General features: G+C 36.5%; 48 protein-coding genes (1 of these 48 running past the window's edge). 23 read left to right on the forward strand and 25 right to left on the reverse strand.

The genetic code is table 11. The features are described 5' to 3' along the window. Window positions 1–74: 74 nt before the first annotated feature. Entirely contained in the window at window positions 75–1,835 is a 1,761-nt protein-coding gene (locus FVQ77_00515; GenBank protein ID MBW8048829.1) for an AarF/ABC1/UbiB kinase family protein, read from the reverse strand. A gap of 266 nt (window positions 1,836–2,101) precedes the next feature. Further along, entirely contained in the window at window positions 2,102–2,428 is a 327-nt protein-coding gene (locus FVQ77_00520; protein ID MBW8048830.1) for a hypothetical protein, read from the reverse strand. 243 nt (window positions 2,429–2,671) lie between these two features. On the opposite strand from FVQ77_00520, the gene FVQ77_00525 reads away from it, so the two are divergent. Continuing rightward, window positions 2,672–3,451 (forward strand): hypothetical protein, encoded by a 780-nt coding sequence (locus tag FVQ77_00525; GenBank protein MBW8048831.1) that lies wholly within the window; start codon window positions 2,672–2,674, stop codon window positions 3,449–3,451. Window positions 3,452–3,522: 71 nt separating this feature from the next. Here FVQ77_00525 and FVQ77_00530 read toward each other — a convergent pair whose 3' ends face one another. From FVQ77_00530 to FVQ77_00550, 5 genes are all read right to left on the reverse strand, one after another. Beyond that, window positions 3,523–5,706: a S9 family peptidase gene (locus FVQ77_00530; protein MBW8048832.1), complete on the reverse strand. Its 2,184-nt coding sequence runs from the start codon at window positions 5,704–5,706 to the stop codon at window positions 3,523–3,525. 620 nt (window positions 5,707–6,326) lie between these two features. After that, complete coding sequence (locus FVQ77_00535; GenBank protein MBW8048833.1) at window positions 6,327–6,572, reverse strand: hypothetical protein; 246 nt, start codon at window positions 6,570–6,572, stop codon at window positions 6,327–6,329. 35 nt (window positions 6,573–6,607) lie between these two features. Continuing rightward, window positions 6,608–10,075, reverse strand: coding sequence for an efflux RND transporter permease subunit (locus FVQ77_00540; protein ID MBW8048834.1), 3,468 nt, complete (start codon window positions 10,073–10,075; stop codon window positions 6,608–6,610). A 253-nt stretch (window positions 10,076–10,328) separates the two neighbouring features. Beyond that, a complete protein-coding gene (locus tag FVQ77_00545) occupies window positions 10,329–11,639 on the reverse strand; it encodes a type II toxin-antitoxin system HipA family toxin (protein MBW8048835.1) in 1,311 nt (436 codons plus the stop codon). Further along, complete coding sequence (locus tag FVQ77_00550; GenBank protein ID MBW8048836.1) at window positions 11,636–11,980, reverse strand: helix-turn-helix domain-containing protein; 345 nt, start codon at window positions 11,978–11,980, stop codon at window positions 11,636–11,638. Before FVQ77_00550 ends, FVQ77_00545 begins: the two co-directional genes overlap by 4 nt. Before the next feature lie 904 nt (window positions 11,981–12,884). Between FVQ77_00550 and FVQ77_00555 the strand changes: the two genes are divergently transcribed. The 5 genes from FVQ77_00555 to FVQ77_00575 all read left to right on the forward strand — a co-directional run bounded on the left by FVQ77_00555 (window position 12,885) and on the right by FVQ77_00575 (window position 16,318). Continuing rightward, window positions 12,885–13,706, forward strand: a complete 822-nt coding sequence (locus FVQ77_00555) for a Dam family site-specific DNA-(adenine-N6)-methyltransferase (GenBank protein MBW8048837.1) — start codon at window positions 12,885–12,887, stop codon at window positions 13,704–13,706. Window position 13,707: 1 nt separating this feature from the next. Continuing rightward, complete coding sequence (locus FVQ77_00560; protein ID MBW8048838.1) at window positions 13,708–14,151, forward strand: hypothetical protein; 444 nt, start codon at window positions 13,708–13,710, stop codon at window positions 14,149–14,151. Window positions 14,152–14,163: 12 nt separating this feature from the next. Beyond that, window positions 14,164–15,303: a DGQHR domain-containing protein gene (locus FVQ77_00565; GenBank protein MBW8048839.1), complete on the forward strand. Its 1,140-nt coding sequence runs from the start codon at window positions 14,164–14,166 to the stop codon at window positions 15,301–15,303. A gap of 89 nt (window positions 15,304–15,392) precedes the next feature. Continuing rightward, window positions 15,393–15,836, forward strand: coding sequence for an SRPBCC domain-containing protein (locus FVQ77_00570; GenBank protein ID MBW8048840.1), 444 nt, complete (start codon window positions 15,393–15,395; stop codon window positions 15,834–15,836). A gap of 53 nt (window positions 15,837–15,889) precedes the next feature. Further along, complete coding sequence (locus tag FVQ77_00575) at window positions 15,890–16,318, forward strand: helix-turn-helix domain-containing protein (GenBank protein MBW8048841.1); 429 nt, start codon at window positions 15,890–15,892, stop codon at window positions 16,316–16,318. 383 nt (window positions 16,319–16,701) lie between these two features. On the opposite strand, the gene tnpA (FVQ77_00580) is transcribed toward FVQ77_00575, so the two are convergent. From tnpA (FVQ77_00580) to FVQ77_00615, 8 genes are all read right to left on the reverse strand, one after another. Further along, the gene (gene tnpA / locus FVQ77_00580) at window positions 16,702–17,145 is read right to left on the reverse strand and encodes an IS200/IS605 family transposase (protein ID MBW8048842.1); all 444 of its coding nucleotides are present in this window, start codon (window positions 17,143–17,145) and stop codon (window positions 16,702–16,704) included. A 133-nt stretch (window positions 17,146–17,278) separates the two neighbouring features. Then, window positions 17,279–18,451, reverse strand: a complete 1,173-nt coding sequence (locus tag FVQ77_00585; GenBank protein ID MBW8048843.1) for an efflux RND transporter periplasmic adaptor subunit — start codon at window positions 18,449–18,451, stop codon at window positions 17,279–17,281. 66 nt (window positions 18,452–18,517) lie between these two features. Next, complete coding sequence (locus tag FVQ77_00590) at window positions 18,518–19,909, reverse strand: TolC family protein (GenBank protein ID MBW8048844.1); 1,392 nt, start codon at window positions 19,907–19,909, stop codon at window positions 18,518–18,520. Window positions 19,910–20,109: 200 nt separating this feature from the next. Beyond that, complete coding sequence (locus FVQ77_00595; GenBank protein ID MBW8048845.1) at window positions 20,110–22,404, reverse strand: T9SS type A sorting domain-containing protein; 2,295 nt, start codon at window positions 22,402–22,404, stop codon at window positions 20,110–20,112. Between the two features lie 155 nt (window positions 22,405–22,559). After that, window positions 22,560–22,871 carry a hypothetical protein gene (locus FVQ77_00600; protein ID MBW8048846.1) on the reverse strand — a complete coding sequence of 104 codons (312 nt, stop codon included), beginning with the start codon at window positions 22,869–22,871 and terminating at the stop codon, window positions 22,560–22,562. 72 nt (window positions 22,872–22,943) lie between these two features. Then, entirely contained in the window at window positions 22,944–24,491 is a 1,548-nt protein-coding gene (locus FVQ77_00605; GenBank protein ID MBW8048847.1) for a DUF1446 domain-containing protein, read from the reverse strand. Window positions 24,492–24,623: 132 nt separating this feature from the next. Then, window positions 24,624–24,878 (reverse strand): hypothetical protein, encoded by a 255-nt coding sequence (locus tag FVQ77_00610; GenBank protein MBW8048848.1) that lies wholly within the window; start codon window positions 24,876–24,878, stop codon window positions 24,624–24,626. A 44-nt stretch (window positions 24,879–24,922) separates the two neighbouring features. Next, window positions 24,923–25,759: an alpha/beta hydrolase gene (locus FVQ77_00615; GenBank protein MBW8048849.1), complete on the reverse strand. Its 837-nt coding sequence runs from the start codon at window positions 25,757–25,759 to the stop codon at window positions 24,923–24,925. Between the two features lie 434 nt (window positions 25,760–26,193). On the opposite strand from FVQ77_00615, the gene FVQ77_00620 reads away from it, so the two are divergent. From FVQ77_00620 to FVQ77_00650, 7 genes are all read left to right on the forward strand, one after another. After that, entirely contained in the window at window positions 26,194–27,354 is a 1,161-nt protein-coding gene (locus tag FVQ77_00620; protein MBW8048850.1) for a hypothetical protein, read from the forward strand. A 383-nt stretch (window positions 27,355–27,737) separates the two neighbouring features. Continuing rightward, entirely contained in the window at window positions 27,738–28,109 is a 372-nt protein-coding gene (locus tag FVQ77_00625) for a hypothetical protein (GenBank protein MBW8048851.1), read from the forward strand. A 60-nt stretch (window positions 28,110–28,169) separates the two neighbouring features. After that, window positions 28,170–29,351, forward strand: a complete 1,182-nt coding sequence (locus FVQ77_00630) for an acyl-CoA dehydrogenase (protein MBW8048852.1) — start codon at window positions 28,170–28,172, stop codon at window positions 29,349–29,351. Next, window positions 29,348–30,961, forward strand: a complete 1,614-nt coding sequence (locus tag FVQ77_00635; GenBank protein ID MBW8048853.1) for a T9SS type A sorting domain-containing protein — start codon at window positions 29,348–29,350, stop codon at window positions 30,959–30,961. Before FVQ77_00630 ends, FVQ77_00635 begins: the two co-directional genes overlap by 4 nt. A gap of 271 nt (window positions 30,962–31,232) precedes the next feature. Continuing rightward, window positions 31,233–32,237, forward strand: coding sequence for a tetratricopeptide repeat protein (locus tag FVQ77_00640; protein MBW8048854.1), 1,005 nt, complete (start codon window positions 31,233–31,235; stop codon window positions 32,235–32,237). A 93-nt stretch (window positions 32,238–32,330) separates the two neighbouring features. Then, window positions 32,331–32,732: a hypothetical protein gene (locus FVQ77_00645; GenBank protein MBW8048855.1), complete on the forward strand. Its 402-nt coding sequence runs from the start codon at window positions 32,331–32,333 to the stop codon at window positions 32,730–32,732. 62 nt (window positions 32,733–32,794) lie between these two features. Next, window positions 32,795–33,223: a thiol-disulfide oxidoreductase DCC family protein gene (locus tag FVQ77_00650; protein MBW8048856.1), complete on the forward strand. Its 429-nt coding sequence runs from the start codon at window positions 32,795–32,797 to the stop codon at window positions 33,221–33,223. A gap of 217 nt (window positions 33,224–33,440) precedes the next feature. On the opposite strand, the gene FVQ77_00655 is transcribed toward FVQ77_00650, so the two are convergent. The 10 genes from FVQ77_00655 to FVQ77_00700 form a co-directional block, all read right to left on the reverse strand. Continuing rightward, on the reverse strand, window positions 33,441–35,549 hold the full coding sequence (locus FVQ77_00655) for a peptidylprolyl isomerase (GenBank protein ID MBW8048857.1): 2,109 nt from the start codon (window positions 35,547–35,549) through the stop codon (window positions 33,441–33,443). 417 nt (window positions 35,550–35,966) lie between these two features. Continuing rightward, the gene (tnpA, locus tag FVQ77_00660; protein ID MBW8048858.1) at window positions 35,967–36,428 is read right to left on the reverse strand and encodes an IS200/IS605 family transposase; all 462 of its coding nucleotides are present in this window, start codon (window positions 36,426–36,428) and stop codon (window positions 35,967–35,969) included. A 265-nt stretch (window positions 36,429–36,693) separates the two neighbouring features. Then, window positions 36,694–37,965 (reverse strand): HlyC/CorC family transporter, encoded by a 1,272-nt coding sequence (locus FVQ77_00665; protein ID MBW8048859.1) that lies wholly within the window; start codon window positions 37,963–37,965, stop codon window positions 36,694–36,696. Further along, on the reverse strand, window positions 37,966–38,496 hold the full coding sequence (lptC, locus tag FVQ77_00670; GenBank protein ID MBW8048860.1) for an LPS export ABC transporter periplasmic protein LptC: 531 nt from the start codon (window positions 38,494–38,496) through the stop codon (window positions 37,966–37,968). 145 nt (window positions 38,497–38,641) lie between these two features. Further along, on the reverse strand, window positions 38,642–39,943 hold the full coding sequence (locus tag FVQ77_00675) for a tetratricopeptide repeat protein (GenBank protein ID MBW8048861.1): 1,302 nt from the start codon (window positions 39,941–39,943) through the stop codon (window positions 38,642–38,644). Window positions 39,944–40,118: 175 nt separating this feature from the next. Beyond that, window positions 40,119–41,474 (reverse strand): hypothetical protein, encoded by a 1,356-nt coding sequence (locus tag FVQ77_00680; protein MBW8048862.1) that lies wholly within the window; start codon window positions 41,472–41,474, stop codon window positions 40,119–40,121. A gap of 217 nt (window positions 41,475–41,691) precedes the next feature. Next, window positions 41,692–42,465, reverse strand: a complete 774-nt coding sequence (locus FVQ77_00685; GenBank protein ID MBW8048863.1) for a type III pantothenate kinase — start codon at window positions 42,463–42,465, stop codon at window positions 41,692–41,694. After that, on the reverse strand, window positions 42,449–42,898 hold the full coding sequence (locus FVQ77_00690; GenBank protein MBW8048864.1) for a hypothetical protein: 450 nt from the start codon (window positions 42,896–42,898) through the stop codon (window positions 42,449–42,451). Before FVQ77_00690 ends, FVQ77_00685 begins: the two co-directional genes overlap by 17 nt. Next, on the reverse strand, window positions 42,891–43,160 hold the full coding sequence (locus FVQ77_00695; GenBank protein MBW8048865.1) for a nucleotidyltransferase domain-containing protein: 270 nt from the start codon (window positions 43,158–43,160) through the stop codon (window positions 42,891–42,893). Before FVQ77_00695 ends, FVQ77_00690 begins: the two co-directional genes overlap by 8 nt. Window positions 43,161–43,162: 2 nt before the next feature. Next, window positions 43,163–45,835, reverse strand: a complete 2,673-nt coding sequence (locus FVQ77_00700) for a TonB-dependent receptor (protein MBW8048866.1) — start codon at window positions 45,833–45,835, stop codon at window positions 43,163–43,165. A 358-nt stretch (window positions 45,836–46,193) separates the two neighbouring features. On the opposite strand from FVQ77_00700, the gene FVQ77_00705 reads away from it, so the two are divergent. The 10 genes from FVQ77_00705 to FVQ77_00750 all read left to right on the forward strand — a co-directional run. Continuing rightward, the gene (locus FVQ77_00705; protein ID MBW8048867.1) at window positions 46,194–49,310 is read left to right on the forward strand and encodes a DUF3856 domain-containing protein; all 3,117 of its coding nucleotides are present in this window, start codon (window positions 46,194–46,196) and stop codon (window positions 49,308–49,310) included. A gap of 219 nt (window positions 49,311–49,529) precedes the next feature. After that, window positions 49,530–50,669 carry an anhydro-N-acetylmuramic acid kinase gene (locus tag FVQ77_00710; GenBank protein ID MBW8048868.1) on the forward strand — a complete coding sequence of 380 codons (1,140 nt, stop codon included), beginning with the start codon at window positions 49,530–49,532 and terminating at the stop codon, window positions 50,667–50,669. Between the two features lie 114 nt (window positions 50,670–50,783). After that, window positions 50,784–52,133, forward strand: a complete 1,350-nt coding sequence (locus tag FVQ77_00715) for a citrate transporter (protein MBW8048869.1) — start codon at window positions 50,784–50,786, stop codon at window positions 52,131–52,133. Window positions 52,134–52,558: 425 nt separating this feature from the next. Then, window positions 52,559–53,743: a hypothetical protein gene (locus FVQ77_00720; protein ID MBW8048870.1), complete on the forward strand. Its 1,185-nt coding sequence runs from the start codon at window positions 52,559–52,561 to the stop codon at window positions 53,741–53,743. 109 nt (window positions 53,744–53,852) lie between these two features. Continuing rightward, complete coding sequence (locus FVQ77_00725) at window positions 53,853–54,107, forward strand: hypothetical protein (protein ID MBW8048871.1); 255 nt, start codon at window positions 53,853–53,855, stop codon at window positions 54,105–54,107. 32 nt (window positions 54,108–54,139) lie between these two features. After that, window positions 54,140–55,900, forward strand: a complete 1,761-nt coding sequence (locus FVQ77_00730; protein MBW8048872.1) for a long-chain fatty acid--CoA ligase — start codon at window positions 54,140–54,142, stop codon at window positions 55,898–55,900. 226 nt (window positions 55,901–56,126) lie between these two features. Continuing rightward, window positions 56,127–56,933 (forward strand): PhzF family phenazine biosynthesis protein, encoded by an 807-nt coding sequence (locus FVQ77_00735; protein MBW8048873.1) that lies wholly within the window; start codon window positions 56,127–56,129, stop codon window positions 56,931–56,933. Continuing rightward, window positions 56,930–57,343, forward strand: a complete 414-nt coding sequence (locus tag FVQ77_00740; GenBank protein MBW8048874.1) for a VOC family protein — start codon at window positions 56,930–56,932, stop codon at window positions 57,341–57,343. The genes FVQ77_00735 and FVQ77_00740 overlap by 4 nt, the downstream gene beginning before the upstream one ends. Before the next feature lie 80 nt (window positions 57,344–57,423). Next, on the forward strand, window positions 57,424–57,636 hold the full coding sequence (locus FVQ77_00745; GenBank protein ID MBW8048875.1) for a hypothetical protein: 213 nt from the start codon (window positions 57,424–57,426) through the stop codon (window positions 57,634–57,636). Then, a protein-coding gene (locus FVQ77_00750; GenBank protein ID MBW8048876.1) for a type II toxin-antitoxin system PemK/MazF family toxin crosses the window boundary here: on the forward strand, window positions 57,633–57,671 show its 5' end (the start). It continues 306 nt past the right edge of the window; the window shows 39 of its 345 coding nt (coding positions 1–39); its start codon is at window positions 57,633–57,635; its stop codon lies beyond the right edge, outside the window. The genes FVQ77_00745 and FVQ77_00750 overlap by 4 nt, the downstream gene beginning before the upstream one ends.

Raw genomic sequence — 57,671 nt, forward strand, 5'->3', positions numbered from 1 at the left:
AACCATCTTAACAATTGAACAATGAAATAATATATTTTATGATTACAATATTGCGTAATTAAATTGTTGCTACACTACCCACTCCCACTCCTCCACATAGAGATAAATAAAATCAAACCCAAAAACGCTGATAAACTAAATCCAATTATGCTAAGATAAGGAAGACCGTATGGGGTAGTAACTTCGGGGGCAAGATCAGCAGTCATAATTATTGAAGATGCTAAAACCAGGGCTGTGATAATGAAGGTAAGAATAAAGCGGTTTGTAACAGAATCGATCTTTTTAAGGAGCGGCTCATATCCTTTATATTGAACTTCAAAATTTAATTTTCCCTTCCTGACCTTTTTTAATATCTCGCTCATTTCATAAGGGAAGCTTCTGAAAAAATAATCAAATTGGGATATCCTGTCAATAATTTCATCAGAAATATTTTCTACCGAATATTGTTCCTGGAGTAATTTTGCCCCGTATGGTTTGATAAATTCATAGATATTCATATCGGGATGAACCGATTTGCCAATACCTTCCAGGATGGTCAGTGCACGCAATAGCAAAAAAATCCCTCCCGGCACCTTCATTTTGTAATCGTATATGATCTTCTGAAGACGGAGTATAAGCTCTGCCATGCTGCTTTCACTTACATCAAGCAGGCTGAAATCTTCAATGATCTCGTTCATATCGTTTTCAAAAACCTTTCTGTTGGTTATCTCATGTTCAATGGCAAGTCTTTGAAAATTATTGGCCATTTGCTTCGCATTTTGTTGGGCCATGCTTATAAATATTCCGGCAAAGGCATATTTATCCCGTTTTATCAGTTTGCCCGCCATTCCAAAATCAATAAGGCATATCACGCCATCTTTACGGATGATGATATTGCCGGGGTGGGGGTCAGCATGGAAAAAGCCGTGTTCAAAGATTTGAGTTAAATAAATGTTCATACCATTTTCAGCTATTTTTACCGGATCAAGCCCCCAGGCTTTTAATTGATCTATATCGGTGATCTTACAACCATCGGCAAATTCAGTTACCAAGACCTTGTCAGTAGAAAGTTCTTTAGTAGCTTTAGGCACATAGAACGTATCATTATCTTTATAATAATTTCTAAACTGCTCTACATTTCGCGCTTCATTATTGTAATCAAGCTCTTTTTGAAGGTTTTTTTCAAAAGTATCAATGATATCATCCAGGTTGGTAATACCGTTTTTTTCAAAATAATTTTTACCCCGCCTAACTATTTCTTTAAGAATTGAAATATCGGTATTTATGAGCTCTTTAACCCCGGGGCGCTGCACTTTAACAGCAACCTCTCCCGAAGTACGAAGTACGAATGACGAAGTACGAAATTCATCATTCGTACTTCGTGCTTCGTCATTCGTACTTTCAAATCCTCCCTTTAATTTTGCACGGTGTACCTGTCCTATAGAGGCAGAACCAAGAGGCTTTTCGTCAAATCTCTCAAAAAGGTCATTGATATTTTTCCCCGTCTCTTTTTCAATAATAGCCTTTACTTCGCTGAATGCAAAAGGAGGGACCTTATCCTGAAGTTTTTCAAATTCCCTGATCAAAGGCTCAGGAAGCATATCGGGCCGGTTGCTAAGTATCTGTGCAAGCTTAATAAAAGTAGCCCCCAGCTCTTCAAAAACCATCCTGATCCGTTCCCAGCGGGTGTACTCAAATACAAGTTTATCCTGTCTTTTCCATTGTTGCCTTCTTTTCTTTGGGACCAGCTTTCTTAAAGCCGTGTTGATAACAACATCTTCAAATCCATACTTGAGCAGAACCTGGATGATCTTACGTATGCGTTTGATGTTTTTGAATGTTTGGATAGATATCATTTGAATTTACGATTAGTATAGGGCATCTCTAAAAACCCAAAAATAAATCTTTACCGCAAAGACGCAAAGACGCAAAGACGCAAAGTATTTATTTAGTTGGCATTTATTATTTTTATTCTTTGCGTCTTAGCCCCGAGTACTCGGGGGTGAAAAAAACTAGTTTTTAGAGGTCCCCTATAGATATAATTCCGCCAAAGTTATAAAAAAAAATGCCAAGCCTGCATAAACAAGACCTGGCATTTAATTTTCACACACTGATAAAGCTTTTAATTTAAAACCGGAACTTTTGTTTTAGTTTTAGCTAATTCGTTTTCTAATTTTTCAATTCTTGCTTTCAGGTCTGATACCTCATCCCTTTTAAGAAAATCGAATTTTGATACAACGCTCTCAACTACATTGTTGAGCTTGGTCTCAAACTCATTCTTTTTAGCTTCAGTGTTTTTGAAGAAATCCTCAACGATTTTTTTACCTTCGCTGTCAGAAATTTTTCCTTTTTCAACGAGGGGTTTAATGGTTTCTTCAATTTTCTCTACGGTTACAGAAGCTAATCCAACTCCTGCGTAGATTACGTTTTTAAAAAAGTCATTTTCCATGATTAAAAAAATTTAAAGGTTAATGATTAATAATTAATGTTTGTTCGTTAGTCAACATCTATGCCAGAGCGGAGCGTAGCGTAAATCCCGATATATCGGGAGCGGTTTTTGGTAAATTTGGTACAAATTACTGCAATTATGGCAGGGACACATCCTTTTTACTGCTAAAATGGCAGGTTTTGGTGGATTTATATGGTACTTAAAGAGGTTACTTTGGTATAGTATTTGTTCAATAATCACAATATGAGCAAAATTTTAAATGCTAGTCTAACAGCAACAATTCTTTTCTTTTTTCCGTGCACAAATGAGATTACTGGAAAAATCAGGATCGGGCTTAAAGTAGATCATATTTTAGTAGTGTCGGGTGTAATTACAGAGAAAGAAGAAATATGGAATCGGCGCTCGAATACAAAAATGGGAAGACCGGATAAATTAATAGGGATTAATTTAAAACTAAAAATTATCACCCTAAAAGAAGGGAGCTTGCCGGTAAATACAAATGAGATAGACATTGCCATTACAAATCAAAAGTTATTGGCTACGAACAGCCTGGCAGAAGGTGATACAGCGATATTCTATTTAAACAGCATAAATAACCAATACCGATTAGTGGATTTTAAGGAATTAAAGAAAAAAATTAATGAGAGAAAAAATAAACCTTCACACGTTGATACGGTTAAACAACCTGTATTCGAAAAGAATATCAGCAAAACAGATACACCCCTCACAGAACAAGATATTACACAATGGTTGGAAACCCCGGATAATATACCCGGCCGGTTGATACGAATATCTAATAAGCTTAAGCAAGAGGTACTTCAAAAAATCGCCAAAAAATATCAATTGAAGAATGCAAAGGTAGTCACGCTGGTTAGCCACCAGGGGCCTACACCCCCATTCGGTGGATATGTTCATTGGGGCGTTACCGGAACGATTAAAGGTATATGGTACATTTGGCAACCGGGTAGAGAAGGCCTGCGCCAAGGCAAAGAGCTAATTGATCCTAAAAGGCATCAGAAATAGAAATGTCCTCCTTTACTGCAACCAATTGTGAACAAATCTAACAGGGTCAACGCCCCATGCTCCAAGCGCTATTACTCCCACATATCAAACAAAGTCAGGATAAAGGCATGCCTGAAAGCCACTTCTTTGTAATAATTATACCTTCCCGAAACACCTCCGTGTCCGGAAGATAATTGTATTTTTAAGAGCAGTTTATTATTATCTGTTTTCATGTCCCGGAGTTTGGCTACCATTTTTGCAGGTTCCCAATAGCTGACCTGTTCATCTGTCATGCCGCTGAGGAAAAGCATATTTGGATAATCCCGGGCTTTTACATTTTCATACGGTGAATAAGACAGCATGTAATCAAAATAATCTTTTTCATTAGGATTACCCCATTCTTCATATTCCTGGGTTGTGAGAGGCATAGTGGAGTCAAGCATGGTATTGATAACATCCACAAAAGGTACATTTAAAATTACTGCCTTGAATAGATCCGGCCTCATGTTAACTACAGCTCCGACTAATAAACCTCCTGCACTGCCGCCTTTTGCCACAATAAAACCTTTGGAAGTGTAATTTTCTTTTATCAAATGTTCAGCACAGGCTATAAAATCGGTAAACGTATTTTTTTTCTTCAATAACTTACCATCTTTATACCATTGTCTGCCCAAATCACTCCCACCTCTTACGTGTGCAATGGCATAGATGAAACCTCTTTCCAAAAAGTTTAACCTTAAAGTACTGAAATTCGGGAAAGAACTTGAGCCGTAGGCTCCATACCCCTCTAAGAGAACAGGATTTTTCCCATTTTTTTCCAGCCCTTTTTTATATACAATTGAAATCGGGATTTTACTCCCGTCATCAGCAGAAGCCCAAAGTCTTTCAGATTGATATTGTGCCGGATCGTATCCTCCCAAAACTTCCTCTCTTTTTAATAATTTCTGCTCCTTTTTCTCCATATTATATTCATATATGGAGTAAGGTATAGTCAGTGATACATAGGTATAACGTAAACTTTTTGTATTGAAATCAGGATTGATACCAGGATAAGCATCATAGGTCTCTTCTTCAAAGGGAATATAGTATTCTTCCGAAGAGCTCCAACTAATAATTCTTATTTTATATATTCCCCTGTGATTTTCTGTAAGCACCAAATAATCCCTGAAGATCTCCACTTCTTCAATCATTACTTTTTCTCTGTGAGGAATAATTTCTTTCCAATTTTCTAAAGAAGGCGTGTTGATATTGGTTTCCATCAGTTTAAAATTGATGGCGTCTTTATCAGTCAGGATACAGAATTTATTTTGATGATGATACACGTAATACAGATGCCCTTTTTCTCTTGGATGAATGAGTACTAACTCAGCATTTGGCGTGTGGGCGTCCAAATACCAATATTCGCTTTGCTCCGAGCTTTCTGAATTTATAAAAATGTATTTTTCAGATTTAGACTTTGTCAAATAAAGATCATAGAGAGGGTCTTTTTCGTGAAATATTAGTTGATCTTTGCTATGGCTTGTTCCAAGAATATGCTTATAGATTTTAAAGCTTCTATTCGTAATGCTGTCCTCAATCGAATAAAATAAGATTTGATCATTTACCCAAACAAGTGAGCTCACAGCCTTAAGTGTATCCGGCAGCATGCTGCCGGTTTGGAGATCTTTAAAATAAACATCCAATTCAAAATTGCCTGTTTTGTCCACATAATATGCCATAATCTGGTCGTTGGGGCTGATATTGTGTCCATAGACTCCATAGAATTTATATTTTTTAATGATCTCATTGACATCTAAAAGAACTTCTTCTTCGTTTTTCAATGATCCCTTGCGAGCCAGGGGTTGGATTAAGTGTGGGAGCGAAGCAATCTCCTTATAAAAGGTACTGTCTTTATTTTTAAGAAATTGCTTCGCTCCATCCCTTTTCCTGCAATATATAGAATAATTTAACCCTTTTTCTGTCTTGGAATAATACCAATAGTCCCTAAGCTTATAAGGAACACTCATGTCTGTTTGCTTAATTCTGCTTAAGATCTCCTCATACAATTTTTTCTGGAATTGGGTGGTGGGTTTCATTACTGCCTCCGTATAGGCGTTTTCGGCTTTGATATATTTCATCACTTCAGGATCACTCCTGCCTTTTAGCCAATGGTAGTTATCTACCAGCGCTACGCCATGCATCGTGTCTGTTTTCACAACCTTTTTTGCGACAGGCGGTACAACGTTATTTTGAGCTGAAAGTGTCAAAGCAAAAAAAGTAACATGTATTAAAGAAATATATTTATTTAGTTTTCTCAATGGGTCTTATTTTAATTTTTAGCTTATTTTATTACTCACCTTCTTCTTTTGAGTTCTGTTTTATAAAATTTATAAGTAAAGAAAAGAATAACAATTACTATAAGAAAATACAGAATATTACTTCCGCCATATTTATATAAATTCTTATATTTGTCACTGATTATTAATAATAAGGTTGAAGTGCCTACTATAAAGCCAATTGTGATTAACGACCTTGTAAGAATATATCCCAATGAGTATAATGATGAGTTCTTATTTGAAGGTAGCTTATATAATAGCTTTTTCCACCCTTCCTTATCTCGGAAATGATAAATACCAATAAACTCTTTCACAGTCGTCTCCTGTGAAATTCCTTCAGTATAAACTCCTCGGAAGCAATAATTATATAGCAAGTAAATTACTAAGCTGAGCGCAAGTAATTGGATAATTCCAGCGGAAAAGTAATTAATATTTAATAGATTAACCAGAATGTTCGTTTCTTTCGATAGGTCTGGTGTATACCAGTATGTGGTAAAGAAATCAAAGCATCTACTAATAATTAGCAGAAATGTAAGCAGAATAAATTTGTTGAGTGAATATTTCTTTTTATTTCGCATTTATTATATAATTTGCCGACTGACGACTGCCAACTGCCAACTGCATTTCCATATTCCCTTATTCCCAGCAAATTCATCGGATGACCCAAACGCACAACCTGGAGAGTCATCCGATGATAACCACCCCTTGTCATAGTCATTGTCATTGTCATTGTCTATTGTCATATTGTCTACTGCCAACTGCCGACTGCCGACTGCCGACTGCCAACTGCCAACTGCCAACTTAATGTTGAAACTTTGGATTTTCATTAACGAATATTTTTGACATTATAGACAGACACTAATTATGCCCTTCTCAACCGGTACTCCAATTTATTCAACAAGAAATACATCGCAGGAACAACCACCAACGTCAGGAAGGTAGCAAAGGTTAGCCCGAAAATGACTGTCCATGACATGGGCCCCCAGAAGATGACATTGTCACCTCCAAAATAGATCTGCGGATTGTATTCAGAAAATAATGTAAAGAAGTTTATGTTCATGCCGGTAGCCAAAGGCAGCAAACCCAATACAGTGGTAATGGCAGTTAATACAACGGGCCTTAACCTTTTCTGACCTCCTTCTATGATGCATTTCTTCAACTCTTTCAAAGGCAGCCTTTCATTTTCACCCAAATCTAAAGCCTTTACTTTTCTTGCTATGACTAAGTTAGTATAATCAATCAATACGATCACATTATTTACCACTACCCCTGCCAGCGATATCAATCCGATCATGGTCATAATAATGATAAAATCCATCTGAAAGATGATGAGACCCAGCAAAACGCCTATCATGCTTAATACTACGGACGCCATGATAATGAATGGCGTTCCCACGGAATTGAACTTGGCAACAATAATGAGGAAAATCAGGAAAACAGCCATCATTAAAGCAGAGCTCAGGAATGACATCTCTTTTGCCTGTTCTTCTTGCTGGCCGGTAAACTTAACCTGGAATTCTTCAGGCAGGTCATAGTTATTCATTATGTTTTTAATATTTGCAACTACCTCGTTGGCATTATAACCATCCAATACATTAGAGGCTATCGTTACCACTCTGTCTAAGTCTTTTCTCTTTATCGAGCCGTATGTAGAACTGTTATAAGAGGAAGCTATAGAAGAGATGGGAATCTGGACAATTTTGCCATTGGATTGATCTCTGAAAGTTACTCTTTGATTCATCAGCACCTCGGCATCATTTCTGTATTTTTCATCTAACCTTAGTTGTATCGGATAGTCATCTTTTCCCTGTTTGAATTTTGAAATTTCTGATCCAAAAAGCGCTGTTCTGAGTTCATTGGCAATTTGCGAGGTGGATATGCCGAATCTTCTTGCTTTTTCCCTGTCTATATTGACAGTAAGTTCAGGTTTGCCCAGCTCCAGGTCTGTTTTCAGCTCTTCAATACCGGCAATATACGCTTCATTGATGAACCTCATTATATCCTGGGATAAGACGATAAGCTTTTCATAATTTTCTCCGATGACTTCAATATTTATAGCTTTTCCTACAGGCGGGCCGGCAACATCTTTATCAACCGTAATTTGTACACCCGGAAACCCCCTCAGGCCTTCCCTTATTTCCTCCATAACAGCACTGGAAAGTATCCCACGCCTGTATTGAAAATCTACAAATGAAACTGTGATCCTTGCTTTATGGGGTGTGATACCCATAGAATAACCCTCCATCGGGTCACTGGTTCCTTCTCCAACCTGAGCAATGATAGACTTTACAAGAAAATTATCGATCGCCTGGATTCCATTAATCTTTGTGGTATCATTGTATTTATCCATTAAGTCGATCACTATGTTTTCGATCTTTTTGGTGAATTTGTTGGTGGCTTCTATATCTGCTCCAATGGGCTTCTCAATAAAAATATTTACATAATGGGGTTGGTTGATGGGAAAAAATTCAACTTTAGGTGTAAATAGCCACATAAGAAAAAATGAAAAAAACAATAGAAAAAATGTTCCGGCAAGGAATACAACAGGTTTTCTTCCGTCTAATGCAAAAGTTAAAAATCGTTGGTAGCCACGTTCCAGCTTTGGTATCGAATTTGCCCGAAACCAAACGGACGCAGGCGTAAGAACCCACCTGTTTAAGCTGATGATCAGCCCCAGCGCTATTAACACATTGCCGAAAGTTGTTGCTTTTAAAAGCACGAATAACAAGCCAACACCAATTAAACCGAAAGTGATAATGTTAATTCTTCTCTTGTTGACTATTACTTCTTCCACTCTCATAAAGTTAGCAGTCAACACGGGGTTAATAACCAAAGCAATAAAAAGCGAAGACCCCAAGACGATCATCAAAGTCATCGGTAAATACCACATAAATTCACCCATCATGCCGGGCCATAAAGCAAGAGGAAGAAAGGCTGCCAGCGTTGTAGCTGTTGAAGCAATAATCGGCCAGGCTACTTCTCCCACTCCTTCTTTTGCTGCCTGGATTGGAGGCACGCCATCATCCATTAAGCGATAAATGTTTTCTACAACCACGATCCCATTATCCACCAACATTCCCAGGGCAAGGATCAAAGAAAAAAGGACGATAAAGTTCAATGTCACGTCTGTAAACCCCAGGATCATGAATGCCATGAACATGGATAGCGGGATAGCAATTCCCACGAACAAAGCGTTTCTTAACCCTAAAAAAAACAATAACACCAATACGACTAAGATAACCCCAAATAAAATGCTATTCTCCAGGTTATCAAGCTGGTTCCGGGTTTGGTCGGATTGATCGTTGGTAATGGAAATAATAAGATTTGCGGGCAATATTATTTGCTTTGCATGCTCCAGGATATTCATAATTTGCTCGGATGTAATGAGTAGGTTTTCTCCTCCACGTTTCACTATATCCAACATTACCACAGGTAACTTGAATTCCCTTGCATAGCTTTGTCTTTCTTCATAACCAAAGGTGATCGTTGCTATGTCTCTCAGGTAAACAATGTTTCCTTTTTCATGCTTTACTATTACATCTTCCATTTCCGAAGGATGCTTGAATTCACCTATGATCCTGATGGTCCTTTGCAAATTGTCTTTTTTAATATTTCCCCCGGATAATGTCCGGTTCTCACCTGCTATTGCGTCAGCGATATTTTTGAAATTAACTTTTAATGACTCCATCTTATGAACATCAACATCAATTTTTACTTCTTTGTCCATCACTCCCCTGATGTCAACTTTTGAGATCTCGGGTAATTTCTCTATTTCATCTTCCAGGTACTCTGCATATTCTTTTAGTTTGTCCATACTGTAATCACCGGACAGGTTGATATTCATAATGGGAAATTCAGAGAAATTAAGCTCAAAAATATTGGGTTCTTTATCAAGGTCTGTCGGAAGGTCTTTTTTGGCTTTATCAACAGCATCTTTGACCTTTCTCAGCGCTTCTTCAACCTCTACATCACTTTCAAATTTTATCACTATTGTAGAATAATCCTGCATAGAAGTAGAGGTGATCTTATCAACTCCTGTTACTGTATTTAATTCTTTCTCAATAGGACGGGTGACTAAATTCTCTATATCCAAAGGAGAGTTACCCGGATAGGGGGTACCGACATATATTTCTGCGATCACAATTTCCGGAAAGCTTTCTTTGGGCATGGAAATGTATGATAGCAAGCCCATTACGAAAATAATAATGGTCAGAACAAATACCGTTGATTTATTATTGACAGATAAGCTTGATAAGGCGAACTCTTTTTTTACCCCGATTTTATCGGGATTTCGCTTTCGCTCAACTTTTTTGTTTTGAGGTTTTTCCATGTTTCAAAAATAAATCTTATCATTTACGCCTCGTTTCAACGATTGGTGTATGGTGCGTTTTAATGTACTATACACATTGTTGTTTGCCGTGTTTTTATTATATTTAATAGACCTAATTAGTGTCTGTCTATAAAGTGCTTATTTCTCGCAAAGTCGCAAAGCTCGCAAAGAAAAACTTGGCGTTCTTGGCGTCTTTGCGAGAAAACAACATTGGGCAAATAGAAAATATTCTGACTTTAAAGACAGACACTAATTAGAACTTTAAAGCAACCAGGGTCTTAGTAATAGATTCCTTCAAACCTGTAGAAACTTTTACTCTATCTGCATATTTCGGCCAATTGCAAACTGTTTCTTTAATTTCTTCAATTATTTTCTTTCCTTTTTTGATATTATTTGCATTTGCTATTGTCATAAGGTCAGATTTATTAATCTCCTTATGTTTTCCATTAATACTTAATGTGTGTTGACTCACCCAAACGTTTGTTGGGTCATAAGAGTAACACACGTCATAAGCAGGGGATAACTCCCATCTGCCGTTTTGCTTAAGTCTGAAAGAAAAATTTTTGCTATGATCATCATAGTTGGTTGCCATTACATTAAACACCATTCTTCGAAACATTTGCTCTGCCTCTGGATATGTCATCTTTAGTGTTCTCATGGTTTGAAAAAGCTGCTCATAGCTATACCCATATAAATTGTTGTAATCAAAATGTTGAATTCCACAAAAAGTTTGTACATGATGTTTTATGTTATTTCTTTCTCTGTCAAATCTCTTTGTCATGAAATGAGCACGACCATTTTCTTCTAATAGTTCACAGTCCATCATTTGAATGTTACAATCTATCGCCATTAAATAATATGTATATTCTACTCTCCCAAATCCATGACTTGTACCAAATTGTGTATCACTTACTCCATCTAATTTTAGCAACCAGTGTTCGAAACCTTTGGGAGCTATGGTTTGGCCAGATCTTACTTCTCCAGTGTTTTTATTAAAGGTAATTACCACCTTAGGCCTTACTCCTCCAGCAGATGTTCCAATCTTCAATATCTCTCTCATTGCTTTCTGTTCATCACCGTGCAGGTTTACTTCAAAATCCTCACGGATAGATAATGCTTTTTGAGTAACCTTGACTAAGCTCTTTATTTCGATAGCAAAGGTTTGTTTGCTTTTTTTTAATTGGGCGGGTTCAAATTCTAACGCACCCATTCCTCTTGTTCCGATAAAGCATAATTGTTCCACTGGATTCATGCTGTTAGGTGGTCTTCCATTTTGAGCTAGCCAAACATTAATTAATTGATTTCCATATTTGTCAGGTAAAGAGTCTGCCAGCAAACCAGGCAATCCTTTAAATGTGGCTGTTTGTTCATCTTTTGCTTTGCGTAACTCAAGAAACCTATAAATACGATCCCCGTTTTTTATAGGCATTTTAATTGGTGACAAGTCGTTACCTTTTGTCAAAAACGTTTTATCATACTGAAAATTGGCCAATTGTTCAGCTTCATCCCAATGTACGGCTCCCACTAATTCGCCCCATATTTTTACTTCTGCAACGTCTATCATCCTAATTCTTCATTTGAATTTTTGTTCTTATTACGTGCACGTTGTCTTTTATTCTTTTGAAGTTTGGCATATTCGATTGGGCTGATCTCATTACTAACCTTAAATACATCCATAATATGTAATAAATCTAATACTCTTAAAACCTGTATTAAACTACTTAAAGATGTTTTCTCACCTCGTTCCAAAAGACTAAGGGTAGAGCGACTTATTCCAGCAGCTTCCGCTACATTGCTTTGCGATTTATTTTGATTCAACCTATGATGTTGAACAAAACGCCCTATTGTTTCTATTAAAGCTTTATCACTCATTGACAGCCAGTCTATGTATGAAATATTATTCATAAAGCTATTATTTTGTTGTTATTGCATGAATATCCATGCAAATATAACATTAATTTTCGAGTATGCAAATTATTTATGAATGATTTTTCATTCACAAATAAGAAAACTCCCGCTTATTGCATGATTATTCACTCAGAGATGATTTGCTATTCTTTTGTTTTACATGGCATACAACGAGGTGTAAAATCCATAATAATTCAGCATTAACCGTTTTAATCAACGAAAACTAATACTTCAAAAATGTAAAATTAGAAAAATTACGGTAAATACTGCAAAATTAAATTTTATGTAAAAAGAATATCACCAAAATTTGTTTTTTATTTCAGATATTTTTTTTTACCTTCACGGATTATTGTAATATTTTTCGTTAATTTAAATAATATTAATATAATGAGACAATTACAGTAGAGGCGTCCATAATTGGATATGTCCAAACAGGTTCAAAACAAGTCTGGAGTGACAGTTATAATTCATGGGAAACCGTTTACTCTTATGATAAAGGTACCTACCTGACAAAAAGTATTTTGACCATTTAACTAATAGTACCGATATTTTTAACTTGCGAAATTTAGGAACATATTGTTCTATGTTTAAAGGTTTTATTAATTATTATTCCGACAAGCACCCTGATAAGATTTTAGAACAGGAGCTAAAACAATATTTATTGTATCTGATAACAAAAAAAGGGTTAGAAAATATTATAAGTCCATTGGATAACTTAGAAATTGAATAATTTTGAAATAATTTGGAAAAATTAACAGGAAAAAGTTAAAAGTAAACACAGGATAAATTGGAATACCCACCCAATATGGACGAATATACCAAATTTTTTCCAACACATAGGTCAATATAAACCAAATATTTGGTTTATACATTCGTTGAGCACAATTAGAAGTAAAAAAAAATGAACGATTCAATCAAAATAAAACCATTTATAAGGTGGGCAGGAGGTAAACAAAATTTAATTAAAGAAATTAATCTACATTTACCAAAGAAAAGAATAAACAAATACTTTGAGCCTTTTTTAGGAGCTGGTTCTGTTTTTTTCTCAAATTCGTTTGATGATCCATATCTGTCTGATATTAATGCATCATTAATTCATGCCTATCTTGCAATTAAGAATAACCCAAACTTATTATCTAAATATATAGAGGAATATAGGGTAAAGGTTTGCCAAAAGTTTTATTATCAAATTAGAGAGGATTTTAATAACAATATAAATAGCACTTCAATAAAGCAGGCTGCAAGATTTATTTTTTTAATTCATACTTCTTTTAATGGGATATATAGGGTCAATAAACAAGGTAAATATAATGTTCCTTTTGGAAAAAGTAAACCCGCACTTCCATCGCTTAGACAAATGATATATACCAGCGAGAAACTAAAAAATGCAAATATTACAGTTAGCTCTTTCGGAACTATTATTCATAAAACAAATCATAACGATTTTGTATATCTTGATCCACCATATCCTCCTTTAAATGGCACGTCCTCATTTCAACATTATACAATGGATAAATTTCCACAAGCCAAACAAGAAAAACTTGCAGAATTTGCAAAAGAATTAAATAATAAGGGCGTACTTGTAGCAATTTCAAATGCTGATATACAAAATATTAGAGATATGTACAAAACATGGAATATTTTTCAATTTGAAACTACACGGTATATTTCATGTAAGGCAAAAAGACATAAAGTACAAGAAATCATAATTAAAAATTACTAATATGAACCATAAGGAGACAATAGTATTTTGTATTGTACACTTATTTGGGAGTTTACTTCCAATTATTATTGCAATTCTATATTATTTAGCAACAAATCAATGGAGCGGGTGGAATGTATTCTATCAGGAAGGACAGTTTTTTATATATAGCGCTGCACTATTGACTGCATCTGCATACATTTTCTATACATTTAAAATTAAGAATTCTGATTTTCATTCAATACTATTTTGGTTTTCATCTTTTTTAATTGTGTTTGCTTCACTATTCTATTCTTTTAATATTGCTGGCATTTTTGAAAACCTGCCTTTTAAAAAGTATTCTTCAATAGCTTTTTTCGGTATAACTCTTTTGATCTATTATAAGGCAAATTATACAAATCAGAAAAGGACAGATGTCATAGGAGAGGACCATGATAATACACGTAGATTAATGAACAGATTATAAATTATTTGAACGATGAAACCTGAAGATCAAAAAATAAATATAAAGTGTTTTAAAGTTATGCAACCGTTAGGAGAATTTTATATTGGTGTAATAAACCACGAAGATTTAATCAAAATTTCATATGCTGATATTAGGAGATTAGAAACGGGTAATGAACAAAGAGAAGTTGAAGTCTATACTGGAATACAGAGACCTTTGTCTAAAAACAGAGTTAAAGAAATAGGTAAATATGTTAATCTTGTTGACGCCACTTTTCCTACAAGTGTAATATTACATATTGAATCTACCGATATTGAATTCAATGAGAAAGAATCTATTTTGCTCGTTCCATTTCGTGATAACGTAGCGAAAGTTATAGATGGTCAACACCGTATTGCTGGATTAGAAGATTTTAGTATGGGTGGTGATTCTTTTCAGATAAACGTTACAATTTTTGTTGGGATGGAACTAGAGGATCAGGCAATTGTATTTGCAACAATCAATAAAACCCAAACAAAAGTTAATAAATCTCTTGTAGCAGATTTGTTTTCATTTGCCAAACACCGTAGTCCACAGAAAACAGCCCACTCTATAACACGAGCACTTAATCAAAAAGAAGGTAGTCCATTTTACAAAAAGATTAAGATATTAGGAACCGCTAATGATAAAGAAAAGGAAACCATAACACAAGCAACATTTTCTGAAAGTCTAATAAAGTTCTTTTCAAAAGATCAAATGGAAGATCGTGATATTTATAAACGAGGGAAAAAACCAGAAAAATTTGAAGGTAAGGAATTAATAAGTAGACCATTTAGGAACATTTTTATTGATGAAGAAGATTGGAAAATTGCCAAAATCATATGGAACTACTTTGATGCTGTTAATGAAAGATGGCCTAATGCATGGACACAAGTAAAACAAGAAATGATATTGAATAAATCCACTGGATTTGTTTCTTTAATGAGATTCTTAAAAGATGCATATTTATATTTCGATAGAATCGGGGAAATTATCGAAAAGGATGATTTTTTAACTCTCTTAAATAGAATAGAAATTTTGGAGAGTGATTTTAATAGAGAAAATTACATTCCTGGATCAGGAGGTCAATCAAAACTTTATAAGGAATTATTAGAATCAAGTGGAATAAAACTAACTGTGCTCAACAATGGCTAAAAATCATAGCTGCCCTGCGGGACAGCAACACTTTTTAGCCCGGACGTTGTGCTTCATTCAAAAATTAATAACTATAAAAATGAAATCTTATGAAAAAAACAGATGAACCTATTGTTGTAGAACAAATCTATGACACATCCATAGAAAATGTTTGGGATGCGATAACTGTACTTGATAAAATGAAACAATGGTTTTTTGACAACATTGCATCTTTTGAGCCTGTAGTGGGTTTTGAAACACGTTTTGTTGTTCAGGTAGAAGATAGAATATTTCCACATTTATGGAAATTGACAGAGGTAGTACCAAAGAAGAAAATAACTTACGATTGGAGATATGAAGGATTTCCCGGCAGTTCAATTGTGGTTTTTGCACTAACAGAGAAGGGTAATCAGACAAAATTAAGATTGACCTACACAGTTGTTGAGAATTTTCCTGACAATATTCCTGAATTCACAAGAGAAAGTGGTATTGAAGGCTGGAATTATTTTATTAAAAAAAGCCTTAAACAATACTTGGAAGAAAGTGAGAAATAAAAGCACGAAAGCACAACATCGTATAAAAAGAAATAGCCGCACGAGGCCTCGCTATGGCCGAAGCTAAATCTTTTATACTAAGCGTTGTGTTAGGCAATGCCTTTCAAAAGAAAACTCAAAAGACACCGAAACAGGAAATTGAAAAAGCACTTAAAATAATGGAGGAATACAAAAATGAAAAAAAAGCAAATAAAAACATCACCACATTGGATGAAATCCTTGACAACAAATACGGAAAGCGAGGAGTATCTAAACGTGAAAAATGGGAACAAGAGTTTGAAGCATTTCGACTTGGGGTTTTACTTGAAGAAGCAAGAACTAAACTTGGCATGACTCAAGAGGATCTTGCAAAAAAATGCGGGACAAACAAATCATACATCTCTCGAATAGAGAACAATGCATCGGACATCAGGCTTTCAACATTGATGAAAATTATTCAGCAAGGACTTGGTGGACACCTAAAACTGACACTTCAACTTTGACAATCAAAAAGAAGGCACATAGCGGTAACAAAGTGTATAAAATATAGGGCTGACAATGGTTTCAGAGAGTTTAGTGTCAAAGTATTTTAATATACCGGTAGAGAAATTAAGCAGCTGGCAGAGAAGAGAAGCAAGCAGAGCGAAAGGACCTTGGTAAAAATAATTCGGAAATGCTATATACAGAAGCCCTAAAGCCCGGCATGATGGATTTATTGAAAGGTTTGTGTTCAATCAATGCAACTGAACAATTTGCATTGATTCAACACGCTTCAAGACCACTTTTTGAGGTTTTTCCATAGTTCAAAAATAAATCTTATCATTTACACCTCGTTTCAACGAGGTGTTAAATCCATAATAATTCAGCATTAACCGTTTTAACGGTTTTAATCATCATACCATACTAATCCATAATTTTCCACAAAACCCCTATACTCTTCCAAAAATGTCATCTTTTTATGATGTTCTTCCTGATTGGCAATATATTCTGCAACTTTTGCTACAATGGAATGTGATACAGAAAAAGCGCCATAACCTCTACCCCATGAGAATTTATTCGGGATTATATCATTTTGGTTTATCCAGAAAGATAATTCACCTTTCAATAGTTTAGCAACATCTTCAATTGAATATTTTGTGGGTAAATCGATAAGAGAATGGACATGATCTGCATTTACATAATTAATTTTCATATAAATATCTTTCTCCTTAGCATTTTCGCTTAAATGAGCTGATACCATTTTTCTGGCTTCCCTACCTAAAACCTTTTGTCGATTTTTAGTAGCCCAAATTATATGAAGCCAGCAACGGGAGTAAGAATGTAATGACATAGTTTATCTGATTTTTTGAGTTTTGAAAAACCGTTAAAACGGTTATGGGTTAAATTATTTTTCCATTACCCCTTGATAAATCAAGGGGTTAATAAAAAGTAATTGCTATATTAGTTATTATTATCTTTTATGCCTAATTCTTCACCACAACAATTTCCCTGTCCGTAACACTCCTGGAGCCTTCAGTTATTAATTCTTCACTGCCATCTAATCCTTTTTTCACCATAGTTTGACCTTTGTATGACAGACCCGATTCTACGAAAACTTTTTTAGCACGGCTTTTAGCCCCATCCTTGTCGATGATAAATACATACTCAGACCCTCCTGCATCCGCAAGAATATATGCGTTTGGAACGGATACTACAGAATCTTTTTCAAAGTCTTTTATTTTGATCACAGCCAGTAAATTAGGCTTATATAAATTGCCCGGATTCTCCAGATTGATCTTTATTTTAAATGTTCGATTATTGGGGTTAATGAAATTTCCGACCTGGGTGATCGTGGCATCTACTTCTTCATCCAGGGATGGGAATTGCACAAGCACTTCAGCGCCTTTTTTTACGGCTTTGATGTATTTTTCCGAAACATCTGATTTAATATACACCCTGGAAAGATCCACTAACCTGATAACAGGCATGGCAGGTGAAGCCAATTCTCCTGTTTTAGGGTTGATCTCATCAATGATCCCATTTGCCGGAGCCTTGATGGTTGCCTTGTCAAGCTGCGAACGGAGTGTTTTTAATTTATTTTCCAGAGATTCCTTTTTATTTTTTGCTTCAAGGTATTGTAATTCCGAACCGATTTTCTGATCCCAAAGCCTTTGCTGCCTTTTAAACAAATCGTTGGCAAGTTCTGATTGAGTTTTTACTTCATTGATGTTTTGCCAGATAACATCGGTGGCAAGAACGATCAAAGTCTGGCCGGAGCTGACACGTTGCCCCTCTGTTACCTTGATCTGCTTTACAATACCGGGTATTTCGGGAGTTATTAAAATATTTTTATCTGCCTCTACAACTCCCTGCACCTCAAAGAAATGCCAAAAAGTTTCTCTTGTGAGTTTTTTTGTAGATACTACACGTTCTCTTTTATTATTCCCTGATGCTGTATCTAATTCGGTGATCTCTTCATTGAACTCTTTGATCCTGATATTTAGTTCATCAACTACAGCTTGACAAGAATCCCGAAGCCTGATCTTTTCAGCAAGTTCCTCACCAGAATGCTTGCAGGAATTATAAAAGCCTATGATGAAGGCAATTATCACAAAAGGGATTAATTTAAAATATATATTAGTTTTTATATACATCATTTATATACAAGTTGGCAGTTGGCAATGGGCAGTATGCAGTATGCAGTATGCCGACTGCCGACTTTTTCAGTAGTTATTTAACGCCTTATCAAGTTTGCTTTTTGATTTCAATAATTCAAAAATGGAACTGTAATAATTTCCTTGTGTTGTAAGGTGTTGGTTATTGGCAACTGTGACATCTGTACTGCTTGCCATTCCTTCCTTATGCATAACAATTGTTTTGTCAAGGATCTTTTTCGCCAATTTCATATTTTTTCCTTCTATATTGCTTTGAGTGTAGGCAGTGTAGTACTCAATCTGTGCGTTACCTGCCTGCATCCGGAGGTTTTGTTCCATTTGTGTTCTCTGGTTTTTGATCTTTTCTAATTCAAGCCTTGCCTGCCTTATCCTTGAGGATTGTCCGTAACTATCGAATATGGGTATGCTCACATTGATACCCCAAATAGTAGTAGGATACCAATCCGGAAATTCCAGGCTATTGCTGAAGGTGTTCTGAGAATGGGTCGCAAAGGCCCCTAAAGTTGGCATCCTGGCAAACTTCTCCTTTTTCAGATTTAGAGCCATAAGAGATTCCTGAGTCTTAACTAACATAAAATCAATATGATTTTCCACATCCAGCTCCTTCATTAATTGTTGTTTCCCCGCAGAGTCTCCTGCAGGGAATTCTTCGGGTTCCAAAGTTTCATTATCTATTCCGGAGAGAAGGCCTTTAAGACTGTCTTTTAATGTGATAGGTTGGTCAACATCAATACCCATCTGAAACTTTAAGAGCCGGTAACTCATCATAACCTGCCCTTTAACTTTAGTAAGGGAGTTGAAAAGGTTGGACAAGGTCAATTCAAGCTGCTCTACTTCAATTTCATCCACAAATCCATTCTTATTTAATACTTTGGTCTCGTCCAGTATTGATTTTATATTTTCATGATTTCGGGTTAATATCCTCTCATTTTCTTCTGCCACCAGTACCATGTAATATGTTTGAGAAACAAGGTCTTTCACCTCAATTTGACTTTTTATCAGACTGTTCATAGAAAGTTTTAAGTAAACCTTCGCAGCTTGCAAACCAACTATGTATGTACCATCAAATAATAATTGCCTGGCAGTAATTTTAGCATAAGCATTATTGCTCGTACCAAATTTTACAGGTACCAGCAGATCAGCAGGAGCTTGCCGGTCAAATGCGTTGGCGGGTATTACCTGGGTAGGGATATCAATAAAATTTTGGTAATTGATCTCACCATTTAATTGCGGAAAACCCGTTGCGGTTACTTCTTTTACTTTACTTTTGGATATTCCGGCATCCAATGCAGCATTTTTAATTGTATGATTATTTTTAACCGCATAGATCAGCGCTTCCTCTAAAGAAAATGACATTTTGCTTTCCTCCTGTGCATATATGATATTACAGATAGAAAGCGCAACTAATAAAAAGTAGCCTATTTTGAAATTATTCTTCATCTTATATTTATTTGCACCTTTTCTGAAGGGAGATTTGCTATATTGCCTCCCACTTTGTCCCAAATTTCGTAAAATATTTTTATCTCTTTTTTAGTTAATCCTTTTATATTATAAATCCAAATTTTTTTGTGAAACTTAGTGTCTTGGTGGCTTTGTGGCAGGTTTTTCAAAGGTTTCTTACCATTTATCTGGTAAGTGCTCTATCTCACTAGAATAAGCTTATTTGCTCTTACAAACTGATCAGTTTGGAGCCGGTAGAAATACACACCACCCGGAAGCAATTTTCCCTCCTCATTCCGTCCATCCCACAGAACTGTATATTGCCCTGCGGGTTTTTGCACTTCCACCAAACGCCTGACTGGCTGGCCAAGCTGGTTGTAAATGGTGATGGTAACCAAACCGGCTTTTTTTAATGAATAATTGATCTTTGTTTCGGTGTTAAAAGGGTTTGGGAAAACTTTGAACCGCGGATCATCAGTTATGTCTGCTATTCCCACTACAGATGCTACATTAATAAACACGAATGCCTTTCCACAACACTGGAATAATGTTCCAGTATCACAAACTTCATAAGCAATAGTATCTATTCCGGTAAAAGTTGAATCCGGAGTGTATTGTATGTTGTCCCCACCCAAAATATTTGCAGTACCATTATTTGGTCCTGTAAGTATGGAAGTTGTTAAAGGGTATCCTTCCCGGTCAATATCATTTGACTGTACATCTATCACAATCGAAACCGCTGAATCTGTTGTAACAATATCATTATTTGCAATATTGCCAAGCAGAAGTGAATCTAATACAATTAATTTACCTGTGTAACCATGCACAGTATGAACAATATCGTAAGTTCCGGTATTGGTGGGTGTGAACGTAAACATTTTAACTTCACCTGGCAGCACATTACCTTGAGCAGGTGGAACAGGTGCCGTTAGCCAGGGATCAATGCTCACCCAATGCGTATCGTCAAGGCTGATGTTGTAGATTGTAAGGGGAATGTTTTTCAGGGCACGAATTACAGGAGGGAAATTTTGCTGTTGAGCGTTGCTGTGAATCAGTGAAACTTTATGCTGTCCCATCTGGAGCACCAAAGAATCTACCGCTTTTGCATTTTCAACAATCACAACATCTCCTGTAAACGCGTGTCCGAGGTTCTTGATCTGATATGTTCCGGTATCTGTGGGCGTGAACTGTACAGTCAGGATTTGTCCCGGAAGCAGAAAATAGGTAGAAGTGATCCAGGGCAGGATGCTCACGCCATTGATGTGTTCACCCATATCGCTTGTCATTAAGAGCTGTAAAGGTTGTCCGACAGGTGAGATAACGGGATCAGGAGAGTAATCAAAATCAAAATAGACCCTTTGAATCACTGATAGAACGTTCACGCATGCCTGGGGCGGGGTTTGGTTAAGAAGGATTGTCACCGAATTGCCACCAGTGTTGGTCACTGCAAGATCAGGCCGCCCATCGCTGTTGAAATCACCTGATAGAAGGGCCTTTGGAACCAAACCAACAGTAAAAGTTTCCGCTACGGCAAAACCACCTGTGCCATCTCCGAGCAGCACTACCACGTTATGATTGACTGCATCAGTAACTGCCAGATCATTATTACCATCACCATCAAAATCTTCTATGACCACTGCAATCGGACCGCTTCCTGCCACATAAGAGCTGCTTGTAAACCCTCCCAACCCATCGGCAAAAAACACTGTCACTGTACTATCCAGCACATTAGCCACTGCAATATCAACGATACCGTCCATATTTATATCACCTAATGCGATATCTTTTGGTGAATTGCCAACAGGAAATGCAGATTCAATATTAAATGCACCTGTACCATCCCCGGAAAGTATCACCAACGAATCGCCAAGATCATTCCCAACTGCTAAGTCAATGATGGTATCGGTATTAAACCAGCCTGCTGCAATCGGCACAGGGCCGTTGCCCGTATAAAAATCACCAACTTTTACAAAACTCCCCAAGCTATCCCCCAGAAAAACGGTGATGTTATCATCACTACGATTGGTAACTGCCAGGTCAGGATAATCGTCTGCATTGAAGTTAGCAACTGCAATCCAGCGAGGCCCTAAGCCGGTTGCATAGAAAGTTGGGGGGAGAAAACCTCCGGCACTATCTGCTAAAAACACGGCTATCGTGTTGCTGTCTTTATTGGCAGTAACTACATCCAAAACACCATCTCCATTAAAATCGTTAGTGGCAATATTGTGGGGTCCTTTATGGATGGTAGCGATACTATCCTGCAGTATGAAAGTACCTGAACCATCTCCATAGATCAGCGAAATGTTAGAACCCAGCATGTTTGCAACAGCCAGGTCAGCATTGCCGTCCTGGTTCAACTCTATCAAAACTGCAGAGCGAGGACCCAGGCCAGCCGGTATGGTTGTGGATGAAAATTGCAATACCTGAGCTTCTGTGAAAAGTGGTGTGATTGAAAATACGACCAGTAATTCAATCTTATTAATTAAATGTTTCATGACTGATAAAAATTAATTGAAATTATAATATATGATAGAATTGATTTTCATCTCTGATTTTTTTTCTTATCAAATTTTTATATAAATATTAAATTATGACATGCAAATAAATATAAATTACTTGTAATTCACAAATATTTGTAATTCGTAATAATTTATACGTCTATTTCAATCCTCAGCAAATGGCTTGCAAAATTTTTCCCCAGCGTATCCATCCGCAATGACCTGGATCCACCCCCATCCAGGGCTTTATGACATACAAAGTTAATGGCTTCTATTACCGGCCATTCATAACGAAACACTTTACCTTTTATGAGTCCTTTAAAATGTTCCTTAACCTTTTCGGAGGTGAGCTGTTTCTTGATAATTTCATAATGTTCCGGAGATTTTGCAAGCACGCCTATATTGCAAATATCGTTTTTGTCTCCGGATCTGGCGCTGGCGATTTTAAGTAATTTAACTTTCATCTGTCTAAATCAATGATTAGTTCTAATACGCATAGTACATAGCGTAGAACGTTTATTACCATGCGCTATGCGCTAAGTTTTCAAAATTTCAACCTTTTCCTCAACCAATTCCCTTGGAATCAGCGTTGGCCATAAACTCAGCAAAGTCCTATTTGTCTTACCCCAGCCGGGCATACTGTTCATACCCGGAGGACCGTTTAATGCCAGGCATACAATGGATTGCATCGCTATTTTCCCAACTTTAGGCTCCTGATGTTTTATCACAAGTCGTACCCCAATTTCATTTAAGTCTTCCTTTTCTTTGTCTGTTGGTATGGGCGCTGCACTTCCGTGAATACCGTTTATTCCGATAAAGGAATATTCAAACCGTTCAATTTTTGCTGGGTTCCGGACACTGCCTGCCTGCCGAAACCTTGGCGCAGGCAGGGATACTGGACCCGCCTGCCATAGGCCTTTGGCGGGCAGGTGTCGGTTACTACTACTGCTACTGCCACTTTCACCTTTCCTACCGTTTGTGTTTTCTAATAGATGTAAATCACTCCAAATTTTCTCTACGGCTTTGATGAACATTTGTGCTTTTTTGTAAGCATAGGGCCAGGAAAAGAAGAAAAATTGTTCACTTACATATCCTTCCATCAACCCGATGGTCATTTTTAAAAGTTCAGGCCTTGGTTTACCTTTAACTCCTGAAAATCGTACTTTGTTTTTATCAATATCTTCAATTTTGACTTCTGTCAGATCTACTATTACGTCAGGAGTAATGTAATTGGCCGGGTCGTGAATTTCATAAATCAACTGCTCTCTTAAAGTATTTCTTGAAACTTTGCCACCCTGGCTTTCTAATTTTGTGAAAATTGCAGAGCCATCTTCCGAAACTTCTGCAATCGGATAACCCAGGTTGCTAATTTTATAATCCATGGGCCATTCAGCATAAGAATTTCCCCCGGATGCCTGTCCACCACATTCCAGTAAGTGCCCGATGGCGATACCACTGGCGAGAAGCCCCCCCGAGGGGGGGGAATTATTATCAAAATCCAATTTCCATCCAAAATGATGTATCAATATTCCCAATGTTAAGCAAGGATCGGCAACTCTGCCAGCCAAAATAATATCAGCTCCCTTGTCAAGCGCTTTGGCAATAGTTGATGCACCGAGATATACGTTCGCATGTGTAGGCTGATATGGAGAAGATGAAAGAGGTTCACCTGAATCCATATTTTCTAGTTTATACCCGTTATTTTGCAATTGCTTTAACTTAGGGAAAAAATCATCACCGGAAATCGTTGCGATCTTTAAACCTACAACGCCTTGTTTTTGGAGTATGGCAGCAACTTTTTTTGCAGCGCTCTCTGGATTGAGGCCTCCGGAGTTCGTAACTATTTTAATCCCATTTTTATAAGCTAACGGGAACAGGTTGGTTGCCATTAACTCAATATCTCTTGCATATCCCAGATTGGGGTCTTTTAACCTGTCTTTTTGGAGAATAGACAGGGTCAATTCTGCCAAAGCATCATGTACTACATAATCTGCTGCTTTTTCTTTAACTATAGCCATGGCAGCCGTGCTGCTGTCACCGTAAAAACCCTGGCCGGCTGCGATTCTGATAGGTGATTTGGTCATGGTTTCAAGATGTAAGGTAATAAGGAAATAAAGGTATTGAGGTATAATTTAATTACATTGGAGATAACTATTGCGGGTCTCAACTTCGCCCTTTGGGGTTTATCTGAAAAAGGATATTTGACTGTAATAATATCACCTTGTTTGTACATCTGATCTGTTTTTCAAAAATTCATCCCAATGGTCGTTTTTAGGGTTTTCCCAAATATCTCCAAAAGACTCATTTGCCATTGCTGATAGTTCATCTGCAATAGTAGTGTGTTGGTTGTTTAAATGCTCTTTCAATATTGGCTTTTGAGCAGTTTCCTGCTTTATTTTAGCCAAAAACTTAACCCTTTCAATAGTGGGTAAAGTATTGTAAAGTTTAAGTAAATTTGATGCTGTTTCCATTATCTTAATAATAATTAATTTTGCAAATATAATAAAAAATTTAGTTATTTTGTTAAAAACGCTTTCACATCTCTTGCAGATTGCCCTGGGATCTCTTCCATTGGTATATGCCCCACTTCTTCATAGACGATCAGCTCAGCATTTGGAAGCTCATTCTTAAAACGATGGGCATGTTCAAGAGGTATCCATTTGTCTTCCGCACCCCATAGAATGAGCGCTGGGGATTTTATATTTTTTATGTCTTCCTCATTTCTTTCAAATTTTGTATTGGCTATGGAGATAAAAGCATCACGGTTGCCATCCATTAAAAACAGGTCTTGATAACGATCAATGATCTGGTCTGTTATCTTTGTTTGGTCACAGTAAACCTCTTTTAAGAATCTTTCAACCATATTACGCGGAGTTATATATTTAATGAGTTTATTTAAAAAAGGTGTTTGTGCCATTTTAAAAGGCAGTGGAAAATCTTTTCTTTCAATATATCCTGCTGAACCAATCAATATCATTTTACGGATACTTGCAGGATATTCCAGGACAAATTCCCAGGCAATCCACCCGCCTAATGAGCTGCCTGCGATGTCACATTGCTCTATGCCAAGGTTTTGAAGAAATGTGTGCAGGCATGACATATAAGTATCTCTTGTGTAGTCAGTAGCAGCAGTTGATCCGGTCAATCCAAAACCGGGAAGATCAAGTCTGATAATCCTGTAATCTTTGGCTAATGCATGAGCCCAGTCATCAAAAGTGTGGAGTGAAGAAAATGCTCCGTGAAGTAGTAATAAGGGAAACCCTTCCCCCTCGTCACGGTAATGCACCTGTATCCCATCAATATCCATAAACCTGGAATGTTCATTGATGTATTTTTCTTTGAGTTTTTCCATATACTAATATCCGATGCAAATATACGAATTTATACTAATGACACGAATAGGGTATAATGCTAATATACTAATTAAATATAAAATACTTAAAATGCCTAAAATTTATGCCACAAAAACTCTAAAATCACTAAACCCCCACACCAAAATATACAATTTTATATTTACATTATTTATCTTAGAGTTTTGGTGTGTGGGTAAATCACACAAAATTTTTTAGTGAAATTTCGTGTTTTTGTGCTTTAGTGGCGATTTTTTTATTTTAGGCATTTTAAATTTTACATTTTAGGCATTTTTTTTATTAGTATCATTAGTCCCGAGTACTCGGGATTAGCATTTTATACTAGTATCATTAGTATTCATTCGTATATTGGCATCGGTGATTCGTATTAAAGCAATATCTTACGATTTATAAAATTAAAAGTTATTTTTGTACAATGAAAATCTCTAAAATAAACACAAAAGATCTTTCCGAATCTGAATTAGCCATATTAATTGAAAAAAACAAAAAGATCTATACTGAATTCTACGATTTTCCATATTTAAAAAGTATCATTAACAATATAAGTGATTTTATTGATAAATATTACTTCAGGTCAAAATTTATTGGCTTTGAAAATATGCCCCAGAGAAACAATCCTGACACCCCTTTAATATATGCCAGTAATCATTCGGGTATGGCTTTTCCCTGGGATGGGATGATCCTCGGTGCCGGGTTGTTGAAAATGAATAATTACAATCTCTATAACTCAGTACGCGTTTTGGCAGCGCCTATGCTTTCTGAAACTCCTTTAATGAATGCCTATTTAATCCAGGATCTATGGAAAAGATGTGGTAGCGTTGATGCCACTTCATTGAATTTTGAGACTATGATGCATTATAAAGATGCTAACCTGTTAATATATCCTGAGGGTGTACCCGGCATTGGCAAGGGCTTCAACAAACGCTATCACCTGCAAAGATTTGCCACCTCTTTTATCCGAATGAGCATCAAATACAAAACCGATATTATTCCATTTGCAACTGTAAATGGTGAATATATTAATCCATATAGTTATAAGTCAATTAAAGTAAACAGGATAGTGAATAAAATTGGCATTCCCTTTCTTCCCTTAGGCCTTTCTACCCTGGGTATTATTTTACAGCCGTGGGTATTTTATTGTGCCTTCCCGGCAAATCTCACCTACGTGATGGGTAAAAGGATAAAACCCTACGAGATGACTGATAAACCGTTTGAGAAAATCGGAAGGGACGATCTTGTCCGAATAGCAAATAGCGTCAGGCGTCAAATGCAGCAGGAATTGATTGAAGCTGTTAGAAAATATGGACAAAAACCTTATAGGGCGAAAGAATTCTTCTCAATCACTATAAAAAATCTTTCAAAAGCATTTTATTTTTCCCCAACCGGCTGGCCGCTGATTTTTTTGGAACATGAAAGGCTTTATAAGAAAAGTAAAGGAAAGCAGGTAAATATGAAAATAAGATTCTTTTCTTTTATCAAAATGATCTTTATGAACCCAGGAGCTATGACCTTTTACCTGCCTGTGATTGGCTGGATACCTATTATTTGGTGGGTTTTCAGGAGGCGTAGGGCGTAGGGCGCATAGAGCATGGCGTATAGCTCCGTGAGTATAGTAGCTGTTAGCTGTTAGCTTTTAGCAATAGATTTGATAACACAATATCAAAATGAAGAACTTTAGAAGATTGAAAATTTGGGAACGAGGAATGGAATCTGTTAGCTTTTAGCTATTAGCTTTTGGCTTTTAGCTAACAGCCAACAGCTAACAGCTAACAGCTTTTTGAAGGGTTGCATGAAGAGCAACGCATGATCAACAGTTTCATTATTACACTGAAATTAACAGCTAACAGCTAAAAGCCCTTAACTAATGATAACCCGTAGCAATCGTAACTGATTAGTTACATAATTTATTATCTATGTGTAATTAGAAAATTTCATGTACCTTTGTAAAAAAACAGAACGATGAATACTTATCTCACACAGGCAAAGAACTTATATCTTCTCTCAAAAGAAGAATTTAATAAAGCAAAACGGCTGAATAATAATGAAGTCGCACGCGATGCAAGCGGAAAAGCATGGATAGCGACCACGGATGCGCTGCGTGGATTTTTGCTCTCCTGCGGCTTGAAAGAAAAACAATTACCGAAAAGCGAGCGCCAACGCCACGATATGATGGCGCAATACTGTAATGAACAAATGCTCTTCTCCTATTATTTTATAAGGAGTGAACTCCACGAAAACGCTTATTATGAAGGGATGATAAATTATATGTTGCTTTTTAAAGCGATGAATGAAGTAAAAAAATTTATTCACCGCTGCGGCAACGGGGGCTAAATCTTCCTAAGAAAATATAAAGTGTCTCTGATTCATATCAAACATAACCACTAACAACAAATGACCACAAACCCCTTTACTGAAGAGCACGAACTGCTCAGGCAATCGATCAGAAAATTCATTGAAAAAGAGATCATACCAAACGTGGAAGAATGGGAAAAAAATAATATCTGCAGTAAAGATGTTTTCAAAAAAATGGGTGAGCATGGATTTTTTGGTGTGACATTCCCTGAAAAGTACGAGGGCAGCGGCATGAATTTCTGGTCTGCCGTGGTAATTACTGACGAATTGGCGCAGGCAAATATTGGCGGTCTGGCAATGTCGTTATATGCTCATACCTATTTGCCTCTTCCTTTAATAAATGTAATCGGTACAGAGGAGCAAAAGGAAAATTACCTTGTACCCGCTTTAAAAGGTGAAAAAATAGCTGCTTTGGGCATTACAGAACCCGGAGCCGGTTCGGATGTGGGGGGAATTACCACAACAGCCAAAGATATGGGCGACCATTACCTGGTCAACGGGTCAAAAACGTTCATCACCAATGGTACAATGGCTGACTTTGTTGTTTTGGTAGTGCGTACTGATGAGAAAAATTTGTCGCTCTTAATATTTGATACAAACACAGAAGGATTTTCTGCCACACCGATCCGTAATAAGCTCGGCATGCACACCTCAGACACTGCGCAATTATTTTTTGAAAATTGCAAGGTACCTAAGTCAGCATTGATAGGAAAAGAAGGGTACGGATTTTATTACATCATGAATAATTTCCAGGAAGAAAGGCTGCTTGCTGCCGTAACAAGCACTTTTATTGCTGATTGGGCATTTAAAAAAGCAAAGCAGTACACGGTGGAGCGCAAGGCTTTTGGCAGGCTGATAAGTGATTTTCAGGTGATAAGGCATAAATTAGCGCAAATGGCTGTGACGGTTGAAGCTTGCCGCTCAATCTCTTATCGTGCGGTTGCTGAGTTTATTGAAAAGGGCAATAAGGCCGAAAAGATCATCACAATGGCTAAAGCCTTTACCTCCGAAGAATGTATGAAAGTGATCAATGACGCTTTGCAATTGCACGGAGGCGTTGGTTATACTGAAGATTACGGCATAGCAAGGGCATGGAGGGACGCCCGCCTCATATCAATCGGTGCCGGCACAACCCAGATCATGCACGAGATCCTGGGTAAAATAATTTTAGACGAAGTGGAGCATAAAGATCAATTAAGACAATTTGCGAATGTCGAATGATGATTTACGATTATCATTTAATAATGAAAAGCTTATCGTTGATCATATTACTTTTAAGCATTCAATTAAAATGCTTTACTCAAAATCTACCAACCACTATACCCTATGCCCCACCAGTTGGCGGGGCTATGCACTATGCGCCTAATATTGACCCTTACAAATATATAGCTACGCTTGAATTTGACGGGAAAGATTTTTTTGATTCGGGTGAGCAAAACTTCCCACATTCTTTCAGCTTTAACACCACTCAAGATGCGAATAATGACGGGAGCATTGATGTTGAAGATAATCTTGAAAATTTGATCCGCTTCGCAATTGGCAATTATCTCTATGGAACTGGCAGATCGGGTCTCACAAACAGAGGGCCTAATGATCAGCGGCCTGTAGTATATTTCCACTTTGTTCAACGGCAAAAATATGATGTATATGAATACTGGCTCTATTATGCAGATAATGACTGGTTAAATGATCACGAACATGATTGGGAAAAATACTATGTATATGTTAAGGATACCACACCGATTTATATCATGATAAGCTGGCACAATGATTTTAATCTCTTTTCATGGTGTGAGATTTCAAAAGATGATGGCAATCCGATCATAAAAGTTGATGGCGGTTCCCACGCTATGGGAAAAGGTTCTGAGGATGGGGTAGTTATTCGTTATAATGGTGAAATCTCAAAAAATAACGGGCAGCTTGATGTTGGAGATAGCGCTACAATTCCATGGATCATTTATTCAAATGATTTCAATGTATTCAATGCCATTTCATACATTCAAAGTCCTGATACCTTCTATTACGGAGATCCGGAATATTCCTCAAACAGCGATGAGTGGGGAGATCCACGTGATGCACCCTGGAAACGGGTGGAATGGGACAATCCTCCCACTGTACCGATCGTAGATTTAGGCGGAGACAAGACGATCTGTTCAGGAAACAGTATAGTGATTGATGCAGGCCCGGGTTTTAGCGCCTATCTGTGGTCTGACAGTTCAACCGGGCAAACCATTACAGTAACTACCCAGGGAGAATACTCAGTGGAAGTGACTGATAATTTCGGATGCGCTCATAGTGATACGGTAGAAGTATTCGTAGAAACATTGTTGCCTGAAGCAGGTTACAATCATGTTTCAACTGGGTTAACGGTTAGTTTCTCAGATTCATCATTGGCTGCCTTAAATTGGCTCTGGTATTTTGGAGACGGAAGTCCCGGTTCAACGCTTCAAAATCCAACACATGGTTATGCCACCCAGGGAACTTTTAATGTGTGTTTAATCGCAGGCAATGTTTGCGGTTCAGATACTATTTGTGATAGCATAACTATTGTTTCAACTGGTATTCAGAGTTTTGTATTTAAAAATGAAGTGAAAGTCTTTCCTAATCCAGCCGGTACCACTTTTACAATTTATATCAATTTATCTGCTACTGGAGACCTCTCTTTTGTGCTTTATGATTTGCCCGGCAATGAAGTAGAAAGGAGAGAAAATCTTACAACTGGAAAAACCAAATTTAGCAGAAATGATCTGCCTAATGGAATGTATATTTATAAGCTGTTTAATAATAAAGAAATTATAAAAACGGGGAAAATAATATTGTTTGAACCTTGACCATTTTCTTTATTTAAAGAATATTATTCTATTACAGAAAAGACAAAAAAAAGAAAAAATGTTGTCGGTTCCCTGGCGGTTACTGATAATGCTAACAAAAACGTTCGGAGTACGTATTGACAAATATTGACTATCTTTACAACAAAAAAGATCATGGATTATAAACAATACGAAAATAATCATACTTATTTTCGTATTGTCGTGTGTTTCCACCCGATACTCCCTGTCAGGTGGGAAGACCTGGCAATACTCAAAATTTTAAAACAAGATTATGAATATATTTAATAAACAAATTAGCCGTTTAAAATTAGACGGGTGGCATTGTAAATATGTTTTACCTTGCTTCTTTATACTTTTTACTTTAGTTCCTTTGCTACGCTCAGGACAGGCTTTTGCACAAGAACAATCTAAAATAATTGACAGCCTTCTTGCAGTTCTTGAAACTGTCAAAGAAGATACAAACAAAGCAATAACATTATATGAACTATGTTGGCATAATAGAACAATAGATCAGAAAAAAGCTCTTGAATATTGTAATCAAGCTTTGAATCTATCAAAGCAATTAAATTTTCAAAAGGGGATTGCATATAGTCTTACAAAAAGTGGAGTAGTTTACAGAATTAAAAAAGACTATGAAAAAGCAATTGATTACTTACAACAAGGTTTAAAAGTAAGTAAAGAGGCGGGGTTCAAAAAGGGAATTGCATTTTCGTCAATTGAAATGGGTATAGCTTATTATTATCAGGGAAAATACGAAAAAGCTAAAGACTATTATTTACAATCACTAAAAATTTATAACGAATTGGATAATCAATATGCAATGGCTGTTATTTCGTATAACATTGGTTATATTTATTCTTTTCAAGGTAAATATGAACAATCAGTAGCTTATTATGTAAAATCCTTAACAGTTTATAAAAAATTGGAGAAAAACGGGAAAATGGCTAATTGTTTAAATAATATAGGGAATGCTTATGGTATGCAAGGCAATCATAAAAAAGCAATTAACTATTTTCAGCAAGCCCTTGATATGTACACCAATTTAAAAGACAAGAGAGGAATTGGTTTAGCTATGTATAATATTGGAGAAATGAATTATAAAGAAGAAAAATATGAAAAAGCTATTGAATATTGCAATAAAAGTTTAAAAAATGCAAAAGAAGTTCAGGCAAAAGATATAATTAAGTTAAATTACGAAACCCTATCTGCGATATACACTAATCTAAAAGATCAAGAAAAAGCTGTTAAGTACAAAAAACTATTGTCAGAATTGTAAGTATAGTCATAATATAATTTAATGAATGTAAAACATTTTTTCCTCATTCTTCTTATTACTAATTCCTTGCCAGGTTGTATTTCTTTTTTAAAAATGCCCCCAATTCCAAATGATTCTATTGATGTTAGTAGGGAACTAAAATATATATACAAAACTGATCAAAAAGATAGAAGGCAAAATTTATTAAGGTTCATATTTACTCCGGAAGAAAAGAAAATGCAAAATAATAAACTAATTGCAGTATCAGATAGAGATTCAATAAGACTAACAAGAGTAATTGACCTATATGACAAAAACTTAATAAAAACTTATGAAGATAAATTTAATGCAGCTTTTATATATTTACATGGGGGTGGTATAAAACTAACCAAAGATTCTCTATATATGAGAATCTCTTATAGTCTTTTTAAGGATACATATGAGAATTCTGATATAAAGAAATTAAAACGTAGGGCAGAGCCTTTGATGAATCAGGCATATTATAGATGGCAATAGCTCTTACAATATTACTTTTACCCCCGAGTCTCAGGGTCAATAATTAAAAGCGCCAAATAACAATTAAATTCCAAACACCAAATCTCAAACAAAGCCAAAACAAACCCATTCTATTATTTGATGGCGTATGTAATTTATGCAGCTTTTTCGTTAATTTCATAATAAAGCGGGATAAACAAAGCAAATTTATGTTTGCCTCATTACAATCAGAAACAGGGAAAAAGCTGCTGCATAAATTTGGTCTTCCAACAAACGATTTTCACTCTTTGATCCTGATCAACAGAAATGAGTATTTTACAAGATCAACCGCAGCGCTCAAGGTAGTTAAAGAATTTAGCGGGCTTTGGCCTGCTGTTTATATGCTGATAATCGTACCAAAACCTGTAAGAGATTTTCTTTATGACTTCATAGCAAAAAACCGCTATAGGTGGTTTGGGAAGAAAGAGCAATGTTTGATTCCTACAAAGGATATTGAGGACAGGTTCTTTTGATGGTTGATGGGTTTTATCTAAATTTTAGTGTTATATAAAGCTGAGTCCACTCCAAAAAGTCAATTTTCGCCACAAAAGCACAAAAACACAAAATCCCACAAAAGTTATTTGATTGATTTTCAATGTTTTGTGGGATTTTGTGCTTTGGTGTTTTAGTGGCATTTTTTCTTTTTTAACTTTTTGGAGTGGACTCAAAGCTTCATAATCCATCATCCATCTAATAAAACCTGCTCCTGTTATCCTCAATCTCTGCAAAGTCTCTAATAGATTCGTTTATATAATATTGGCTGGAGGAAGACCGCTTGTTAATTAATTGTGATTTATAGGAGTTAAAATCTTGTGTCTCGGCAGCGGGAGTTAATTTTACTAATTCTATTAACAGCACCCCGGTTTCTCCAACAAATGGCTCAGTTCTTTCTCCTTCTTTAAGCGCAAATATCTTGCCGATTGCTATGACATCATTGCCAACGCCTTCCAGGTAATTTGACTGGAAATTTACATTTCCCGCAGTTTTTACCAGGGCGTCTGAGCCATATTGTTCTGCTATTTGATCAATACTTCCGGATGAGGCGATAAGTTTTTCCATCATTTGTTCACCTTTTAGCTTGTTCCGTACTTTAACCGTGATCTCATCTCTTACCTTGTCAATCTGAGCAGTACCTTCATCCTGTTTTTCTATAACTGCTGCAACAATAATTTTATCTTCAAATTCAAATACCTGTGATACATCTTCTACTTCTGCATCTTTAAAAGCCCATCTAATGACTTCCCTGACATTAAGCATATTATTTAAATGCTGGTCTGTTTTGCCAACATTTTCAGCAAGGTCGCTTGTAATGGAGGTATCATTTTCAATATTGAGATAAAATTCCGATAAGTTTTTGGACGTTCCGGAAAAAAAATCTGCTTTTACATAGACTGCATTTCTTGTTTCATCGCTGGCATAGATTTCTCTTTCCACGGTGGCGACCTTAAATAATTTATTGGTTTTTAATTCTGTAATTTTAATGATATGATAGCCAAAACGGGTCTCTACCGGTTCAGGTAAAAGTCCCAATTTTTCACTTTTAAATACCGCCTCATTAAATGGGGCTACCATCGTTCCATCATCAAACCACCCAAGGTCACCCCCTCTGGTTGAAGTAGCGTCACTGCCATGAATATTTGCCAACTCTTCAAAGCTGCCGCCTTGCTTTATTTGTTTCAGAACATTTTCGCATTCCCTCAAAGCCTCAGCTTTGTCTTCATCTGACTCGCTTTTTGTTTTGAACAATATATGGCTTGCCCTGGCATAATAGATTGAGTCTTCCAATATATCTTCTATTTTGTACAGAATATAGCTTGATTCATCTGCGAATGGACCCAATACCGTGTCTTTTTGGAGTATTGCCGGGTTATTTTGTAGTTTTTCAGGCATATCGCCTATGTGCATAGAATCCGGATTATATGACAGATCAGAATTTAAACTGACAAAAGCTGAATCATCTTCTGCTAAAGCAAAGCTGCTTTTCAGATCATTTATTTCTTCATAAAAATAAGCGCTGTCTTTTGCAGAAAGTATAATCGGGAAAACCACGTACTCAATACTCCCGGTTTCATCTACCTGGTATTGATCCTGGTTTTCCTCCAGGTATTCTTTTAATTGATGTTCAGCTACATGGACAGTGGTATCATATATTGAATAGAATGGAACATATATGAATTTTACTTCGGCTCTGGCATTTTGCTCATTATAAAAATTTTTAGATTCATGAGTGGTAGCATAATTTGATAATCCCAGTAAATTTTCATATTTTGTTCTTAATCTTTCGGGTCCAATGTTTCTTTCAAAGACGTACCACATTGCTTGCTGCTGTGGCTCTAATTGACCAAGATTCTGAAGGTAGTTGATGATCAGGTTGCGGTCAAATTGATTTGTTTCCGGGTTCACAAAAATTTGCCTGAGGGACGGATGGATATTTGCACCCTGCACTATGTCCACAACTTCTTCTTCTGTTACCCTAAGTCCGAGCTTATTAAATTGATCCAGGTAAGAGATTTTGAAGATAAGTTGATTCCACGCCTGTTCCCTGATACCGGGCATTTCATTTTCATCCGGATTTTTACCCGTGTTAAGCAGGTAATTATTTTTAAATTCATCAACCTGCTGTTGAAAATCCTGCAGTTTAATTTCGTTTCCGCTAATTTCGCCTACAATTTGAGTGTTATCGCCAAATAGACGAGACTGACCGAATAAAAGGTCCTGGAGTACAAAACCCCCTATACCTATTGCTATGACACCTACTGCAAGACCTGCTCGTTGTCTTATTTTATTGATAATTGCCATGAGATTCTTTGATTGGTTAACCCGATGCAAATATACGAACGAATACTAATAAATTATTAATTGTATGAATGAAATTCCCTAAATGCCTAATGGTTATATGCAAAATAAAAATGAGCAGTTAAATTATATATAATTTCGTTAATTTTTCTTTTGATTTTTTAAAAAAATATTTAAAAAAACTACTAAAGAGTTGTGTTCTTTACTCACTTAAAAAAACTTTGCTCAAAGGGTAAATTCAAGAGTAAATATTCAATAGTGATATTTTTCAAATAAAGAAATCTTTTATTTTTTAAATTAACATTTATTGTTTTATTTTTGTAAGTCCCATAGGGACGAGATTATGGTAGTAGTAGAAAGAATTTCCCCCATACAAATAAAGCTCCGTTAGGAGCGACATTATTGTCTAAACCCAACCAGTTAATCATAAAATTCAAACAAATATTTTTCATCATATTTTATTTCAAATTTTTTCAGTAAATCCAGATATTCTTCACGAAATGTACATTTTGAATGATGTTTTTCCTGATTCATAATATAGTTAATAACCTGGTTTCGTTGTGATCTGGAATATGTAAATCCTCCATATCCTTCCTGCCAACTAAATTTTCCATGCACAAATTTTTTTATATTTATCCATTTTGAAGAATTGGATTTTACAATCTGAATGATATTAGACAAATTTGAAACCGGCTGCATTTCAAAGAAAATATGAATATGGTCTTTCCATCCATTAACAGCAAGCGAATATTGACCGATATTAGAAAGAATACCATAGACATATTTATACAGTTCATCCCGGAAATCCTTGGTGATGATGTTTTCACGCCCTTTAACAGCAAAAACAGCTTGAACATTCATTTGGGTATATGTATTTGCCATAATGTTTTGATTTTAATGTTGAATTATGCATGTTTGATTTTTTACTACTACTCCATAATGTCGCCCCTACAGGGCTTGGGAGTTTTTTGTTTGATTCATTTTTTACCATAATATCGCCCCTACAGGGCTTGGCTAAATTTCGCTTAATTCATTTTCTATCATAAATACTCCCCAAAATTAAAAAATATTTTCAGAGAACAAAATTAAATTTTTTTCATTAAATTTGAACACTTTTAGGTGCTCAAATTCATTTTGCCATCAACCCTTAATCAGTTAAATATTTTTTCAAAGTAAGCTTAACGGTTTCTATCCGGGCGTTATCCATCGTTAAGATCTTAAAAGTAAAGGGAGAAATATTTATTATATCATTCACTTTAGGAATATCTTCATTTACCATAAGAATAAAACCTCCCAATGTATCGTATTCGTCTTTAGGTATATTCCAATTGTACTTGTCATTGAGGTAATCAATTTCGTGTCTTGCGCTTAGGATGTAGTTATTTTCATCTATTTGTTGTTCTATTTTTACCTCTTTATCATATTCATCCTGGATCTCACCGAATATTTCTTCAATAACATCTTCAATACTGACCACTCCGGAAGTGCCTCCAAATTCATCTGCCACCAACATCAAACTTTTGCGTTCAGCAATAAATTTTACAAACAATTGGTTTGCCGGTAATGTTTCCTGCACAATAGAGATTTTCGTGAGAATATCCTGTATTTTTTTAGGTTTTTTAAACATTTCTGATGAATGACAGTAGCCTATGATGTTGTCAATAGATTTTTTATAAACCAATATTTTTGTATGGCCACTCTCAATAAATGCTTTTTTTAATGCTTTTATTCCATCTTTAATATCAACTGCAACAATTTCTGCACGTGGGATCAGACAATCTCTCACGCTTAGGTTTTTAAATTCAATCGCCCTGTTAAAAATTTTAGTGTTAATATCCTGTTCCTTATTCAAATTTCCATGTTGACTTTTACTATTAATGTAATTAGTCAGGTCAGTAAGTCCGAATACCGGTTTTTCTTCAGAATATTCAAGTTTAAAGATCCTGGTTATTACAACTTGTGAAAGTGAGGCTATCAAATATACAAGCGGGTACAATAAATAGTAAATGATGTACATAGGGATTGAAAATATCTCTATCATTTTATTCGGGCTTATCATGAAAATACTCTTGGGTAAAAATTCTGCCACTGCCAGAACGATGGTCGTTGAAATTAAGGTTTGTATAAGCAAAATGCTTATTTCGTTATTAATAAATTCTGGTAATATTGCTGATATAGTTGGTTCTAAAATGCTTGCCATAAAAATTCCAAACACTACCAATGCTATAGTATTCCCAATAAGTATGGCAGTAATAAATTTGGAAGGTTTTTTAAGAAAATGTCCCAGTATTTTACCACTGATATTTCTTCGTTTATTTTCTAATTCAATGTGGAGTTTATTTGCAGAAATGAATGCTATTTCAATTCCTGAAAAAAGAGCTGAAAAAATTAATGCAATGATGATGATGCTTATCTCCATTTATTCGCTAATTGTAAAAACACCTGTAGGTTTTAAAATTTTGTATTTCGAAAAATCCTCGTTGGCATCAAGTCCTTCACCCATTAAGATCTCTTTGGGTGTTTCTATCCTTACAAATTTATCTGTAAATATCCTTTGTTCGGTAGGATTCCAATTCAATTCTTCACAATTTAACTGTTCATTTTCCAGTTTGTTTTTAATGATCACATTCCCGGTTACATTATAAATTCCGGTCTTTTTATCAAACTTACCGAAATTTGATCTCAAAGTTGAGGATACTTCTTCATATTCTGTATAAAAGATCAAATTTAATCCTTCGGGAAATGTCCTGTCTCCATTTTGAAATTCATATTCTAATGGCGCCCGTAATTTTATCCGTAAAATTGCAGAATCACTATAAAGGGTTTCAATATCATGCAATTCAATAAGAGGGCCATCGTAGGTTTTCATATCTTTGAGGTCATCTTTTGAGGATGTGCAGGAGATAGACATTGTTATAAAGCATACTAATAATAAAAATGACTGATTCATATTTTATAGTACCGGAATTTCAAAATTTATACATAAGTTGGTCCCGCCTGAGGCGGGACCAAAAAGCAGTTGGCAATTAATGCAATAAGTCAGAAGAATCAGGACAATTGCCAACTGCCCATTGCTCCCGAGTACTCGGGACCAACTATCTCCTTCTAATCTTCACATTCTCATTGATCCAGCAGCCGGTATTTATAACCTGTCCTTTATCCATCGTTAGCCCGAAAATTTGTTGCATAGTAGGGAACTGGGCTTTAGCCATTTCCATTTTATTTTTTGCCCCGGCTTTCTCATATTGATCATAAGCAGCAAAGTAACAAGCTCTTGAAATTACTTCATTCTTTTCAACTTTACAATCCGCTGCACTGTTGTAATACAGATTACCTATCAGAATATAGGCTTCTTTTTTGCCTGGATCAGCGGAAAGCGCTTTTCTGGCATAGGACCTTGCCTGTGCTTTTTGTCCCTTTCTGCTATACAGATCTGCTATCTCATAATAACAGGTTCCTTTTTTATATGCATTATCAGCCAATGGTAATGCAGTATTGCAGTGTTTTAGGGCTCTGTCAAATTGCTCAAGCGCTTTGCAGATACGGGCAGTCGTTATTATTAAACCGAAACTTGGTTCTTTACTTATTATAGTCTCTGCTGCATCAATAAAAAGCGGGTCTTTTGCACATTTAGCGGTTAACATAAGGCTGTATATCTGTTTAGCCAGCTTGATATCATCTTTATTTTCGCGAAACTTCGGGCCAAGATTATTACGCACAAAATCGCAGTCAACGCTAACGCAGGTAGTAAGTAATTTGTTAACCTCGTTTTTCATTTTTTGCCAGCTCTCAACTTTTTTTCCCCGGTCGATATTAAAATCAATAATGCCAATTATTTTACCGTAATAATCAAGCACCTCCTCGTCAGTGAGATCTCCTTTTTTCTTTTTCTTGCATACCAGGTCCATATATGCTTTGGTATTATAGGCAAAAGTATTAAACCCATTTAATCTGAATATCTTTTCATAAAGATCAAAAAGCTGATCGGTTGTACCTTCTCTGGATTTTAAATACAACCAAGCCTTTAAACCTTTTCTGTTTGTTGCTTTGGCTGTGTCGCCAAAATATTGGATACGCAGGTCAAACATCAATAATGCGGAATCCTGTAAAGCTATTTTCAGTTCTGCATCTTTCGTTGTTTTTACTATCTTGCCATATATTTTTGAAGCATCAATATAAAGTGATTTATTCAGCTTAGGAGTATTTTCCAAAAGCCACCTTATATAAATTATTGCGTTGGCATAATCTTTCTGATTAAGGTAGTCTGTATACAGGATGTATTTTTCTTCTGCAATTTGCCTGTTAAGTCCCCAATCCCAATCATTCTGGGCTTTTGATTCAAGATTAAAGATTGTCAAGCAAAGCAAAATCCCGATAAATAAATATATCTTTTTCATGATTATGTGTTTGTGTGTTCATGTTGCAAGCGCAGCGAAGCAATCTCTTTCAAATAGAATGAAAGCAACGTGAACACATGGGCATCTCTAAAAACTACACCATACATTCCCCTCTATCAAGAGGGGCAAGGGGTGTGTTTTAAAAAATATGTAGTTTTTAGAGATGCCCACATTTCTAATCCACTTTCCGCCTCACAAACCATTTATCATTAATTGAAATACCTGCATAAATCCTAAAATATCGCTCTTTAATAAGGCCATTACTTGTTGTTCCTCTTTGACCTATAATAAATGCAAGGTTTAAATGAGACTTACTTTTCCTAACTGGCAAAGATACACCAAAATTGATACCAATATTTTCTATTTGCTGATTTTTTAATTTTATCGGGGTTTTAGAATAACTAAATCCTGTACGATAAGTGATCCTTTTCAGGTAGTTATTCACAGAGCGGATGTCAGGAATTAACTCTCCTCCCAAACTAATAGTATAGCTGTTTTGTAGAGTCTGGCTGCTAACATTAAAATCCCGGAAAGATGACCAGTTGTATGTAGAAAAATCAGCAGCAACAGACCAATGCCCTGGATTATCAATACCTAATCCAAACTGAAATCTGCCAGGTAATTTTACATTACCTAACGAATCGTTCATAATTGTATCGGTTGAAATGATTTGATCAAATCCAAAATTGTCTTCTACCTGCCTTTGAATAGTAAAATCTCTTTTTGCATTGTGTTTAGATATATTGATTTTAGAACCAAAGTCATAAGCTGTTCCTATATTGAACCATGTCTTACCGGATATTTTTTGTCTATATGCTATACCGGTTTTAAATATAAAATCTGAAAGGGTTGTCCTTGTATGAAAAGCCATTTTGTATGGTACGTCATCAACAATTAATTGTGAAACCGATTCATTGATAATGGAGCCGAAAAGATATGAGATATTAATTCCGATAGAAAGACCTTTTAAAATTTCAATTCCGTTTGTCCAATAAAGCTCGGTAATGCCTCCATTCCCCCGATAAGTGTATGAGACAGTATCATCGTCAGGGGTTGCAACAGAGGTATCAATAAAAATTGGTCTAACAAATGATACGCTATAGTTTACATTACTAAATGGTTTCAGGCCAACACTACTTGTCCATTTTTGATGTAAAGGAAAAGCAAAAGCCAGGTAGCTTACATTAGCACTCCCATCCCTTTGGGATAAACTTTCTGTGGTAATCTTTTTATTTTGCCCGACAAGGCTTGCCTCAAAAATGGTGAGCTTATTTCGGGTAAGTAATGCCGGGTTCTTATTGTTTATAAAATTAGGATGTGCCAGGCTGGTGCCTGTATTACCCATAGCAATATTCCTGATAAAGGCTGTATTGGTCAAATCCCCTATCCCAAACTGTGAGTAAGGAGAATTGCCTAAATCCTGTGCGTAGGGATCATTCTGAGCAATAAAAACAATTATTGAATATGAAAAAATGTATTTTACCGCTAAGACGCTAAGACGCAAAGGTTTTAAAAAAAAAAATGTAAGCATATATTTTACCGCAAAGGCACCATGTCGCCTATCCCGATGGTAATCGGGACAAAGTTATTAAAAAATTATTTTCTTTGCCCCTAGTTCTCAGGGTCTTTGCGGGGATTGCGGATTTTAGACTTTAATTTACATAACTATCTGCTAAATAGAACGCTGATGACGCTGATAAAACGGATAATCACAGATAAAAAATCAGCGCAAATCAGCTAAATCAGTGTCATCCGCGTTCTATTTGTCTTTTTTGGGTAACTTTGCGGTTATTTTTTTTCAAACTGTATTCAAGTATTTTATTCAATCCAATTAAAACCAATTCCGGCACCACAAAGATGGGGGCTTTTAGTCGTTTTTCAAAAAATCTGGCATCTCCACCGCAAAGAATAACTTTCAAATCATCAAATTTACTAAAATAAGCGCTGATGATACCTTGTAATTCAGCGATAGTGCCATTTATAACGCCACTTTCAATAGCATCATGTGTATTTTTTCCAACTAGATCGAATTCCTTTATTTCCTTTATTTCCTTTTTCAGTAACGGGAGTTGTACCGCAAAATTATGTAATGCTTTAAATTTCACATCAATTCCGGGAGAAATACTTCCACCATGATAATTATTATTTTTGTCTATGAAATCAAAGGTAATACAAGTGCCTGCGTCAATTACAAGGCAGTTGTTTTCACGATACAGATGATTCGCCCCTACAACTGCGGCAAGCCTATCCATGCCCATGGTTTGTGGAGTTTCATACAGGTTATTGATGGGAAGGGGGGTACGATGGTCTAATTCAATTATTTCACAATGCTTACTTACTGATTTTAGCAATTGCTCATTATCCTTTTTTACCGAAGAAATAATAGCTTTATCAACCTTTTTTTCAATAATGAATGAAACAATTTTGTTAAGATCAAAGTTATCATAAAATTTAACTAATTGATTTTTATCAAAAAGAGCTATCTTGGTGGTAGTATTACCGATATCAATTGCCAGGTTCATGGGGGGCGGGATCTGTGTTGAAATATTGCTCGATTTCACTTAAAAACGTGCTCCAAACATCAGTTATATTATCTGACAATTTTTTCAACTCCTCTTCTTCCAGCATATAACCATATCCATGAACAAAGGAGTGCCTAAAGGTTAAATAGTCATATAGTCTGTGAGCTAATGATGCTGAAATGATACCATGCGAAACAGCTTTTTGAACTAATTCTTTATGCCAGTATTCAGATTTTGGAAATGTAAGATGTTTTATTTTGTAAATCTGTTTTATAATATTTTCAATACCGTTATAAAAATTGTGAATGAATGTAGCAATAGCAGAAAGTTCAATAACACTTTTATCAGATCTCATTTCTGCATCTTTAAGATTTTCTAATGTAATTTCAATATGTTCTTTTTGGGCTAATATTTCTTCCGGTAGATCAGCCATATATTTTCAATCCTTTTTTGATAATTAACCTATTAAACAATGTATCATCAGATAAATCAACCAGGTCAACAGGTTTAGGGAGTTCTCTAAATAATTCGCCATAAAATTTAAAGAAAAAACCAGGTTTAACTCCTTTCACAGCTATGTCTATATCTCTATAATCTGTATCCTCATTGATAGAAGACCCAAACAATATGACTGTTTTAACATCATACTTTTTTGCGCACCTTAAAATGATATTTTTCTCTGAATTACTTATCATATTTACAAGCTCAATGTCATTTTAGCAAAATAAAACGCTCCATTTACCCCAAATTGCTGCACTCTCCTGCTGTAAACAAACATGCCGCTGTTTATATTCTCAGAGTGTTCGTGCTTATCGGGATATACATCCAGTATATTATTGGCGCCAATCGTCAATTTCAGGTTGTTGTTAAACTTGTAACTAATGCTGAGGTCAGTAATTATTTTAGGAGAGAAAACCTGGTCTCTTGATTCAAATTTAGGATCAATGTATTCTACCACGCCAAATCTGGTATTACGCAATAAGAAGTACCATTTTCCAACTTCATAAGTAAGCAGCAGGTTGATCTTGCTGTTGGGCTGTGCAACTTCAATACGTGAAATCTCTTCACGGTTATACAGTATGTCTTCTTTTCCTTTTAACAGATCAGGCGCTTTAATATCCCCCACTACTTTGGTTTCGGTAAAGTTAGCTGCCAGGGTGGCAGTGAGTCGTCCCGGTCCTAAATTGCCGTAGTAAGAACTTACAACATCAATTCCCTGGGTTTTCGTATCAACAGCATTGGTGAAGAATTGTGCAGCTCCTGCACCGAGCGGGTCAAGTATATTAGCATAAAGTGGGTCTGCATTTGAATCAAACCTCCCTGAAAGGACAATTCTGTCTTTAATGTTGATCAAATATCCATCTATAGTTAATGACAAGTGATCTGTTAACTTAGCGGTAACACCCAAACTTGCATTGTTTGATATCTCCGGTTCCAGTTGTTTAATGCCGAAAGCTTTGGTTACAGTGCTCTGGTTGTTGAAAGTTCCAACCTGTACTGCTACTCCTCCAATAAACTGCGTGCTCAAATTATTGAAGTATAGCTGGTGGAGTGAGGGTGCACGAAATCCGGTATTGTAAGCCCCGCGAACAGAAATACGATCAGTAACTTTGTAACGGGAAACTAATTTCCAGGTAAAGTTATCACCAAAATCGCTATACAGTTCATATCGTGCAGCAGTACCAAACAAAAGTTTAGAGGTTATCTCTGTCTCAATATCTATGTAAGCTGCAGTGTTGGTCCTGTTTTTGATCAATTCATTTTGTGGTTGAAAACCAGGGAAAACCTGGGCACCGGCTTTTCTTGATGATCCGTCAGACAACGTATCACTCCCATCAATCCAGGAGGCGTCTTCACCTGCAATTATCCGGTAATTTTCAAGACGGAATTCCGCACCAAAAGCCATGTTAACAGAATTGACCCATGAGAGGCTGTCGAATTTCCTGGAAATATCCAGGTTGCTTGTGTTCTGACTGTACTGGAATCCGCCACAATAGAAAGTGGTCGGAGTAGCAGTACCCAAAGAAGCATTGTCTGAGTTTTTTACTGTGAAATCAAATTTGTTGCTGCCCACGGTGTTGCTGAAATCGGTGATCCACTCGTTCTTTTCACCTCTTATGCCTGCAGTAAATGAACGGTCGTGAATGTCGGTATGTATCTGAGGAGAAAAACCGTAACGATAAAGTTCAAGAACCACTTTATTTTCATCTTTAGGAAACCTGTAGAATCCCCTGGCTTCACCTTTTCTGAAGTTGAACCCCCCATTTGCGTATAGTTCTACTCCGGCTTTTATTGGCACAACCGAATTGAAAAACATGCTGGCATTAGTGGTGGCAGAATTTCCGATCTCCATTACTCTGTGATTTTCATATCCTGTATTAGCCCAGAAAACATCCATCGAATCAAGATTAGAATCTCTTGCATCACCGTAAACTGTCCCTGTATAATCCCCTGATCTATTTACCGATCCTCTTTCAGTATAATCTCCCGTAACATTCACAAATCCTCCATTACCAATTTCAAATCCATAGTTGGCATTGGCTTGTTTTACCAGTCCATCACCTTGCTGCGTGATGCCTGTGGTAACGTTGCCCGAAATGATACCTGTTTGCTCTTTTAAGACAATATTGATCACCCCGGCAATAGCATCCGAACCGTATTGAGCAGCTGCACCGTCCCTGAGAATCTCAATGTGATCTACTGCTGCTATTGGTATCGCATTGAGGTCTGTGCCGACCGTTCCCCTACCTACGGTGCCATTGACATTCACCAATGAGCTGGTGTGCCTTCTCTTTCCGTTGATCAATACTAATACCTGGTCGGGACCAAGCCCTCTTAAGGTTGCAGGATCTATGTGGTCGGTACCGTCAGATATGGTTTGATGTGTTGAGTGGAAAGAAGGAGCAAGGTATTGAAGGATCTGGCCAACATTTGTTTGAGAAGAATTGCTAAGGTCCCTGGGCCAGTACACATCAACCGGTACTGCAGTTTCCATTAGTGAACGGGATTGTGTCCTGGAACCTAATTCAACTACCTCATCAAGCATACTACCGGTCTTAAGCATAAAGCTTACTGTAGCATCTTTTGAGGCAGTAACCTTTACCGGGTTGATTACGGGAGCGTATGTAACAAAACTCGCCTTTAATTGATAAGTGCCTGGTTCAGCTTCGAGGGTGTATACGCCATTTACATTAGCGCTTGTACCAATCGTTGTACCTACTATAATTAAATGAGCGCCAGGTAAAGGGCCAAATTTATCTGATACTGTTCCGGTAATCTTTCCTTTTTGGGCGTAAACCCCGTTAGATAATAAAAGTAATTTAATTAAAAAGAAAGTACTAAAATATACACATAATCTTCTTAATTTCATAATTTGCATTTTTGTTATTTGTGATTATATTAATAATTTGGCATCAAACCCCGTTACAAGTTTTAGCTATAACTTTTTCAGAAAATATGCAACTTTAATTAGTGTCTGTCTATAAAGTAGAATGTTTAATATATTATAGTAAAAACATAACTTCGTAAGTTGATTAAAAAGTCGGCAGTCCACAGTCGGCAGTCAGCAAATTTGCCAACTGCCAACTGCCGACTTAATGTTGAAACTTTGGATTTTCATTAACGAATATTTTTGACATTATAGACAGACACTAATTAGTTGTAACGGGGTCAAAGATAGTGAAAAAAATAAATACAAGAATATATTTGTCCTAAATCTATATTTTATTATGAAAAACAAAACATCCATACACCCTCCAATCTTTGGCGAATTGCACCTGGCACTATGTGCTATACGCTTTGCGTTTTGCGTTCAACTCTTCTTCAAATTAATCCTGGTATTGCTGCTTAGCACAGCCTTGTCTATTGCCTACTGTCAACTGTCAACTTCTTCATGGCAAGCCCTCTACGATAGCTCAGATGTATATTATTACAAAGGTGATTATCTAAAAGCTGCAGAGTTTCTGCAGCTTGCATTGCCTTTGGCTGAAAGTGAATTTGGTAAAGATTCAGCATACGCATTGACTGTTAATGACCTGGCTTTATGTTATCATGAATTGGGAAAATATTCTGTAGCCAACACTTTATACCTGCAAGCTTTAGACATCTACAAAATCCAATTAGGTGAAAACCATCCTTCTTATGCCGCTACAATAGTCAATATTGGTATGGTTTATAAAGATATGGGTCAATACATCAAAGCTGAAAAATTATACTTACAATCAAAAAAAATATATAAAACCACGCTGGGTGAAAATCATCCTGAATATGCCCTGGTACTCAATAACCTGGCAACACTTTATTCTTATATGGGTAAATATATAGATGTAGAAACACTACTTTTAGAATCCCTGAAAATAAAGAAAAAACACTTAGGTGAAAGCCATCCTGATTATGCAAGTTCCATCAACAACCTGGCACTTCTATACAATACGATTGGTCATTACAGCAAAGCTGAAGAATTATATTTACAATCATTAAAAATAATTAAAAATCTATTAGGAGACAACCATCCTAAGATTATAAGACCCCTTTACAACCTGGCAATTCTTTATACTAATATGGGCCGGTATAGCAAAGCTAAAAACTTGTTTTTAAAAGCATTGAATATAGTCAAAACCCATTTAGGGATTTACCATCCTGATTATGCAGGTATACTCCTGTCTCAAGCAGATAGTTATAAAAAAATGGGTCGCTACAGTGAAGCAGAAAAATTATATTTAGAAGCCATGGAAATATTTAAAACCCGGTTAGAAGAAAACACTCCGGTTTATGCTATTTGTCTTAACAGCCTGTCAGGGTTATATCATACCCTTGGCAGGTATAAAGAAGCAGAACAATTAGATCTGAAAGCTTTAAAAATATTTAAAACCCGGTTAGGAGAAAACCATCCTAATTATGCAAGTTCTCTCTTGTCTCTGGCAAATGGTTATAAAACAACAGGCCGCTATAGTAAAGCAGAAAAATTATATTTAGAAGCAAATAATATTGTTAAAAACCATTTTGGAACAAACCATCCTGATTATGCAGTTTCCCTCAGTAATCTTGTAAGTGTATATGAGAAAATGGGAGAATATAGAAAAGCTGAAATGTACTATCAACCTTTAATGTATAAATATCTTTACCATATCCATGTTTATTTCCCCTCTATGAATGAAAAAGAAAAAGGAGCATTTTATGAAACGATCAAGGGTGAGTTTGAGAAGTTTTATGGATTTGCATTTTCAACCTCCAAATTCCGTACAGCTGAAAAAGAAAGGGAATTACTTGCAAATGTGTACAATTATCGCCTTTCAACCAAGGCCCTTTTATTTAACGCAACAAATAAAGTACGTCAGCGGATCTTGGGCAGCAATGATAGTACGCTTATCCAAAAATACAGACAATGGCGTTCTGACAAAGATTATCTCGGTAAGCTTTATACGCTAAGCATAGCTGAAGTAAAAAAACAAAGTGTAAGTATAGATTCTTTAGAAGCGCAAGCCAATTTGCTGGAAAAGGAATTGTCTAAAAATTCTCAATTATTTGCAAAGGAATTTGATAAAAAAATTTACGACTGGAAGGACGTACAGGCACAATTGAAAGAAGATGAGGCGGCTGTGGAGGTAATACGATTCAGAAAATATGGTACTATTGTAGAAAAAATTTCTTTTAGAGACACTATTTACCATGTCCAAAAAGATGGCTTTACAGAAAAAGTTTATTATGCAGTCCTGATCTTAACAACTAACGAACTAAAGTTCGTAGTACTGGAAAATGGCAAAGAATTAGAAAAAAAATACCTCAATAATTATAAAAATTCTATTAAGTTTAAGGCATCAGATAAAGACAGCTATGAGCAATACTGGTCAAAAATTGCTGAAGCACTGAAAGGCATAAATAAAGTCTGGTTTTCACCCGATGGGGTTTACAACCAGATCAACCTGGCTACGCTGCAAAATCCCGAATCAGGTAAATTTCTTATAGAGGAAATGGATGTGCAGTTGGTTACCAACACAAAAGACCTGGTAGATGATAAAAACTTCCGAGGTTTTCAAAACCTCGGAGGTTTAGTCCCTGAAAAAACTGCCTCGCTTTACGGCTACATCAACTACCAAAACACAGGCATGCAAATACTACCCGGAACTAAAAAAGAAGTATCCATGATTGACTCATTGTTAAAATTAAATAAGCGGAAAAGTAAAATCTACCAATGGAATGCAGCTACTGAAGATGCCATTAAATCCGAACAAAGCCCTACCATCTTACACATCGCTACACACGGTTACTTTCTTTCAGATAATGAGATCTCGGGAAGAAATATTTTTGGGATTGATTCGATCTACTATGTGATGAATCCGTTGTTGAAGTCAGGGTTGATTTTTAGCAGCTCCTCTCTGACTTCCCCGAGTACTCAGGGGAGAACCGGCAAACCCCTATCCCCTACAGGAGGGAAAGGGGATGGCAAAGTCTCCCCACGTAGGGATTTAGGGGGTGGCGGCAAAATGGCTGGAGTTCTTACCGCCTACGAGGCAATGAACCTCAACCTCGACAATACAGAATTGGTAGTATTGAGCGCATGTGAAACAGGCCTCGGTGAAGTACAACATGGTGAAGGCGTTTACGGCTTACAGCGCGCCTTGCAGACAGCAGGTGCAAGATCGGTGATCATGTCTCTGTGGAAAGTGAACGACCAAACCACGCAGGAACTAATGATTTCGTTTTATTCCAAATGGCTGCAGGTCGAAGATCCAGACGCAGTCGGGGGAGGAGATAAGCATAAAGCATTTAAACAAGCGCAATTAGAACTTAAAGAAAAGTATAAACATCCTTATTATTGGGGGGCGTTTGTGATGGTTGGGAACTAAGTTGTCTGGCGACTTCAGTATTTTAATTTTAATTAAAATAAGAACTATTTATCTTTAGAAAGGTCTTAAAAAACAACCCAAAGTCGCCAGACGACTTCTTCAATCAGAGTTGCCTGATGACTTCAGACAACTCAACGACTCAATACAAACAAGCAGCAGTAGGCAGCGGCAGTTGGCAGTCCTGCCTCCTGCTGCTGCCGCTGCCAACTCTAAAATACTATGGCTTCGAAGTACAAAGTAATAGGTGTAATGTCCGGCACCTCCCTTGATGGCGTTGATATAGCATTTTGCCATTTTGAAAATAAAGATAATCGCTGGAATTTCAAAATTATTAAAGCACAAACAGTTTATTATAACACACAATGGAAACAACGGCTCGAAAATCTCAGTAAGCTGGATGCTTTGACTTTTGTAAAAACTGACATTGACTACGGGATATATTTAGGTGATATCATCAAAAAATTTATTGAAGTAGAAAAAATAAAACCTGAATTCATTGCTTCCCACGGGCATACTATTTTTCATCGCTCAAACCAGTCAACAGCCGGCAGTCGGCTGTTGGTAGTCAGTAATAATTTGATCAGCGCACAAATTGGTAATGGGGCATATATTGCAGCTACTTGCACGTTACCGGTAATTTGTGATTTTCGCTCCATGGATATTGCTTTGGGAGGCCAGGGGGCGCCACTGGTAGCAATTGGAGATAAATTACTTTTTTCGGAATATGAATTATGTTTAAACCTGGGAGGTATTGCTAATATATCATTTAGGGGGGCTTCCTTTGATATCTGCCCCATGAATATAGTGCTCAATTATTTTGCAAACCAGTTGGATGTGCCCTTTGATAAAGATGGAAAAATAGCAATGTCGGGTAAATACAATGCTGAATTATTTAAAAAACTTAATCAATTAAAATATTACAAGTCAAAATATCCTAAATCTATTGGAAAAGAATGGATAGACGGGAACATACTACCGATATTGGAAAGTTCCGGGATCAGTATTAAAGACAAGCTAAATACTTTTTGCCATCATATCGCATACCAAATCACATCAGTAATAAAATCTAAAAACAATCATAATAAACAATGCCGGCTCTTAATAACCGGTGGCGGTACCTATAATGATTTTCTCATGTCTTGTTTAGAAACAAATTTACAGGGCAATATCCAACATCCAGCCTCCAACATCCAGCTCATTATTCCAGACAAGCAATTAATAGAATACAAAGAAGCGCTTATATTTGCATTTTTGGGTGTATTAAGGATGAGGAATGAAGAGAATTGCTTAAAGTCAGTTACCGGAGCAAAGCGTAATAGTGTAGGTGGCGCTATTTATCAAGCAGAAAAAAGGTTTTAAATAAAGAAAGACTAACAAGGTCAATTGTCAACTTTTTTTGTAGTTTTACGCCTTCTAAAATCGTCATTCGTCATTCGTCATTCGTCATTCGTAATTTGTAATTTGTAATTCAACATGCTTCCCTCTGCCTGGTCTGTCATCCCATTTATTTTGCTTCTCTCTTTGATTGCCATGGGCCCATTATTTTTTGAGCATTTCTGGCATAAAAAGTATCCGTTAATCTCAGTGTGTTTAGCAGCATTGGTTGTGATCTATTACATTTTCATGCTGGACAATTCACATAGCCCTATGCATGCTGCGATTGAGTATATGCAGTTTATCTCATTGCTCGCATCTTTGTTTATCGCATCAGGCGGCATTCTGATCAAGATAGACAGGGATGGAACTCCAATGGCAAACACCATCTTGCTAATCATAGGATCTGTTGCTGCAAACCTTATTGGGACTACCGGAGCCTCTATGCTTCTTATAAGGCCATTTATACGTTTAAACAAAAACCGGATTAAGGCATATCACATTGTTTTTTTCATATTCATGGTGAGCAATGTAGGTGGTTCGTTAACCCCCATAGGCGACCCACCGCTTTTCTTAGGCTTCCTAAAGGGAATACCATTCTTCTGGACATTATTTCATAATGTGATACCGTGGGCTTTTGCGGTTTGTATTCTTGCGTTGGTATTTTATTTCTTTGATAAGAGAAATAATAGCAGACATGTTAGCAGTACGGATGACATGTCTGGGCAGATAGAAAACCATACCGGTAAAGTTACAATTAAAGGAAGCAAAAACTTTTTTTGGCTTGGGGTGATCATCTGTGCCGTTTTTATTGATCCCAATGTATTTGACTGGGTGCCTTACATATTATATGAGGAACAAAAGATATCTTTTTTAAGAGAGCTCATCATGCTTTCCACGGCTGTTTTGTCGTACAGGTTTGCAAACAAAGAAGCATTAACAGGCAATGAGTTCGAATTTGAACCAATCAGGGAAGTGGCATTTTTGTTTATAGGTATTTTTGGAACCATGATACCTGCCCTTGATCTTGTTGCTCAATATGCCAACTCTGAGGCGGGTATGGCAATGATCAATCAAAACAGCTTATACTGGGGAACAGGCGCGTTATCTGCTGTGCTTGATAATGCCCCTACTTATCTTAATTTCTTAGCTGCCGGCATCGCATCAAAGGGAGGAACCATCCAAAACATGGCTGAGATAAGAATATATGCTGCAGGTGGCTATGCAAATTCGATCATTGAACTGACTGCCATATCAATTGCTGCAGTGTTTTTTGGGGCTATGACCTATATAGGTAATGGGCCAAATTTTATGGTAAAATCCATTGCTGAACAAATTGGAATAAAAATGCCCTCTTTCCTTGGTTACATTATTATGTACTCATTACCAATATTATTGCCTATTCTCTTTTTGGTTTGGTTGATATTCTTTTATTTTCAGTTGATTTGAATTTTCTGCCACAAAGAAATTTTTAGTTTTTCTTTATGGCTTTGTGGCAATTTTTTTTATCATTAGGATTTTTTAAAGAGTTCTAAAAAAACCATATATTTGGGCTTTTATAAATAAAATAGGCTTTAGTTTAATATAGCGTGTTAAACTGTATCTTAGCTCTGTAAATGTACACGAAATTGATAAAATCTGCAGTCTGCAGTCGGCAAAAAGGCAAAATTGATAAAGTCGGCAGTTGGCAGTCGGCAATCTACAGTCCCCAGTCGGCAAAAAACAATTGCCGACTGCTCCCGAGTACTCGGGATGGACTGCCGACTGCCGGCTGGAGACTGTCGACTGCCGACTTAAAGGTATTCAATGTGATTTTGAAAAATTATGCATTTTGCAACGTTAGTTTAAACTAAAGCCATAAAATATTAGCAGCTATGAAAACCTATAACATCATCTCAACTATAGTCGGAATATTATTTCTTTTTGTTTTCACATTATCGAATGGAATTCTTGCACAAGAAAATAAATGGATCATTTATGATACAATTAATTCAGAACTTCCTGCAAACTGGATCAATTCAATAGCAGTCGGCAATGACGGGAATGTATGGATAGGCGCTGGCAGCTATAGTGGCGGTGGTGTAGCAAAACTTGTCCTGCCAGTCTCGAGCTCCGAGGGGAACGGTAGCGAGGAGAATGTAGAGACGTTGCGTAGAGACGCCCAATTTGGACGTCTCTACGCAACGTCTCTACATTCTCCCAAATGGACTGTCTTTTATGCCTCAAATTCGGGATTACCGGAAAATTACATAAGGTCGGTTGCGCTAGATAAAAAAGGAAATCTGTGGGCTGGTACAGAATATAGCGGCATTGCCATGTTTGATGGCAGTAACTGGACGGTTTACAATACTTCTAATTCTGGCCTGCCTGTAAATTACGTCAAATCAATATGTGTTGATGAAAAAGGAAATACATGGATTGGAACTTTTGGCGGGGGTATAGTAAAACTAACTTTCAGTGGAAGCGAAGGTTTGCCAAAATGGACAATTTATAACACTTCAAATTCAGGTATTGCCGGTGATATCATTGGAGCAATAAATATTGATCAGAAAGGAATAGTTTGGGTTGGTACTTATGAAGGTGGACTGTCAGGATTTGACCCTGAAAAATCTAAGCAACCGTGGGTGGTACTTAATACTTCAAATTCAAAGCTGCCCAATAACCGTATTAAATCAATTGCTTTTGACAAAAAGGGAAATACCTGGCTTGGAACCAATGGAGGCCTGGTAACATTTGCTCCCGGTGAGTCAAAAAGCTGGAAGGTCTATGATCAAAGTAATTCTGACCTCCCTGATAATAAGGTTTGGGCCGTTGCTATTGACCAGGATGATAATATTTGGATAGGAACAGATAAGGGTGGTATTGCAAAACTTGTCCCGGGCGTTAGCGAGGGATCCCCCGGGGAAAAAGCTGAAATTTCGAACGAAGCAACATGGTCAATTTATAACAAAAAATCAAAAACAGGCCTAACTGTTAATACGATCGTATCAATTGCCATTGACTCCCGGGGATACAAATGGGTTGGGACCTATGGCGGGGGGATAGCGGTGTTTAAATAGTTATTGGATGTCGGACCCGCCTGCCATAGGCCTTTGGCGGGCAGGTGTTGGATGTTGGAAGATTTTAAAGAATATATGTAAAAAAAAATGTGGAAATAAAATATAAATTATGGAATTAAAACTAAATATCATTTACCAACAAGTCTTTAATCTTTTAAAACAATTGCCTGTTGCAGAATGGGAAAAATTGAGAGGTGAAATAGACAAAGAATTGAGTAAAAAAGGAGAGAAAAAGGGGTTAGAAAAAGATAATTTATTAATAAGGGCAAAAAATGTATCGGCAAAAGTAAAAAAAAATGAACTGACAATGAATGATATAGTTAAAGAAGTAAAAAAAGTTAGGATAGAAAGGTATGAAAAATAAATCAACAAATCACTAAATCAACAACTAAGAACATGGAAGTAAAAAGATTATTCGACATTCCTGCTTACCAGCTTGAAAAGTATCCACAGGAAGATGCTCTGGCTGCTAAGGTAGATGGCAAATGGGTTAAATACAGTACTGAAGATTTTATCGAACATGCCGCACAAATCAGCCTGGGGCTATTAGCGCTTGGCATAAAAAAAGATGACAAGGTGGCCATTGTTTCCAACAACCGGCCTGAATGGAACTTTGTGGATATTGGCATTCTTCAGACTGGCGCCATCAACGTACCGCTATATCCCAATATCAGTGAAGATGAGTATAAATTTTGCCTCAATGATGCAGAAGTGCAAATCGTCTTTGTTTCTGATGAAGACCTGTATAAAAAAGTCAACAGCATTAAAAAAGATGTTCCCAGCCTGAGAGAGATCTATACTTTTAACAGGGTGCAGGGAGCCAACCACTGGACGGAAGTTTTAGAGCTGGCTATTGATGGAGAAAGATCAAAAATTGATGAAATAAGCGCAACGATCAAGCCTGATGGTTTAGCTACGATCATATACACTTCCGGTACTACCGGGACTCCCAAAGGCGTAATGCTTTCGCATAGCAATATTATAAGCAACCTTTTGGCAACCATAGACATGCTGCCTATAGATCATACACATAAAGCATTGAGCTTTCTGCCTCTTAATCATTCTTTTGAACGCATGGCCTCCTACGTTTACATGTACGCAGGTGTTTCTATCTATTATGCAGAAAGCAAGGATACGATCGCAGATAATCTGAAAGAGATACATCCACATTTTTTTACTACCGTTCCAATGCTTTTGGAAAAAGTATATGATAAGATCAATCAGAAAGGACTGGAGCTGACAGGGATAAAAAGAAAATTGTTTTTCTGGGCAGTAAACCTTGGCCTGGAGTATGAGCTGCAAGGAAAAAGCTGGTGGTATCGTTTCAAGTTAAAATTGGCCAATAAGCTGATTTTCAGTAAATGGCGTGAAGCTTTGGGCGGTAATATCGTTTGTATTATTTCAGGAGGTGCAGCGCTGCAAGCCAGGCTGGCAAGGGTTTTTACTGCAGGCAATATTCATATCCTGGAAGGTTATGGCCTCACCGAGACTTCACCTGTAATATCTACAAACTGTTTAGAATTTGAATCCAGAAAATTTGGCACTGTAGGCGCCGTTATCCAGGATGTGGAAGTTAAAATTGCCGAAGATGGCGAAATTCTCTCTAAAGGGCCTAACGTGATGATGGGATATTATAAAAGAGATGATCTGACCAAAGAGGTCATTGATCAGGACGGCTGGTTCCACACAGGTGATATAGGCATATTTGTAGATGAAAAGTTCTTAAAGATAACCGACAGGAAAAAAGAGCTGTTCAAAACTTCGGGCGGTAAATACGTTGCCCCGCAGCCGATTGAAAATAAATTTAAAGAATCGGTCTTTATAGACCAGATGATGGTGCTTGGTGAGAACCGCAAATTTGTCACTGCGCTCATCACCCCATCTTTTGCCAATCTTGAAGATTGGTGCTCAAAAAATAACATTGCTTATTCATCAAAAGAGGAGCTTGTTAAAGACCCCAAAGTGGTTGGCAAATACGAGGAAATAACCGGGCAGATGAACCAAAATTTCGGACATACCGAGCAGATCAAAAAATTTGAGCTCCTACCCAGTGAATGGACCGTTGAAACAAAAGAACTAACCCCTACCATGAAGCTGAAACGAAGGAACATTATGGAAAAGTATAAGGATCTGGTGGAGAAGATATATGATGTTTAGTGTCTAACATTTAAAATTCTGACCCCGAGTGCTCGGGGGCAAAATATTTAGTTTTTGGTTGTTAGTTTTTGGTTATGGTTTGATAGTTTCTGGTTATAGTTTTTTAGTTTGTTGGTCGTGCCATGAGTCCGGCATTAGCAAACTATTGAACTAATGAACTAAAACTAACAACCAAATAACTAAAACTAAAAACCAAAAACCATGAACTAAAATTTTGGTTCTGGCAATGAAATTAAAAATATACCAGATTGACGCTTTTACTGACAAATTATTTAGCGGGAATCCCGCGGCTGTTTGTCCATTAGAGGAATGGTTGCCTGAAAATATTTTGCAAAACATTGCAGCAGAAAATAATCTTGCTGAAACAGCATTTTATGTTAAACATAATGGTGAATTTGATATAAAATGGTTTACCCCCACTACCGAAGTAAGCTTATGCGGACATGCAACATTAGCTTCTGCCTGGGTTATATTTAACTACACGAAGTATGACAAAGACAAAATAATTTTTCAATCAAAAAGTGGGGAACTAACTGTTAAAAAAGAAAATGGTTTATTGACACTTAATTTTCCTGCCGGCCATATCGAAAAGATCCAAACCCCGCAAATAATTATAGAAGCGCTGAATATCACCCCCATTGAAACTTACAGGAGTCAGGCAAGCCATATGATAATCCTGAATTCCCAAAATGAGGTTGAGCAATTAAAACCTGATTTTCAAACCATATTAAAACTTGATTCGGAGGGACTAATAGTTACTGCTAAAGGAGACCGGTCAGACTTTGTTTCAAGATGCTTTTTTCCTAAAATGGGAATCGATGAAGATCCTGTAACAGGTTCAGCACATACAACTATGACATCCTATTGGGCTCCAAAACTTGGCAAAAATGAATTAACTGCTATACAACTTTCGAAGAGAAGAGGCGAGTTAAAATGTAAATTCCTGGATGATAGAGTTGAAATTAGCGGAAAAGCAAAAACTTACCTTATAGGAGAGATAGAAGTAGGTGGTAAGCATGAATATAGTTTGTGAAACAAAGAATAGCACATATAGCCCTATTAGTAAATGATTACGATGAAGCTATTAAATTTTATACGGAGAAATTAGATTTCGAACTTATAGAAGATACAAAACTGAGTGAAACTAAACGTTGGGTGATGATTGCGCCTCCGGGAGCAAAAGAATGTTGTCTATTACTTGCGAAAGCCGTTGATGATAAGCAATATGCATCTATAGGTAATCAAACCGGTGGCCGGGTGTTCCTTTTTTTGTTTACAGATGATTTTTGGAGAGATTACAATAAAATGTTGAAAAGGGAAATCCACTTTGTACGTACACCAAAGGAAGAAGAATATGGAACTGTAGCTGTTTTTGAAGATTTGTATGGGAATTTATGGGATTTGCTGGAACCTAATGATAAAAACAAATGTATTCAACATTGATAAAAAAAGCGTATTAACAATTATAATTTAATGGAAAAGTTGTATTTTTGATTATTCTTAAATCAACTTTATTTATAATCATGAATAATATGCAAATCCAAATTTCTACAGAAATAGATAAAAAACTTAAGCAGGTTTCAGATATATCAGGCTTCAGTGAAAAAGATATTATAGAAAGAGCTATTTTGTTTTACCTTGATACTATCCAGAAACAAATGCAATTAAAAAGTGAGTTTAAAGAATGGGATATGTTGAGTGATGAAGCTCTTGAAAATTTTGAGAATATATTATGAAAAAAGGTGAAATCTGGTTAATTGAGATTCCACCT

Source organism: Cytophagales bacterium, assembly GCA_019456305.1.
Taxonomy (GTDB): Bacteria; Bacteroidota; Bacteroidia; order Cytophagales; family VRUD01; genus VRUD01.

Excerpts from the sequence above, each read along its gene's own strand:
- FVQ77_00515 (MBW8048829.1), bottom strand. The coding sequence starts at position 1,835 with ATGATATCTATCCAAACATTCAAAAACATCAAACGCATACGTAAGATC.
- FVQ77_00520 (MBW8048830.1), bottom strand. The coding sequence starts at position 2,428 with ATGGAAAATGACTTTTTTAAAAACGTAATCTACGCAGGAGTTGGATTA.
- FVQ77_00525 (MBW8048831.1), top strand. The coding sequence starts at position 2,672 with ATGAGCAAAATTTTAAATGCTAGTCTAACAGCAACAATTCTTTTCTTT.
- FVQ77_00535 (MBW8048833.1), bottom strand. The coding sequence starts at position 6,572 with ATGAAAATCCAAAGTTTCAACATTAAGTTGGCAGTTGGCAGTTGGCAG.
- FVQ77_00540 (MBW8048834.1), bottom strand. The coding sequence starts at position 10,075 with ATGGAAAAACCTCAAAACAAAAAAGTTGAGCGAAAGCGAAATCCCGAT.
- FVQ77_00545 (MBW8048835.1), bottom strand. The coding sequence starts at position 11,639 with ATGATAGACGTTGCAGAAGTAAAAATATGGGGCGAATTAGTGGGAGCC.
- FVQ77_00550 (MBW8048836.1), bottom strand. The coding sequence starts at position 11,980 with ATGAATAATATTTCATACATAGACTGGCTGTCAATGAGTGATAAAGCT.
- FVQ77_00555 (MBW8048837.1), top strand. The coding sequence starts at position 12,885 with ATGAACGATTCAATCAAAATAAAACCATTTATAAGGTGGGCAGGAGGT.
- FVQ77_00560 (MBW8048838.1), top strand. The coding sequence starts at position 13,708 with ATGAACCATAAGGAGACAATAGTATTTTGTATTGTACACTTATTTGGG.
- FVQ77_00565 (MBW8048839.1), top strand. The coding sequence starts at position 14,164 with ATGAAACCTGAAGATCAAAAAATAAATATAAAGTGTTTTAAAGTTATG.
- FVQ77_00570 (MBW8048840.1), top strand. The coding sequence starts at position 15,393 with ATGAAAAAAACAGATGAACCTATTGTTGTAGAACAAATCTATGACACA.
- FVQ77_00575 (MBW8048841.1), top strand. The coding sequence starts at position 15,890 with ATGGCCGAAGCTAAATCTTTTATACTAAGCGTTGTGTTAGGCAATGCC.
- tnpA (MBW8048842.1), bottom strand. The coding sequence starts at position 17,145 with ATGTCATTACATTCTTACTCCCGTTGCTGGCTTCATATAATTTGGGCT.
- FVQ77_00585 (MBW8048843.1), bottom strand. The coding sequence starts at position 18,451 with ATGATGTATATAAAAACTAATATATATTTTAAATTAATCCCTTTTGTG.
- FVQ77_00590 (MBW8048844.1), bottom strand. The coding sequence starts at position 19,909 with ATGAAGAATAATTTCAAAATAGGCTACTTTTTATTAGTTGCGCTTTCT.
- FVQ77_00595 (MBW8048845.1), bottom strand. The coding sequence starts at position 22,404 with ATGAAACATTTAATTAATAAGATTGAATTACTGGTCGTATTTTCAATC.
- FVQ77_00600 (MBW8048846.1), bottom strand. The coding sequence starts at position 22,871 with ATGAAAGTTAAATTACTTAAAATCGCCAGCGCCAGATCCGGAGACAAA.
- FVQ77_00605 (MBW8048847.1), bottom strand. The coding sequence starts at position 24,491 with ATGACCAAATCACCTATCAGAATCGCAGCCGGCCAGGGTTTTTACGGT.
- FVQ77_00610 (MBW8048848.1), bottom strand. The coding sequence starts at position 24,878 with ATGGAAACAGCATCAAATTTACTTAAACTTTACAATACTTTACCCACT.
- FVQ77_00615 (MBW8048849.1), bottom strand. The coding sequence starts at position 25,759 with ATGGAAAAACTCAAAGAAAAATACATCAATGAACATTCCAGGTTTATG.
- FVQ77_00620 (MBW8048850.1), top strand. The coding sequence starts at position 26,194 with ATGAAAATCTCTAAAATAAACACAAAAGATCTTTCCGAATCTGAATTA.
- FVQ77_00625 (MBW8048851.1), top strand. The coding sequence starts at position 27,738 with ATGAATACTTATCTCACACAGGCAAAGAACTTATATCTTCTCTCAAAA.
- FVQ77_00630 (MBW8048852.1), top strand. The coding sequence starts at position 28,170 with ATGACCACAAACCCCTTTACTGAAGAGCACGAACTGCTCAGGCAATCG.
- FVQ77_00635 (MBW8048853.1), top strand. The coding sequence starts at position 29,348 with ATGATGATTTACGATTATCATTTAATAATGAAAAGCTTATCGTTGATC.
- FVQ77_00640 (MBW8048854.1), top strand. The coding sequence starts at position 31,233 with ATGAATATATTTAATAAACAAATTAGCCGTTTAAAATTAGACGGGTGG.
- FVQ77_00645 (MBW8048855.1), top strand. The coding sequence starts at position 32,331 with ATGCCCCCAATTCCAAATGATTCTATTGATGTTAGTAGGGAACTAAAA.
- FVQ77_00655 (MBW8048857.1), bottom strand. The coding sequence starts at position 35,549 with ATGGCAATTATCAATAAAATAAGACAACGAGCAGGTCTTGCAGTAGGT.
- tnpA (MBW8048858.1), bottom strand. The coding sequence starts at position 36,428 with ATGGCAAATACATATACCCAAATGAATGTTCAAGCTGTTTTTGCTGTT.
- FVQ77_00665 (MBW8048859.1), bottom strand. The coding sequence starts at position 37,965 with ATGGAGATAAGCATCATCATCATTGCATTAATTTTTTCAGCTCTTTTT.
- lptC (MBW8048860.1), bottom strand. The coding sequence starts at position 38,496 with ATGAATCAGTCATTTTTATTATTAGTATGCTTTATAACAATGTCTATC.
- FVQ77_00675 (MBW8048861.1), bottom strand. The coding sequence starts at position 39,943 with ATGAAAAAGATATATTTATTTATCGGGATTTTGCTTTGCTTGACAATC.
- FVQ77_00680 (MBW8048862.1), bottom strand. The coding sequence starts at position 41,474 with ATGCTTACATTTTTTTTTTTAAAACCTTTGCGTCTTAGCGTCTTAGCG.
- FVQ77_00685 (MBW8048863.1), bottom strand. The coding sequence starts at position 42,465 with ATGAACCTGGCAATTGATATCGGTAATACTACCACCAAGATAGCTCTT.
- FVQ77_00690 (MBW8048864.1), bottom strand. The coding sequence starts at position 42,898 with ATGGCTGATCTACCGGAAGAAATATTAGCCCAAAAAGAACATATTGAA.
- FVQ77_00695 (MBW8048865.1), bottom strand. The coding sequence starts at position 43,160 with ATGATAAGTAATTCAGAGAAAAATATCATTTTAAGGTGCGCAAAAAAG.
- FVQ77_00700 (MBW8048866.1), bottom strand. The coding sequence starts at position 45,835 with ATGAAATTAAGAAGATTATGTGTATATTTTAGTACTTTCTTTTTAATT.
- FVQ77_00705 (MBW8048867.1), top strand. The coding sequence starts at position 46,194 with ATGAAAAACAAAACATCCATACACCCTCCAATCTTTGGCGAATTGCAC.
- FVQ77_00710 (MBW8048868.1), top strand. The coding sequence starts at position 49,530 with ATGGCTTCGAAGTACAAAGTAATAGGTGTAATGTCCGGCACCTCCCTT.
- FVQ77_00715 (MBW8048869.1), top strand. The coding sequence starts at position 50,784 with ATGCTTCCCTCTGCCTGGTCTGTCATCCCATTTATTTTGCTTCTCTCT.
- FVQ77_00720 (MBW8048870.1), top strand. The coding sequence starts at position 52,559 with ATGAAAACCTATAACATCATCTCAACTATAGTCGGAATATTATTTCTT.
- FVQ77_00725 (MBW8048871.1), top strand. The coding sequence starts at position 53,853 with ATGGAATTAAAACTAAATATCATTTACCAACAAGTCTTTAATCTTTTA.
- FVQ77_00730 (MBW8048872.1), top strand. The coding sequence starts at position 54,140 with ATGGAAGTAAAAAGATTATTCGACATTCCTGCTTACCAGCTTGAAAAG.
- FVQ77_00735 (MBW8048873.1), top strand. The coding sequence starts at position 56,127 with ATGAAATTAAAAATATACCAGATTGACGCTTTTACTGACAAATTATTT.
- FVQ77_00745 (MBW8048875.1), top strand. The coding sequence starts at position 57,424 with ATGAATAATATGCAAATCCAAATTTCTACAGAAATAGATAAAAAACTT.